Source organism: Streptomyces sp. NPDC058534, assembly GCF_042717365.1.
Lineage (GTDB): Bacteria > Actinomycetota > Actinomycetes > Streptomycetales > Streptomycetaceae > Streptomyces.
Genome location: NZ_JBHXNW010000012.1, coordinates 32,383 through 73,499, shown reverse-complemented (window position 1 = coordinate 73,499; position 41,117 = coordinate 32,383). Strand labels below are relative to the sequence as shown.

26 protein-coding genes and 10 pseudogenes are annotated in these 41,117 nt (G+C 72.1%); 16 read left to right on the top strand and 20 right to left on the bottom strand.

The genetic code is table 11. The features are described from left to right. Window positions 1–3: 3 nt before the first annotated feature. From ACFWR9_RS09935 to ACFWR9_RS09925, 3 genes and pseudogenes are all read right to left on the bottom strand, one after another. Window positions 4–1,053, bottom strand: a pseudogene (locus tag ACFWR9_RS09935) (GNAT family N-acetyltransferase); the annotation flags it as partial. Between the two features lie 113 nt (window positions 1,054–1,166). Beyond that, the gene (locus tag ACFWR9_RS09930) at window positions 1,167–1,535 is read right to left on the bottom strand and encodes a hypothetical protein (RefSeq protein WP_383838295.1); all 369 of its coding nucleotides are present in this window, start codon (window positions 1,533–1,535) and stop codon (window positions 1,167–1,169) included. 218 nt (window positions 1,536–1,753) lie between these two features. Beyond that, window positions 1,754–2,518 carry a hypothetical protein gene (locus tag ACFWR9_RS09925; RefSeq protein WP_383838292.1) on the bottom strand — a complete coding sequence of 255 codons (765 nt, stop codon included), beginning with the start codon at window positions 2,516–2,518 and terminating at the stop codon, window positions 1,754–1,756. 331 nt (window positions 2,519–2,849) lie between these two features. Between ACFWR9_RS09925 and ACFWR9_RS09920 the strand changes: the two genes are divergently transcribed. Continuing rightward, window positions 2,850–3,053, top strand: a complete 204-nt coding sequence (locus tag ACFWR9_RS09920) for a cold-shock protein (protein ID WP_003978336.1) — start codon at window positions 2,850–2,852, stop codon at window positions 3,051–3,053. Window positions 3,054–3,147: 94 nt separating this feature from the next. Here the strand turns inward: ACFWR9_RS09920 and ACFWR9_RS09915 are convergent, their stop codons facing one another. The 3 genes and pseudogenes from ACFWR9_RS09915 to ACFWR9_RS09905 form a co-directional block, all read right to left on the bottom strand. Next, window positions 3,148–3,981, bottom strand: coding sequence for an alpha/beta fold hydrolase (locus tag ACFWR9_RS09915; RefSeq protein ID WP_383838288.1), 834 nt, complete (start codon window positions 3,979–3,981; stop codon window positions 3,148–3,150). Between the two features lie 57 nt (window positions 3,982–4,038). After that, window positions 4,039–4,854 carry an SAM-dependent methyltransferase gene (locus ACFWR9_RS09910; protein WP_383838285.1) on the bottom strand — a complete coding sequence of 272 codons (816 nt, stop codon included), beginning with the start codon at window positions 4,852–4,854 and terminating at the stop codon, window positions 4,039–4,041. 359 nt (window positions 4,855–5,213) lie between these two features. Continuing rightward, a pseudogene (locus tag ACFWR9_RS09905) lies at window positions 5,214–5,465 on the bottom strand (response regulator transcription factor); the annotation flags it as partial. A gap of 4 nt (window positions 5,466–5,469) precedes the next feature. Between ACFWR9_RS09905 and ACFWR9_RS09900 the strand changes: the two are divergent. Next, window positions 5,470–5,805, top strand: a pseudogene (locus ACFWR9_RS09900) (transcriptional regulator); the annotation flags it as partial. Here ACFWR9_RS09900 and ACFWR9_RS09895 read toward each other — a convergent pair. The 7 genes from ACFWR9_RS09895 to ACFWR9_RS09865 form a co-directional block, all read right to left on the bottom strand. Next, window positions 5,788–6,981: a YncE family protein gene (locus ACFWR9_RS09895; RefSeq protein ID WP_383838282.1), complete on the bottom strand. Its 1,194-nt coding sequence runs from the start codon at window positions 6,979–6,981 to the stop codon at window positions 5,788–5,790. The pseudogene ACFWR9_RS09900 and the gene ACFWR9_RS09895 overlap by 18 nt on opposite strands. Beyond that, on the bottom strand, window positions 6,978–7,628 hold the full coding sequence (locus tag ACFWR9_RS09890) for an ankyrin repeat domain-containing protein (RefSeq protein ID WP_383838279.1): 651 nt from the start codon (window positions 7,626–7,628) through the stop codon (window positions 6,978–6,980). The genes ACFWR9_RS09895 and ACFWR9_RS09890 overlap by 4 nt, the downstream gene beginning before the upstream one ends. 167 nt (window positions 7,629–7,795) lie before the next feature. Next, a complete protein-coding gene (locus tag ACFWR9_RS09885; RefSeq protein WP_383838276.1) occupies window positions 7,796–8,449 on the bottom strand; it encodes a maleylpyruvate isomerase N-terminal domain-containing protein in 654 nt (217 codons plus the stop codon). A 72-nt stretch (window positions 8,450–8,521) separates the two neighbouring features. After that, on the bottom strand, window positions 8,522–9,628 hold the full coding sequence (locus tag ACFWR9_RS09880) for an AI-2E family transporter (RefSeq protein WP_383838273.1): 1,107 nt from the start codon (window positions 9,626–9,628) through the stop codon (window positions 8,522–8,524). A gap of 69 nt (window positions 9,629–9,697) precedes the next feature. Next, entirely contained in the window at window positions 9,698–11,221 is a 1,524-nt protein-coding gene (gene glpK, locus ACFWR9_RS09875; RefSeq protein ID WP_383838270.1) for a glycerol kinase GlpK, read from the bottom strand. 25 nt (window positions 11,222–11,246) lie between these two features. Continuing rightward, window positions 11,247–12,092, bottom strand: coding sequence for an MIP/aquaporin family protein (locus ACFWR9_RS09870; RefSeq protein ID WP_383838267.1), 846 nt, complete (start codon window positions 12,090–12,092; stop codon window positions 11,247–11,249). A gap of 143 nt (window positions 12,093–12,235) precedes the next feature. After that, entirely contained in the window at window positions 12,236–12,853 is a 618-nt protein-coding gene (locus ACFWR9_RS09865) for a TetR family transcriptional regulator (protein WP_383838264.1), read from the bottom strand. A gap of 81 nt (window positions 12,854–12,934) precedes the next feature. On the opposite strand from ACFWR9_RS09865, the pseudogene ACFWR9_RS09860 reads away from it, so the two are divergent. Further along, window positions 12,935–13,069, top strand: a pseudogene (locus tag ACFWR9_RS09860) (short-chain dehydrogenase); the annotation flags it as partial. Between the two features lie 28 nt (window positions 13,070–13,097). Here the strand turns inward: ACFWR9_RS09860 and nadE are convergent. The 3 genes and pseudogenes from nadE to tnpA form a co-directional block, all read right to left on the bottom strand. Next, on the bottom strand, window positions 13,098–13,928 hold the full coding sequence (gene nadE, locus ACFWR9_RS09855) for an ammonia-dependent NAD(+) synthetase (protein WP_383838261.1): 831 nt from the start codon (window positions 13,926–13,928) through the stop codon (window positions 13,098–13,100). A 114-nt stretch (window positions 13,929–14,042) separates the two neighbouring features. Continuing rightward, a pseudogene (locus ACFWR9_RS09850) lies at window positions 14,043–14,497 on the bottom strand (hypothetical protein); the annotation flags it as partial. Between the two features lie 95 nt (window positions 14,498–14,592). After that, a pseudogene (gene tnpA / locus ACFWR9_RS09845) lies at window positions 14,593–15,020 on the bottom strand (IS200/IS605 family transposase). A 19-nt stretch (window positions 15,021–15,039) separates the two neighbouring features. Between tnpA and ACFWR9_RS09840 the strand changes: the two are divergent. After that, window positions 15,040–15,566: pseudogene (locus tag ACFWR9_RS09840) on the top strand (RNA-guided endonuclease InsQ/TnpB family protein); the annotation flags it as partial. Here ACFWR9_RS09840 and ACFWR9_RS09835 read toward each other — a convergent pair. The 3 genes and pseudogenes from ACFWR9_RS09835 to ACFWR9_RS09825 all read right to left on the bottom strand — a co-directional run. Beyond that, window positions 15,542–15,739 (bottom strand): annotated as a pseudogene (locus ACFWR9_RS09835) (chlorophyllase); the annotation flags it as partial. The pseudogenes ACFWR9_RS09840 and ACFWR9_RS09835 overlap by 25 nt on opposite strands. A 48-nt stretch (window positions 15,740–15,787) precedes the next feature. Further along, the gene (locus tag ACFWR9_RS09830; protein ID WP_383838466.1) at window positions 15,788–16,222 is read right to left on the bottom strand and encodes a PGPGW domain-containing protein; all 435 of its coding nucleotides are present in this window, start codon (window positions 16,220–16,222) and stop codon (window positions 15,788–15,790) included. A gap of 56 nt (window positions 16,223–16,278) precedes the next feature. Continuing rightward, the gene (locus ACFWR9_RS09825) at window positions 16,279–17,013 is read right to left on the bottom strand and encodes an N-acyl homoserine lactonase family protein (RefSeq protein WP_383838258.1); all 735 of its coding nucleotides are present in this window, start codon (window positions 17,011–17,013) and stop codon (window positions 16,279–16,281) included. A gap of 170 nt (window positions 17,014–17,183) precedes the next feature. On the opposite strand from ACFWR9_RS09825, the gene ACFWR9_RS09820 reads away from it, so the two are divergent. Further along, a complete protein-coding gene (locus ACFWR9_RS09820) occupies window positions 17,184–19,049 on the top strand; it encodes a CocE/NonD family hydrolase (protein WP_383838255.1) in 1,866 nt (621 codons plus the stop codon). Between the two features lie 39 nt (window positions 19,050–19,088). Continuing rightward, window positions 19,089–19,328 carry a DUF5302 domain-containing protein gene (locus ACFWR9_RS09815; RefSeq protein ID WP_125492057.1) on the top strand — a complete coding sequence of 80 codons (240 nt, stop codon included), beginning with the start codon at window positions 19,089–19,091 and terminating at the stop codon, window positions 19,326–19,328. A 74-nt stretch (window positions 19,329–19,402) separates the two neighbouring features. On the opposite strand, the gene ACFWR9_RS09810 is transcribed toward ACFWR9_RS09815, so the two are convergent. Next, entirely contained in the window at window positions 19,403–20,350 is a 948-nt protein-coding gene (locus ACFWR9_RS09810) for a methionyl-tRNA formyltransferase (protein ID WP_383838251.1), read from the bottom strand. A 188-nt stretch (window positions 20,351–20,538) separates the two neighbouring features. Here ACFWR9_RS09810 and ACFWR9_RS09805 point away from each other — a divergent pair, with 188 nt between their 5' ends. The 10 genes and pseudogenes from ACFWR9_RS09805 to ACFWR9_RS09760 all read left to right on the top strand — a co-directional run bounded on the left by ACFWR9_RS09805 (window position 20,539) and on the right by ACFWR9_RS09760 (window position 40,989). Then, window positions 20,539–21,894: a lysine N(6)-hydroxylase/L-ornithine N(5)-oxygenase family protein gene (locus ACFWR9_RS09805; RefSeq protein WP_383838248.1), complete on the top strand. Its 1,356-nt coding sequence runs from the start codon at window positions 20,539–20,541 to the stop codon at window positions 21,892–21,894. A gap of 11 nt (window positions 21,895–21,905) precedes the next feature. Continuing rightward, window positions 21,906–22,964, top strand: a complete 1,059-nt coding sequence (locus ACFWR9_RS09800) for a FecCD family ABC transporter permease (protein ID WP_383838245.1) — start codon at window positions 21,906–21,908, stop codon at window positions 22,962–22,964. Between the two features lie 11 nt (window positions 22,965–22,975). Then, on the top strand, window positions 22,976–24,064 hold the full coding sequence (locus ACFWR9_RS09795; protein WP_383838463.1) for a FecCD family ABC transporter permease: 1,089 nt from the start codon (window positions 22,976–22,978) through the stop codon (window positions 24,062–24,064). A 39-nt stretch (window positions 24,065–24,103) separates the two neighbouring features. Further along, a complete protein-coding gene (locus ACFWR9_RS09790; RefSeq protein WP_383838243.1) occupies window positions 24,104–24,964 on the top strand; it encodes an ABC transporter ATP-binding protein in 861 nt (286 codons plus the stop codon). A 90-nt stretch (window positions 24,965–25,054) separates the two neighbouring features. Further along, window positions 25,055–26,110 (top strand): iron-siderophore ABC transporter substrate-binding protein, encoded by a 1,056-nt coding sequence (locus tag ACFWR9_RS09785; RefSeq protein WP_383838240.1) that lies wholly within the window; start codon window positions 25,055–25,057, stop codon window positions 26,108–26,110. Between the two features lie 2 nt (window positions 26,111–26,112). After that, window positions 26,113–26,382, top strand: a pseudogene (locus tag ACFWR9_RS09780) (ABC transporter ATP-binding protein); the annotation flags it as partial. Window positions 26,383–26,526: 144 nt separating this feature from the next. After that, a pseudogene (locus ACFWR9_RS09775) lies at window positions 26,527–28,044 on the top strand (ABC transporter ATP-binding protein); the annotation flags it as partial. A gap of 70 nt (window positions 28,045–28,114) precedes the next feature. Next, the gene (locus ACFWR9_RS09770) at window positions 28,115–39,055 is read left to right on the top strand and encodes an amino acid adenylation domain-containing protein (protein ID WP_383838237.1); all 10,941 of its coding nucleotides are present in this window, start codon (window positions 28,115–28,117) and stop codon (window positions 39,053–39,055) included. Then, complete coding sequence (locus ACFWR9_RS09765) at window positions 39,042–40,742, top strand: ABC transporter ATP-binding protein (protein WP_383838234.1); 1,701 nt, start codon at window positions 39,042–39,044, stop codon at window positions 40,740–40,742. Before ACFWR9_RS09770 ends, ACFWR9_RS09765 begins: the two co-directional genes overlap by 14 nt. 169 nt (window positions 40,743–40,911) lie before the next feature. Then, entirely contained in the window at window positions 40,912–40,989 is a 78-nt protein-coding gene (locus ACFWR9_RS09760) for a 50S ribosomal protein bL37 (RefSeq protein WP_370443954.1), read from the top strand. The last annotated feature ends 128 nt before the right edge of the window (window positions 40,990–41,117 follow it).

Here is a 41,117-nt window from a genome sequence, read left to right as displayed (position 1 = left end):
CGCCCGGGCCGCGGTGCGGGCCAGCCGCGGCCGGTCCCGCACGAAGCGCCGGGCGGCCCGCACCGGATCCCGCCGCAGCCGGTGGACGGCGCCGCCCGGACCGGGACGCACCACCGCACCCTCGTACACCCGCAGGTCCCGCGTCTTGAACGACTCCTTGTAGCGGGCGGGCCCACTGCCCAGGTCCACCGTCTCGACCCCGTCCGCGGCCGCCGCCTCCAGCATCCGCAACAGCAGCAGAAGCCCGGGGGAGTACTTGCCGTACGCGCGGTCGTACGCCGGGAACCACCAGGACAGGACCGTGGGCGAGCGCAGCCCGAAGTGGGCGGCCACGGGCCGGCCGCCGGCGTGCAGCACCGACAGCACGCCACGGCACCCGGGATCCTCGCTCCGGGCGAGCAGCTCCACCAGCCCGGTGATCCAGGTCTGCGCGAACCGGTCGCGCCGGCCCGTGCGCCGGTACTGCGCGGACTTCCAGAGCATGAGCGTCCGCAGGGCCGCGGGGTCCGGTTCGTCGTACACGAAGCGGAGTTCGCCGGCCTGCCGGGCGAGTCTTCGCTCCTTTGCGAGGGTCTGCTTCAGGAAGCCGGGCGACCCGGCGCGCAGGGCCCGCGCGTACCGGCCGAAGCCGTCACCCAGGTCGACGACCGGCGAGGCCAGCTCCTCGGCGGTGTGCGGCAGGAACATGTCCTGGCCCGACTCCAGGTTGTCGAACTCCCAGGACGACAGCGAACAGGCCCGCAGCAGCGCGCGGGCGTCGAGACGGATGCCGTCCCGCAGCACGGCGCCCTGGCTGTCCGACACCCCGAGTCCGATGGCCCGCCCCTGGCCCGCGACGCCCCGCTCGTACGGGAAGTACCCCACCGGGACGCCGTCCTCCCGCAGGACCGCCACCTCGGCCCGCGGCCTGACCAGCCCCACGGCCGTGGTGAACGCCGGGTCCAGGAACGGGTTCGCCGGTGCTCGGGAGGCGGCCCTGATCTCCCGCCAGATCTTGTGGTCGTCCGCGCCGAGCCGCCCCGGCCCGATCACGTCGATGCGCTTACCGGACACGCGCCTGCCTCCTGCGTCGTCGGAACTGAGGACACGCGACGGCCTGCTGGACACCGCGTTGCGGCGGGCGGTACTGGGGCCGCGCGGCGCAGGCCTGCTCGGTACCGCCTCGCTCAGCAGCGAAACGTCTGGAGTGCGGCCACGCCCCGGGCACCCCCGTCGGTCACCCGCCCGCGGACCGGACACGGACGGCGGGAGTCCGTCCCGTCCTGCCGGGCGGCGTTGACGCGTGCCGGGGCGCGGGCGGCGTCCCCGTCGTCGGCACCCGCCGTGCCCGCGGCCCTCGGCGAGCGGACGGCGACCTGACGGCGCGAGGAGTCCTCCTCGCACGGGCCGGATTCCCCGGCGGTGTCGGCCACCACGGCGACCGTGACCACGGCACGGTCCGCGGACGGCTCCGCGAGCGCGGGCGGCCGGGGGGCGAGGAGATACAGCAGCGCCCACGCCAGCAGTACTGCCGCCGCTGCCCGTCGACGCCGCACTGTCGGACTCCTGACCTCAGTCCCGGCCGGGGCGGACTACGGGCCGACATTGGTCCAGTCCCCCGAATACGCCCAGTTGGGTCTCCAGTAGGCCGATCGTGCTCCGTCCCGTCAAGACCGCACCGTCCGAACCGGCACGTCCGGACGGGCCCGGGGACGTCGTGCTCCGTTGCCTCTCGCACCGGGCGTCTACGCGGGGTGGACGCGAGCGGGCTGCGCTACCGCGCCAGGACCTCCCGCGGGCCCATGACGACGACCGGCTCCTTGTCCGGGTCCACGGCGGTCAGCAACGCACGCATGTGCTCCTCGCTCAGGGACACGCAGGCGTTGGTCGGCCCGTCGTGGTCCACGTGGATCCAGACGCCGCCGCCCTTGTCCTCACCCTGGGGGCGGGTCAGGTCCAGCGGGGTGGTGCCGGGCACCCGGTTGTAGTCGATGGCGATCACGTAGTCGAAGGACCCCTCCAGCGGCTCGTTCAGATGCCCGGTGCCCGACACGGCGAACTCCGGGTCCTGGTCGTACGGGAGCAGGCTGCCCGGGTCCGGCAGCCGGCCGCCCGCGTCGCTGAGCCCGAAGACACCGATGGGCGAGTGCAGGTCGCCCGCCTCGTGGTCGTCGGTCCAGCCGCGCAGTCCGTTGTGCGCGGGCCAGGGACCGGCGACCGCCCGCCAGCCCTGGGCGGGATACCGCTCGTAGAGCACCGCCTGCGCCTGCGACGACGTCTCGGTCTCGCCGGTGACCACCAGGGCCTGCCGCGTGCCGCCCGGGAGGAGGTCCCGCATGACCGGCCCGACCCCGGGGAGCGGGCGGGGGAAGCGGCGTGGGGGGCCGGGGCGGGGGGACGTCGGCTGTGCCGTTGAACTGCCGGGCGTGAGCGCGTCCTGCAAGGAGGCGTCCGCTTGCTGCCGGGCGCAGCCGGTCCCCAGCACGCCGGTGCACATGACAGCGCCGATCACCAGGGCCAGCGCTTTCCTGACGGTCATATCGATCTCCGACTCCGTGGGTGGACTACTCATAGCTAGACCACTTACGGAACCGGGGTGTCCGCTCACCCCGCCGTCTCCCTCGGATGGCGCAGAGGGGACCCGCGCGGCAGCCGTTTTCGGGCCCCCGTACGCAACATCGTTCCCGCTCACACCCCTTACTCACTGGTGGGGCTCGGACATGCCGTGTAGCGTCAGCAGCAGATGTCGTGGTTCGCCCAGACCGCCCGCCCCGGAGTGCGGGCGGTTTGCTGTGCAATGCCGGAGGACCAGGACGACCACCTCCGGGTTCGCGCGGTGCGGATCCGATAACGGCTGAAAGGCAAAAGGCATGGCCAGCGGAACTGTCAAGTGGTTCAACTCTGAAAAGGGCTTCGGCTTCATCGCGCAGGACGGCGGCGGTCCCGACGTCTTCGCGCACTACTCCAACATCAACGCCCAGGGCTACCGCGAGCTCCAGGAAGGCCAGGCCGTCACCTTCGACATCACCCAGGGCCAGAAGGGCCCGCAGGCGGAGAACATCACCCCCGCCTGACCCGGCAGACTGCCGAACAGGGCAGGGTGGCCGGAGACCTCTCGTCTCCGGGCACCCTGCCCTGTGGCATGCCGTCCGAACGGCACGCGAGCCCTCAGGGCACCTGGCGCAGGAAGTCGAGCAGTGCGGCGGTCAGCTCGGCGGGCGCGTCCTCCTGGACCAGATGACCCGCGTGGGCGATCGGCTCCCACCGCGCGCCGGGCACGGCGGCGGCGAGTTCGCGCCCCTTCGCCAGGGGAATCCAGGCGTCGTCCTCACCCCAGCAGATCAGCGTCGGTACGTCGATCCTGGGGTACCGGTCCTGGATCTCGTCGGTGTACCGCTGGTCCGCCTGGGCGATCTGCCGGTAGAAGGCCGGCTGTCCCGACTCGCCGAGCCAGGGCCGGACGAGCTGTTCCAGGACCGCCGGGTGCAGTCCGGGACCGCCCGTGGAACCCACGTACTCGCGCACCAGCGCCGCGTGGAGCGCCGGGGGCAGCTGCTCGAAGACCTCGGCGTGCTCGCGGACCAGCCGGAAGAACGGCGACCCCCAGGGCGCCAGCGCGACCGGATCGACCAGGGCCAGCGCCCGGTAACGGGCGTCGTGCAGCAGATGGGCCCGCAGCGCGACGGCGCCCCCGAAGTCGTGCGCGACCACCAGGGGCTCCGCGAGGCCCCAGTGGTCAAGGAGCTCGGTGAAGACCCTGCCCTGCGCCGCCAGTGACACGTCCTGGCCCGGGAACGTCTCCGACAGCCCGTAGCCGGGCATGTCCCACACGAACACCTGGTGGTCACGCGCCAGCGAACGGGCCACCGCACGCCAGACGTACGAGGAGAACGGCGTCCCGTGCAGGAGGACCAGCGGGCGCCCGTCCGGGGCGCCCAGCCGGTTCCAGCGGACGGTGCCCGAGCCGCTGCGGTACGACTCGGGCAGCTGCCATGCGGACATCGTGGTGCTCCTCTCGATCGGGCGCGCGGGGCCCGGCGACGGACGCCGGGCGTGGCATCACGGCTTACGCGCGAGACCGCCGTGTTCGCCGATGGGCTCCGGGGCGGGGCCGTCGGCCTCCGGACGCCAGAGGGTCACCGGGACCACGCCCGGCTCCACGAGCTCCAGACCGTCGAAGTATGCCGTGATCTGGCCGACGGTGCGCAGGATGTACGGCGCGGCACCGCTCTCGTTGTAGGCGTCCTGCGCCCGCTCGAACTCCGGGTCTGTGCCCCGCGAACCGTCGTTGACGGAGAGGTAGCTGCCGGACGGCAGGGCACTCATCAGCCGGGTGGCGATGGAACGCGCCCGGTCGTAGTCGGCGACGTGGCCCAGGATGTTGCTGAGGATGAGGGCGACCGGCCGGTCGAGGTCCAGGGTCTTGGCGGCGGCCGCCAGGACGGTGTCCGGGTCGAGCACGTCGGCGTCGATGTAGGCGGTCGCCCCCTCCGGGGTGGAGTAGAGCAGCGCGCGGGCGTGGGCGAGGACCATCGGGTCGTTGTCCACGTAGACGACGCGCGCCTCGGGCGCGAGGCGCTGGGCGACCTCGTGGGTGTTGTCGGCGGTCGGCAGGCCGGTGCCGATGTCGAGGAACTGCCGGATGCCCGCCTCGGCGACCAGATGGGTGATGTTGCGGCGCAGGAAGGCCCGGCTGCTGCGGGCGATGGTGACGATGCCGGGGAAGACGGCGGTGTACGCGTCGCCGGCCTCCTCGTCCACCGGGTAGTTGTCCTTCCCGCCCAGCCAGTAGTTCCAGATCCGGGCCGAGTGCGGCACCGAGGTGTCGATCTTCTGGTGTGCCGAGTGACCGGGCGTCGTCGCAGGGTCGTTCATGGTGGCGGTCCGTCTTTCAGCCGAGGCGTGGGTGCTTTCCCACAACCTACGTGGCAACGGCCGTTCCCCGTAGACCGGTTCACCGACGACACCGGCGCAACCGGGGGCTCCGCGCGGAATTCCGGGCGCGCGACGCCCGGGGCGGTCGTGCCTGGCTGTCGCGCCGGCGGCACGTACTCCCCACCGGCTCCGTCCGGTACCCGGCAGGAGCGTCCGATGACACCGTCCCGTCTGGTCCGAGCCGGTGCCGGGCTGCTGGTCGGTCCGACGGCGGGCGGACGGGCCCGGGCCGCGGGCCACCCTGGCCGACCACACGGCCGGCGACGCGGAGGATCCGTTCGTCGACATCGTCTGATGGGTCAGCCAGGAGGTTCTCCACCACGGCGCCGAGACAGCCCTGGGATGCCGCCCGCCCGCTCCACGAGGTCGCGGAGCTGCGAGCGGGCCGTGATGCCCAGCTTGGGGAAGCTGCGGTACAGGTGGGAGCCGGCCGTGCGCGGGGAGAGGAAGAGCCGCTCGCCGATCTCGCGGTTGGTCAGCCCGCGGGCGGCGAGCCCGATGATCTGCCGCTGTTGCGGAGAGAGCCCGGCCAGCGAGCCGGGGTCCGCGTCGGCCTTCTACGGCGACTGGGAGCAGGAGGCCCAGGCCACCGGTCGCCAACCTGCGCCAAGCGGCCGGGTTCGACCCGGACAGCCCACGGCCGCGCCGGCTGGTCGGCACCCTCACCGAGCACAGCGCGGACTTCACTCGCCTGTGGAACGCCACGCCGTACGCGGCAAGACCCGGGACGCCAAGAACCTCCGCCACCCCGAGGCCGGCGCCCTCGCCCTCACCTACCAGGCCTTCGACGTACGCGACGCGCCCGGCCAGCAACTCGTCATCTACCACGCCGAACCCGGCGGCCCGAGCGCCCAGACCCTCGACCGCAGTGGACTACTGGGGTTCACCCGCCCGGTTGTCCCCGAGGACCGCGATGCCCAGGGGACGCTCTCCCACGCGCAGACGCGTCACCCGGCCGGTGTCGGTGTCGACGACGCTCAGGCCGTTCCAGTAGCCGTCGCGGGTGAAGCCGCCCGAGACGTAGGCGGTGCGGCCGTCGGAGGACACGGCGACGGACTCGTGCGGACCGTCCAGGCCGATGACGCGTTCGTCCCCGTCGGGCGTGCGGACGGTCAGGGACGGTCCGTCGTCCTCGGACGGATCGATCGGGCCGGTCCCGACCGCGTAGAGCGTGCCGTCCGGACCGACCGTGACGCCGTGCTGGTGGGTGTTGGCGGTCATGTCCTCGATCCGGACTCGGCCGGTGCCGGGATCGACCACGGCCAGCCGTTCGCCCTCGAACGGCAGCAGCAGCGCCCCGTCGGACGGGCGTACGGCGGTGTAGTGGGGCTTGAGCCAGGAGCCGAGGCCGCCCTCCGTGCCGTACGGGGCGACCTCGACGCGGCGCGTCGACCAGTCGCCGACGTCGATGACGGTCACGTCGAAGGAGTCGTGGTTGGTGGCGTAGACGTGCCGGCCGTCGCGCGACACGTCCACGTCGAAGGGGCGGCGGCCGACCGGCACGGTCTCCGTCACCTCCCGCCGCCCGGTGTCCACGACCTCCAACGTGCCGTTGCCGCCCGGCACGTTGACTCCGACGTAGAGGCGGCCGCCGTCCGGAGAGAGAGCGATCCCCATGCCCCCGCCCCGGTACTCGCCGGTGGTCACGGGGCCGGTGCCGGTCCGGTAAGGGATCAGGGCGGTGCGCTCGCGGGTTCGCGTGTCCACCACGGCCACGCCTTCCGCGGTCGCCACCCACGCCGTGCCGTCGTCGCCGAGAGCGATCCCGTACGGGGCCGTCCCGACCCGCACCGAGCCCAGATCGGCCGCCGCGCCCCGTCGGTCGGGGTCGACGAAGGTGACGGTGTCGGCGCCGAAGTCCGTGACCAGCAGGGTGCCGTCGGAGGTGCGGGCCGATCCGGTGCCGGGGGCCGGCGTACGGTTGGGGGAGGACACCGACGCCTGCGGCGACGCCGGCACCGGAACCGGCACCGGCGCCGTGCCGTCGTCGGACGTCGTGCAGCCGGACAGCGTCGCCGTGACGGCGGCCAGCAGGGCCAGAGGGCCCGCGAGGGTGCGCCGTTTCATCGCCGCCCACCTTCCCCGTGCCCGTGGGCGCCGCTCGTCTCCGCGCGCCGCAGCAGGCCCGCCATCGCGTCGAAGCCCCTGCGTTCGGCGTGGGCACGCGCGGTGACACCGTCGCCGTCCGGCAGCCAGGGGTCGGCGCCCGCCGCGAGCAGGGCCGCCACCACGTCCTGGTGGGTGCCGTCACCGTCGCCGAGGATGACCGCTTCGAGGAGCGCCGTCCAGCCGAGCCGGTTGACGTGGTCGACGTCGATCGCGGTCTCGGCGAGCACCGCCCGTACGTACGCCAGGTGCCCGCGTTCACTGGCCGGGATCACCGACACGCCGCCGAAGCGGTTGGTCAGCGTCACGTCCGGGCCGCCGGGCAGCAGGGCCCGCATCATCGCCACGCTGCCCGTGACCCCGGTGACCAGCCAGGCGCTGTCCTCGCGCGCGTCCTGCGCGTTGACGTCGGCCCCGGCGGCGACCAGGAGCCCGGCGATCTCAACCCGGTCGGTGAGGGCGGCCAGCAGCAGCGGGGTGCGGCCGTGCTCGTCCCGTACCTCCGGGTCGGCGCCGGCCCGCAGTACGGCGCGCACGGCGTCGGCGTCGCCGCGAAGGACGGCGGACGGCAGATCGGGGCCCCCGGGGGTGGGTGTGGTGGCGGTCATGACGGGACAACTCCGCGGTGTCGGGGGCGAGTATCCCCAGCTTGACGCTTCACGGCGGCCACGCCGGTCGGCGCACCGGCTCCTTCCGGGTGGCCGGGCGGGGGACGGTCCTGTCGTCCGATCGGTTGACCCCGGACCGCCCCTCCGAGCGGTACCGGTGGCCCCCGTCAGCCCAGCGCGAAGGGGAGCCGCGCGGCGAGCCCGCCCAGCGCCGTCGTCTCCGCTGCGGTCGGCGCGCGCCGGCCCGTGCCCACCAGCAGCGCGTCCTCGTCGCCGAACGACGGGGGGAACTCCTCCCCGACGATCCGCTCCAGCAGCGCCCGCGCTCCGGCCAGTGCCTCGGCGGGAGGCGCGGCCGCGTCCGGAAGGTGGGCGACGAGATCGAGGTGGTGCAGCGTCCACTCCAGGACGTACGCCGAGAGGTAGTCGCCCGCCGTGAGCACCTGGTCCTGGGTCTCGACGCGGGCGGTGGGATCCGCGAGTCCGGCGGCGCGGCCGGCGGCCGAACCCACGTCGTCCAGATGGAACTTGAGCAGCCGCGGCTCCTCGTAGGCGGCGGCCAGCCGGACGGTCAGCGCGTCCAGCGGGTCGTCGCCCGTGGGGGTCTCGACGACGTTCCAGTAGGTCGCCGCGGACCGGGTCGGCTCCGCCGAGGCCGGGGTGGCCAGGGTGATCAGGACGTCCTGGGCGTCGATGACCAGGTGGCACACCAGGTCCCGGACGAGCCAGCCGGTGCAGCCGGACGGCCGTGCGAAGTCCTCGTCGGCGAGCTCGGCGACGGCGGTGCGCAGGGCCGACCAGGAGCTGGTGAAGAGATCCATGACCGCAAGCCAACAGCACCTGTGCCGCGGGGGCGACCGGTTTCCCGCCCGCCGCTCCCCCTGGCCGGCCGCTCAGACCCCCGCCGGCGCCGCCGGGGCCTGAGCGGGTTCCTCCGGTGGTTCGACGAGTTGCTCGCGCACGTAGTTCCAGACCACCGCGATCAGCGCGGCGATCGGCACGGCGAGCAGGCTGCCGACGATCCCGGCCAGGCTGCCGCCCAGCGTCACCGCCAGCAGGATCACCGCCGCGTGCAGACCGAGGCCGCGGCTCTGGATGATGGGCTGGAACACGTTGCCCTCCAGCTGCTGTACGACGACGATGATCGCCAGCACGAGCAGCGCGTCCGTCAGCCCGTTGGACACCAGCGCGATGAGCACCGCGACGAAGCCCGCGAACAGGGCGCCCACGATGGGCACGAACGCCGACACGAACGTCAGTACCGCCAGCGGCAGTACCAGGGGCACACCCAGGATCCACAGCCCGAGGCCGATGAAGACCGCGTCGAGCAGGCCCACCAGTGCCTGCGAGCGGACGAAGGAGCCCAGAGTCTCCCAGCCGCGCAGGGCCACGGCCGGGACGTCGGTGGCGAGCCGGCCGGGCAGCTGGCGGGTGAGCCACGGCAGGAACCGCGGTCCGTCCTTGAGGAAGAAGAACATCAGGAAGAGGCCCAGTACCGCGGTGATCAGACCGTTGACCACGGCGCTCACTCCCGTGGTCACGGCGGTCACCACGCTGCCGACGCTGTCCTGGAGGCGGGCCATGGCCGAGTCGAGCGCACCCGTGATCTGGTCGTCGCCGATGTTCAGCGGCGGACCGGCGGCCCACTCGCGCAGCCGCTCGATGCCCTCGACCACACCGTCGGTCAACTCCCCGGTCTGGGACGACATCGGCACCGCGATCAGCGCCACGATGCCGAGGACGGCCAGCAGGAACCCGACAGTGACCGTCGCCGCGGCGAGCGCGGGGCGCCAGCCGTGCCGGCGCAGGAAACGGGTCGCGGGCCAGGTCAGCGTGGTCAGGAGCAGACCGACTATCAGCGGCCACACGACCGACCACATGCGGCCGAGGAGCCACAGGGCCACCGCGAGCATGACGAGTATGAGCAGCGACTCGGCAGAGACGCGGGCGCCGGTGCGCAGCGCGGCGCGGGTCCTCGCGGAACTCAATCTGGCAGACATGGGGGTCACCCTATGGGCAAGCCCCGTCGTCTCCCGGCGTGAGGGTGTCCGCGCGGCCCCGCGCCGTGCTCAGCTCTCGGGGACCTTGACCCAGTCGAGGGTGCGCTCCACCGCCATCTTCCAGCCGGCGTAGCCCTCCGCGCGCCGCTCCTCGGACCACTGGGGCTCCCAGCGCCTGGACTCGTGCCAGTGCGTGCGCAGTTCGTCGGTGTCCCGCCAGAAGCCCGTCGCGAGCCCCGCCGCGTAGGCCGCGCCGAGCGCGGTGGTCTCGGCGACGACCGGGCGGCTGGCCGGGACGCCGAGGATGTCGGCCTGGATCTGCATGCAGAGGTCGTTGGCGGTCACACCGCCGTCGACCCTGAGCACGTCCAGGTGGACGCCGGAGTCCTGCTCCATGGCCACGACGACGTCGCGGCTCTGGTAGCAGATGGCTTCCAGCGTCGCCCGCGCCAGGTGCGCGTTGTCGTTGTACCGGGCGAGCCCGACGATCGCGCCCCGGGCGTCGGAGCGCCAGTACGGGGCGAACAGGCCCGAGAAGGCGGGGACGAAGTACATGCCCCCGTTGTCCTCGACGGTACGGGCCAGTTCCTCGCTCTCGGCCGCGGTCTTGATGATCTTCATCTGGTCGCGCAGCCACTGCACGGCCGAACCCGTCACCGCGATGGACCCCTCCAGCGCGTAGACCGCCGGGCTGTCGCCGAACTGGTAGGCCACCGTGGTGAGCAGGCCGTGCTCCGAACGGACCAGTTCCGTACCGGTGTTGAGGACCAGGAAGTTGCCGGTGCCGTAGGTGTTCTTGGCCTCGCCGGGCGAGAAGCAGACCTGCCCGACGGTCGCCGCGTGCTGGTCGCCCAGTACGCCGGTGATGGGAACGGCGGCGCGCAGCGGCCGGGAGGTCCGGGTCGTGCCGTACGCCTCCCGGTGCGAGGACGGGTTGATGGTGGGCAGCATGCTCCGCGGGATGCCGAAGAAGCCCAGCAGTTCGTCGTCCCAGTCGAGCGTCTCCAGGTCCATCAGCATGGTGCGGCTGGCGTTGGTCACGTCGGTGGCGTGGATGCCGCCTTCGGGACCGCCGGTCAGGTTCCACAGCACCCAGGAGTCCGTGTTGCCGAACACGGCGTGCCCCTGTTCCGCCGCCTCGCGGACACCGTCGACGTTCTCCAGGATCCACTGGATCTTCCCACCGGAGAAGTACGTCGCCGGGGGCAGGCCGGCCTTGCGGCGGATGACGTCGCCCTTGCCCGAGCGCTCCAGGTTCGCCGCGATGGCGTCGGTGCGGGTGTCCTGCCACACGATGGCGTTGTAGTACGGGCGGCCGGTGCGGGGGTCCCACACCACCGTGGTCTCCCGCTGGTTGGTGATGCCGATGGCCGCCAGGTCGCTGCCCGACAGGTTGCCGTTGCGCAGGGCGTTCTGCATCACCGAGTTGGTGCGCTCCCAGATCTCCACCGGGTCGTGCTCCACCCAACCGGAACGCGGGAGGATCTGTTCGTGCTCCAACTGGTGCTTCGCGACCTCGTTGCCGCCGTGGTCGAAGATCATGAATCGGGTGCTGGTGGTCCCCTGGTCCACCGCGCCGATGAAGTCCGCCATGGTTGTGCCGCCTCTCCGGCCGGTGTCAGCCTTCTGATGCCGGGACACGCCCCGGCGGTTCGGGCTCGGCGGTCGGCAGGAACCGGCCGACGAACACCTTGTACAGACCGGCGCCGAGCACGCCTCCGATCAGCGGACCGACGATCGGCACCCAGAAGTAGAGATTTCCGTACTGATCTCGCCACGCGCTCCCGTACCCGGTGAGGAAGCTGGCCAGCCGGGGGCCGAAGTCACGGGCGGGGTTGATGGCGTAGCCCGCGTTGGTGCCGTAGGCCATGCCGATGGCGACCACGATCAGACCGATGATGAAGGGGCCCAGATTCGCGCCCGGCGGGGTGTTCAGCATGTCCGTGACGGCCAGGATCAGCAGCAGCAGGATGGCGGTGCCGATGACCTGGTCGCGGAACGCGCCCCACTCGTGAACCGGGAGAGCGGTGTTCCCGTTGGCGGGGAGGGTGGAGAACACGAACTGCGTCTTGATGGTGTGGCCCGGGTCGGCCTTCGCCAGCGCTTCCGTGTAGTTCCATCGGACGATGAGGGCCGCCACGAAGGCGCCCGCCGTCTGGGCCAGCGCGTACGGGACCACCTTGCGCCAGGGGAAGCCCTTGAACGTGGCGAGGGCGAGGGTCACCGCCGGGTTGATGTGGGCCCCGCTCAGGCGCGCCGCCACGTAGACGCCCAGGGTGACACCGAGCCCCCACGCCCAACTGATGCTGTCGTGGTCTCCGAGGCCGCCCGCGGGGTCCGTGAGGGCCCCGCCCGCGACCACTTGGGCCACCACGCCGCAGCCGAAGAGGATGAGAATCATCGTGCCGGCGAATTCGGCCGACAGTTCACCGATCAGGCCGGATCTTTTGAGCCGCTCAGCCATGGAAGCTCACCTTCCGCCGGCGTGACCGGCTGTCGACTGTTCGAGCCATTCCTCGGACAGACTAAGGTCGCTTCCGGCAAACCGCACATAAGGGACAAGCGTGACGAGCGGTCACTTCGTACGCGGGCGCCGTGCGTTTCCTCTCACGCCTCCGAGTGGACGGCGTCGAGCGCCGGGGCGATGACGGCGAAGGCCCGCTCGGTCAGTTCCACGGGGTTCTCGGTGCCGTCGCTGTCGCTCCAGCGGTGCAGCACGGTGTTGAACGCGGTCAGCGCCATCCCCGCAGCCAGTTGGGGATAGAGGTCGACGTCCGGGGCGAGTCCCGGGCGGCGGGCCAGCTCCGCCGTCAGGTCCTCGCGCCACCGTCCCTGCCGCTCCAGGAAGCGGGCGTGCAGGGCGGGGGTGCGCAGAATCAGCTGGACCACTCGCAATGCTCTGTCCGAGTGATCGGCGCAGGTGGCGATGGGGACGGAAAGGGCGTTCCGCAGCGCCAGGGAGGGGCGTTCCGCGGTGGGGCGGCCGGCCAGCTCCCGGTGGATGCCGGCGCCCATGTCGGTCAGGAACTGAACGACCACGTCCTCCTTGGACGCGAAGTACCGGAAGAACGTCCTCTTGGACACTCCGGCGGTGCTCGCGATCTCGTCGATGGTGACCGCGTCGAACCCCTTCGAGGCCAGCAGCTGTAGAGCCGCCTCGGTCAGTTCGTCCGAGACGAGTTGACGTTTGCGCTGGGCCAGGCTGGCTTCGGGGCGAGTGTTCACCGGCTCATCGTAACTCCATGCCTCGCATGGCACCAAGTTGCTACGTTGACACTTAGTGCCATCGACGGCATGGTGAGCCACATGACACAGCAGCGACGTTGGACCGCCGAGCGGATCGCGGACCAGACCACACGGGTGTTCGTCGTCACCGGGGCCGGCAGCGGCCTGGGCCTGGCCACCACCCGGGCACTCGCCGAGCGGGGCGGACACGTGATCTCGCCCACGGCCGTCTGAGACCGGCCGCTCAGGGAGCGATCGGCAGCCTTCGCTTGTGGTCGGTCAGCCGGTAGCGGGTGACGATCTTCTGGAAGACCTCGTCCTTGACCGGCTTGCCCTCCAGGAAGTCGTCGACCTCCTCGTAGGTGACCCCGAGGGCGTCCTCGTCGGCCTTCCCGGGGTCGAGGGTCTCCAGGTCGGCCGTCGGCACCTTGCCCACCAGCTCGGCGGGCGCCCCCAGCCGGTCCGCCACGGCGCGCACACGGCGCTTGGTGAGGCCGGTCAGCGGGACCACGTCGGCGGCGCCGTCGCCGAACTTGGTGAAGAAACCGGAGACCGCCTCGGCCGCGTGGTCGGTGCCGACGACCAGGCCCTGGTGCGTCCCGGCCACGGCGTACTGGGCGATCATGCGCTGCCGGGCCTTGATGTTCCCGTGCACGAAGTCCTGGTGGTGGTCGTCGCGGAACGCCACGTCGGCGGCGAGCAGGGCATCGAGCGCCGCGTCGCTCGCCGGCTTGACGTCGACGGTGAGCACCTGGTCGGCCTGGATGAAGGAGAGGGCGAGCTGGGCGTGGTGCTCGTCGGCCTGGACACCGTGCGGCAGCCGCATGGCGTAGAAGCGCGCCTCGTGACCCGCGGCCCGGGCCCGCTCCACGGCGAGCTGGCACAGCCGGCCCGCGGTGGTGGAGTCGACACCTCCGCTGATGCCGAGCACGAGGGACCGCAGCCAGGTGGAGGTCAGCCGGTCGGCCAGGAAGGCCACCCGGCGCTCGATCTCCCGGTCGGCGTCGAAGGTCTCCGCGACCTCCAGTTCCCGGGCGATCTCCAGTTGCAGGGCGATGGACGCCGGCTCGCTCAATTCCGCTCCTCGTTCGATGTGCAGGGCCTCGGTCACTCACCCTACCGAGCGACACCCCGCGACCTGGAGCGGGAGATGCGGGGCGGCCGTCAGGGGCCGCCCTGCACGCTCGCGGGTCAGGTCAGCGGTTCCAGTCTTGCGGCCGCTGTCGTCGAAGCGGGCGGCACGGAAGACGATGTCGTACGTCTGCCAGGTCTCCGGGGCCGCCGCCGCGTTGGTGTCGGGCGCCTTCTTGAGACAGAGCGCCCCGGCCTCGTTGGTGTCCAGGGTGGTGTCACCGTAGGAGTCGAGGATCTGCGGAACTCCACGTGCAGCTTGAAGTCCTGGTAGGCGTCCTTGGTGCGAATGTCGCCGCAGCACACCTCCATCGACTTCTCCTCGGCGAGCGGCCAGGCCACCCGCCGCCCGTCCGTGTGCTGCCACTGCTGCTGCGAGGCCGCGGTGCCGTCGAACAGGGCGACGGGGGCGCCCTGCGGGTGCACGGTGACCAGGTCGAGGTTGACGTGGCCGGTGTCCCCGGCGTCGTACCGGTAGGAGACCGTGTTGTGGCCCGCGCGCAGCTTCAGCTTGATCTAGCGCGGAACTCCGGGCGTTCACGCCCGGGAGGAAGCGCTTCTCTGGATCGCTCTGACCCGCAGGTGTCCACGGGCCTGCACTGTTGACCTCAGCCAGGTCGCTTCTGGTTCTCGATGTACTCCTTGATGATCTCCAACGGTGCTCCTCCGCACGAGGCGGCGAAGTACGAAGGCGACCAGAAGTGGTCACCCCACAGGTACGTGCGGATATGGGCTGGGAACTCCTGACGGAGTCGCCGGGGGGAGACGCCTTGAGGGAGCCGACCAGCCGGGACAAGGCGACTTTGGGCGGGTAGTGCACCAGCAGGTGGACGTGGTCCCTCTCCCCGTTGAACTCCACCAGCTCGGTGTTGAAGTCCGCGCACACATCACGCATGACCTCCTCGCAGCGCCGAAGGATCTCATCGGTGAACGGGCCGCGCCGATACTTCGGCGTGAAGACCCAGTGCGCGTGAAGGGTGTGGACGACCGTTCTGCCCCTGCGGATATAGGGGTTGGCTTCCCAACGCGGTGACATAAAGTGATGCTACGATCACAACATCGCCACCACTTCCACCGGCTACCAGGCCGCCGGACGCGACCTCAACCGGCACCGTAAACGCCACGGCGATCTACGCGAGAAACTCCAGCGCAAGGGCACCAAGTCCGCCAAGCGGCTACTGAAGAAGCGCAACCGGCGCGAGCGGCGCCATGTCTCCCACACCAACCACGCCATCGCGAAATCGATCGTGACCGAGGCTGAACGCGCCTCGGCCGGAATCGCCCTGGAAGACCTGGGCGGCATCGGGCAGAGGGTACGGCTCCGCAAGCCCTGGGGGTACCTCCCACGCCTTTAGGGCAGTGGGGGAGGGTCACGCTCCACTCCTGGGCCTTCGCCCAGCTCGGAGAGTTCATCGCGTACAAGGCACGCCGCGCAGGCGTGCCCGTGGTTCACGTCGACCCCGCCCACACCTCGCAGACGTGCTGCGAGTGCGGGTACGTCGACAAGAGGAACCGGGTCGACCAGGCCCTCTTCATCTGCCGGAACTGCGGGGTCGTTGCCCACGCGGACCGGAACGGTTCGTAGTCCTGTCCGTGCGAGAGGAGGACGACCGGCAGTTCGCTGCCGGTGACGGGCGCGGAGACCCGGACCTGGAGGTCCACGGCACGGCCGGGAGCGGGCAGCGTGACCGGGGCGACGGAGAGCACGGGTGTGGGAAGCGTGGCGTGCACGGTGAAGTGTCCTTCGCGCGACAGAAAACGGAACGATGTCCCGTTTAATATACGGAACGCCGTCCCGTTTGGTCAACGTGCCCGGTCCGCGGCCGGCTCCGACTCCCGGCGCTCCGCCTGAACGCGGCGGTGACTCCACACGAGCAGGGCGAAGAGGACGCAGCCGGAGATGATCAGACTCGCCCCGGTGGCCCACCCGGAGTACGGCAGCTCGGGGAGCAGGCCCCACACCACTCCCGCGGCGACGAGGAACAGACCCACGAGCACCGCCCCGGCGATCCGCCAGCGGGACGAGACGCTCTCCTCGGCCGCGCGCATCGCCCGCGTCCGGACGGGGGCGACGAACCGGTCCAGCGCCGGGATCGCGCGCGACAGCAGCACCACCCCCGCGAAGACGAGCAGCAGGCCCGGCCCGGGCAGCACCAGGAGGGCGACGCCGATCATCAGCAGAACGGCGCCGACGGCACCGAGAGCGGTCCGCCGGATCGATTCGACACCGCGCGCCATGTCGTCCCACTCTCCCGCGGTCGGCAAGAACTCCGGTTCGGTCGGCGTCCTCAACCCTAGGCAGGGTTCGCCGCGCGGGCGATTCCGGGCGGGCGCGAGGGTTCCCAGACCGAGCAGTCGTGGGCGAAGAGGACGCGCCGGGGGTCGAAGCCGGCGAGCCGGTCCAGCCAGGGCCGGTACTCCGGAAGCGGCGGTGCCGTGCCGTCCAGCGCGGCCTCGCGGGCCAGCTGGTCCGAGCCGAACGCCGACGCGAAGTCGTGTGCCTGCCCCGCGAGGATCACGGTGCCGTCGTCCTGCCCGACGACCAGCGACTGGTGCCCCGCGGTGTGCCCGGGGGTCGGGACGATCCGGACACCCGGCCAGACCTCGGCCTCGCCGGTCAGCTCCTCGTACACCGCGCCGGGAAAGCCGACGAGTTCGTCGAAGGTGTGGCCGCCCGCGCGGGCGGTGGCCAGCTCCACGTCCTGCACCAGGATCGGCCGTCCGGCCAGCAGGGGGTTCCCGCCGCAGTGGTCGAAGTGCAGGTGGCAGTTGACGACCAGGGTGATCTCGTCGGGCCCGACTCCCGCCGCCGACAGCGCCGCACGCAGCGCACGCCGCCGGGGCCGGTAATGCGCCTCGGTCTCGGCATCGGCGTCACCCATCCCGGTGTCGAAGAGGAGGAGCCCCCGCTCGTGCCGCACCAGGTAGGCGAGCACGGGCTCGACGCGCGGTCGCGGCCCGCCGGTCTCCTCGGCCGGCCGGACGAAATATCCGAGGTCGAGACGGAGTACCGCCGTGTTCATCGCCATGTCCCCATGCTCACAGGCCGGGTGGGCGAGCCGGGCGGGATCTGCCGGTGGCAGAGCCGGAGTTGGACGCCCCATCGACGTACGAATACTTCACTGCTAAACCTGCACAGCAGCCTGCACCGTCGGTACCCACCCTGCACCACCTGCACCCACCGTCCAAGGAGGAGCATGTGAGAGCACGTCGCGCGGCCGTCCGAACTGCCTCGGCACTGGTCGCCCCCCTCGCCCTGACCGCCGGTCTCGCCGGCCCCGCCGTCGCGGCGCACGAGGGGGAGGCCCGGCCGGCCGCCACCACGACCGACCCCGTCACGCACGAGGAGAACGACCGCGTCCCGGAGGGCTCGGTCTGGACCCAGCACTACTTCCCGTCCGCCGACCGCTCCGGCACCCGGCTCCACGCCGACGTCCTGCTGCCCGAGGGGCTGACCCGGCGCGAGAAGGTGCCGGTGATCCTGTCCGTCGGCCCGTACTTCGCCCACGCGGGCCAGACCGGACCGGAGGGCTGGACCCACACCGGCCCGTCCGCCCGCTTCCAGGACTTCATCGAGGGCACCGACCTGTTCGACGAGGGCTACGCCTTCGTCATGGTGGACCTGCGCGGCTTCGGCGGCTCCACCGGCTGCCTCGACTGGGGCGGCCCCGGCGAACAGGCCGACGTCAGGGCGGCGATCGACTGGGCGTCCCGGCAGCCGTGGTCCACCGGCGCGGTGGGCATGTACGGCAAGTCGTACGACGCCGTCACCGGCCTCATCGGCAACAACCTGGACCAGCGCGCGCTCAAGGCGGTCGTCGCCCAGGAGCCGCTGTGGGACATGTACCAGTACATCTACTCCAACGGCGTGCCCCGCCCGAACGTGACCGGAACGGCGAACGCCTACAACTCCATCGCCACCATGGAGCCGATGGCGGACGACGATCCGCGCTACCGGGCGGCCGCGCGGCACGAGGAGACCCATCCGGAGTGCCTGACCGAGAACTCGGCCGGCTACCGCATATCCGACCAGCGGGACGAACACTGGACCTCCCGTGACCTGGCGAGGATGGCGAGGGGCAGCGACACGCCGCTCTTCGTCACGCAGGGCTTCATCGAGAACAACACCAAGCCCGAGGAGATGGAGGAGTACCTCGACAACCACAGGGGCCCCGAGCGAGGCTGGGTCGGCCAGTGGGACCACGTACGCGGCGGGGACCGCACCAGTGACGGCCGCCTGGCGATGGGCCGCGAGGGCTGGTACGACGAGACCCTGTCGTTCTACGACCAGTACCTCAAGGGCGTCCGGCCGTCGGTGCGTTACCCCGCGTACGCCGTCGAGGACTCCACCGGCGCCTGGCGCGCCCAGCGCACCTGGCCCGTCACGGAGCGGTCGGTGACCCTCCCGCTCGGCGACGGCTCCTACGTCGACGACGGCGGGGCTTCCGCCCGCGCGTCGCTGGCCGCACCGGGCCGGCCGGCGCCCGCGGCGCCGCCGCAGCCGACCGGCGAGTGGGACATGGAGAACGCCCCCGCGACCGAGCGACCGGCACCGGAAGGACTGGCCGCGGAGCTGGCGGAGCGTCAGCGGGCCGGTGAGGTCGCCTCCAGCTTCTTCGTGTGGTCCAAGCCGCTGAAGAAGTCCGTACGGGTCACCGGCACCCCTCGGCTGTCCCTGAAGGCGAGGGGCGAGGGCAATGTCATGCTCAAGCTGTACGACGTCGCCCCGGACGGCACCGCCGTCATGTTCGACGAACAGGTATCACTGGTGGACTCCGGCCGGCTGACCGTCGACCTGAAGGCCACCGACTGGACCCTGGCCGCGGGGCACGTGCTGGCCGTGGAGATCGGGTCGATCCAGACCGGGTCCTGGCGCGACACCCCCTCCGGCGAGACCGTCCGGGTCAGGGACGCCAGGCTGCGGCTCGCCCTCGACGACCCGGCCGACGACGTCGCCACCCCCGGTGACCGGTCGCCGTACCTGGACACGTACCTGAGTCGGTACACGGTGACCCTGCCGGCCGGGCCGGGGACATTCTCGGTGGTTCCGGGTCGCCGGCCGTGACAAGCTGTGCTCCTGATTGTCCGAGCCCAGGAGGTCGTCATGACTGAAGAGTCTTCATCGCAGGCAGGTTCGGAACCGGCGGAGGACGAGCGCCCCGCCCTGACACCCGACGAGGACGGTCAGTACGACCTGAAGGGCAAGTTCCGCGAGGCCCTGGAGCGCAAGCGCGGCAAACAGGCGGAGGCCGCGGCCCTCGCCGCGAACGCCGACGTTGCGAAGATCCGCGGCACCCACGGTCCGGCCGCGAGCCAGCGGTCGTTCCGGCGCAAGAGCGGCTGAGGCCGCGACCGGTCGTACGCAGCGGGGCCCGACCGTGGCAGCACGGCCGGGCCCCGCCCGTCACGGGCGGCCGGTCACGGGCGGCTGGTCAGATAGCCGCCCATCGAGGTGAAGTACTCGGCCGCGGACAGCTCCCGCCCGTCCTCCGTCCGCACCCGCGTGATGGCCAGGCCGTGACTGCGGCCCGCTCGCGCGTCGGCTCCGGCGACGATCACCACGCCGTCGCCCTCGCGGTAGAAGACACGGCCCGGCGTGCCGCCGTAGCGGCCCTGCGAGACCACGGCGGCGAGGACCTCCAACCGCCTGCCCCGGTGGAAGGTGAAGGCGCTGGGGTAGGGCTCGGACTGGGCGCGGACCAGGCGCTCCAGGTCCTGGGCCGGCCAGTTCCAGTCGATGCGGATGTCCTCGGCGGACCGCTTGTGGAAGAAGCTCGCCTGCGACCGGTCCTGCTTGGTGAACTCGGTCCGGCCGCCGGCGATGAGGCCGAGTGCGCCGACGGTGACCGGGGCGATGAGGTCGACCGTCTTGTGGAAGAGGTCGGTGGCGGTGTCCGTCGGTCCGACCGGCACCGCCTCCTGCCGGACGATGTCGCCGGCGTCCAGCTCGTCGTTCATCATGTGCGCGGTGACGCCCACTTCGGACTCGCCGTTGAGCAGGGCCCAGATCAGCGGGGAGAACCCGGCGTACTTCGGCAGCAGCGAGTCGTGCACGTTGAGCGTGCCGTGGCGCGGGAGGCCGAAGATGCGCGGGGGGATCCAGGTCCGCCAGTTGTTGGCGACGATGATGTCCGGGTCGGCGTCCTTGAGCGCCTCGAACAACTCGTCGTCGTCGGGACGGTTGCGGATCAGCACCGGGACGCCGTGCTCCTCGGCGAGATCGGCGACGGAGTCACTCCAGATCTTCTCGTAGGCGTGCTCGCTCTTGGGGTGGGTCACGACCAACACCACGTCGTGCTCGGAGTCCAGGAGGGCTTGCAGGGTCCGGTGCCCCCAGGTCTGGTAACCGAACATGACGACCCGCATGGGGTACCTCCTCAAGGCAGGGGCTGACCCGGCAAGTTGAGCAAGGCGTACCTTAGTGTGCAACGTCGGTGCGCAACACCCCAGTTGGTGGCCGTGCCCTCCGGTTCGCCCTATCGACAGCTTCAAAGCCTTAGCTTAGGCTAACCTAAGTTTCCGGCAAGGCGACTGTCCCGCACGATGGGAGTGACATGTCACAGGTTCTTCCTGATGACGCAACGCTGGTCCACGACCTCATTGGCATCGGCTTCGGCCCGTCCAATGTCGCCATGGCGATCGCGATCCGCGAGCACAACGCACAGGCCGGCAGCCAGGAGGCGGTCAGCGCCCGCTTCTTCGAGCAGCAGCCGCGCTTCGGCTGGCACCGCGGCATGCTGATCGACGACGCGACGATGCAGGTGTCCTTCCTCAAGGACCTGGTGACACTGCGGAACCCGGCCAGCGAGTTCAGCTTCCTCTGCTACCTGCAGAGCAAGGGCCGGCTGATCGACTTCATCAACCACAAGAACCTCTTCCCGCTGCGGGTGGAGTTCCACGACTACTTCGAGTGGGCCGCCGCCAAGGTCGACGACCAGGTCTCCTACGGCCACGAGGTGGTCGGCGTCGCACCCGTCGAGCGGGACGGAGCCGTCGACCACCTCGAAGTGACGGTCCGTTCGGGCCAGGGACTGGAGGTGCACCGGGCGCGCAACCTCGTGATCGGCACCGGTCTGCGCCCCCTGATGCCGGAGGGCGTGGAGCGCGGCGACCGGGTCTGGCACAACTCCGAACTGCTGGCGCGCGTCGACGCGTTGGAGGGCACCTCGCCCTCCCGGTTCGTGGTCGTCGGCGCCGGTCAGAGCGCCGCCGAGAACGTCGCCTACCTGCACCGCCGCTTCCCCGGGGCCGAGGTGTGCGCGGTCTTCGCCCGCTACGGCTACAGTCCCGCCGACGACAGCGGCTTCGCCAACCGGATCTTCGACCCGGCGGCCGTGGACGACTACTTCGCCGCGCCCGGCAGCGTCAAACGCCGGCTGATGGACTACCACGGCAACACCAACTACTCCGTGGTGGACATCGACCTGATCGACGACCTGTACCGGCAGATGTACCGGGAGAAGGTCCTCGGCACCGAGCGGCTGCGCTTCCTCAACGTCTCCCGGCTCACCGACGTCAAGGAGACCTCCGACCGGGTCCGGGCCACCGTGACCTCGCTGGTCACCGGCGAGGAGACGCTCCTCGACGCGGACGTCGTGGTCTTCGCCACCGGCTACCTCCCGGCCGACCCGCTCGGGCTGCTCGGCGAGGTCGCGGACCGCTGCCTGCGCGACGACGAGGGCCTGGTGCGCGTCGAGCGCGACTACCGCGTCGCCACCCACCCCGCACTGCGCTGCGGCATCTATCTCCAGGGCGGTACGGAGCACACGCACGGCATCACGTCGTCGCTGCTCTCCAACACCGCGATCAGGGTGGGCGAGATCCTGGAGTCGTTGGTCGACCGGAGTCTGAAGTCCGCCTCCGACGAGGCCCGGACCATCGCCGACGGAGCCGACGGCAGCGCGCGTTAGTGTACGTCGCCATGACCACGACTGCGGTTGAGCGCCCCGCGCCCGGGGCCACAACGGAGGCCCGTCGCAGACGGGTCGCGGGTTTGGGTGTACTCGCGGTGCTTCTGGTGATCGCGGCGGCGGCCTCGTTGGCCGTCGGCGCGCGGGCGTTGACCCCCGCCGAGGTCTGGCACGGATTGACGGCCGCGCCCGAGGCCGACCAGCGGCTCACCGAGATCAGGCTCATCGTGCGGACCGTGCGGGTGCCCCGCACGGTGCTCGCGGTCGTGGCGGGCATCGCCCTCGGGGCCGGCGGGGCGCTGATCCAGGGGTACACCCGCAACCCGATCGCCGACACCGGGCTGCTGGGGATCAACGCCGGCGCCTCGTTCGCCGTGGTGTCGGGGATCGCCCTGCTCGGCCTGACCGACCCGTTCCTGTACGTCTGGCTCGCGTTCCTCGGTGCCGCGCTCGCCGGTGCCGTCGTGTTCGGGCTGTCGAGCGTGGGCCGTGGGGCGGGCAACCCGCTGACGCTCGCCCTGGCAGGCCAGGGGATCGCGGTTTTCCTCGCGGCGATGACCACGGCGGTCTCGCTGACGGACAAGGCCTCACTGAACGCGCTGCGGTTCTGGAACGCGGGCTCGCCGGCCGGCGTCGGGTTCGACGTCATCGGGCCGGTGTCCGCGTTCATCGCCGCCGGGCTGCTGCTGGCGCTCACGACGCTGCCCGCCGTCAACCTCCTCAACCTCGGTGAGGACGTGGCGCGCGGGCTCGGGGTGAACGTCGCGCGCAGCCGGACGGTCGGCATCGTCGCCATCACCCTGCTGGCGGGCGCGGCGACCGCGGCCTGCGGCCCCATCGCCTTCCTCGGGCTCATGGTGGCCCATGTGGCGCGGTACCTGACCGGGCCGGACTACCGCTGGCTGGTGCCGTACGCCGGTCTGCTCGGCGCCGTCGTGCTGCTGGTCTGCGACATCGTGGGGCGCCTGGTGGTGCGGCCGGGGGAGCTGGACGCCGGGGTCGTGGTCTCGCTGCTCGGGGCGCCGTTCTTCGCCGTGCTGGTGTGGCGCGGGAAGTTCAAGAACACGTGAGCGGGGCGGATGTGAAGGGGAACGGGGCGGACGTGCGGCCGGACGCGGCGGACGGGAGCGCGTCGGTGGCGCCCGGAGTACGGCTCGGCGGTGTGTCGTTCGTGTGGCGGCCCTGGACCGCCGGCGTCACGCTGCTGCTGGCGGCGGCGGCCTTCCTGGTGTTCTGCCTGTCCATCGGCGTCGGGGACTTCCCCATCGAGCTGCCCCGGGTCCTCGCCACGCTCCTCGGCAGGGGCGAGCACGTCGACGAGTTCGTCATCCTGGACCTGCGGATGCCCCGCGCGCTGGCCGGACTCGTCGTCGGCATCGCGCTCGGAGTGTCCGGCGCCCTCACCCAGTCCATCGCGCGCAACCCGCTGGCCAGCCCGGACGTCCTCGGCATCACCAGCGGCGCGGGCGCCGTCGCGGTATTTCTGGTGACGGTGTCGGGCGGTGCGGCGACGGCCGTCGCCGACTCCGTGGGCCTGTCGGCGGCGGCACTCGCCGGCGGGCTCGGGACCGGCCTGCTGGTGTACTTCCTGGCGTGGCGCCGCGGGATCGACGGCTTCCGGCTCATCCTCATCGGCATCTCGGTGACCGCCGTCATGCAGGCGATCACGGCCTGGCTGCTCGTCACCGCCGACATCAGGGACGTGGCCCGCGCCCAGGCGTGGCTGGTGGGTTCGCTGGACAACCGGTCCTGGGACGAGGTGCGGGTGGCGCTCTGGTGCACACTCGCCCTCCTGGCCGTCGTGTCGTGCGCCGCCTTCCAGTTCAAGCCGATGCACTTCGGTGACGAGATCGCCGCGGGCCTCGGCGTCCGCTACGCCGCCGTGCGCGCGGTCCTGCTGCTGTGCGCGGTGCTGCTGGCCGGCGTGGCCGTGAGCGCGGCCGGACCGGTGCCGTTCGTGGCCCTGGTGGCGCCTCAGGTGGCGATGCGGCTGGCGAGGTGCCCGACGCCGCCGCTGGTGGCCTCCGGCATGGTGGGGGCCCTGCTGCTGACCGGATCGGACCTGGTCGCGCGCACGGCACTACCGGTCTCGCTGCCCGTCGGTGTGGTCACCGCGGCGATCGGCGGGCCCTTCCTCGTCTACCTGCTGGTGCGAGCGAACCGCCGATAGCTGGTACAAACTAAGGCGAGCCTAATCGAGGGGGGTCTTGTGGCCGTTGAGTCCATCACCGGGGCCGGGACGGCAGTCGACGGCACCACACGGCTGGCCGCCAGGGGAGTGGCGGTCGGCTACGGGGCCCGGCCGGTCATCGACGGGCTCGACGTGGCGATCCCGCCCGGAGTGATCACCACGATCATCGGCCCCAACGGCTGCGGCAAGTCGACCCTGCTGCGGACCCTGTCCCGGCTGCTGAAGCCGAGCAGCGGCACCGTCGTGCTGGACGGCGAGGACATCGCGGGGCTCAGGACCCGGGACGTCGCCAAGAAGCTGGGACTGCTGCCGCAGGCACCGGTCGCGCCGGAGGGTCTGACGGTGTCCGACCTGGTCGCCAGGGGCCGCCACCCGCACCAGAGCTGGCTCCGGCAGTGGTCGTCGGACGACGCGGCCGTGGTGGGCCGCGCGCTGGCCATGACCGGGGTGTCCGACCTCGCGGACCGTCCGGTCGACTCGCTGTCCGGCGGACAGCGCCAGCGCGTCTGGATCTCCATGACCCTGGCCCAGGGCACCGACCTGCTGCTCCTTGACGAGCCGACCACCTACCTGGACCTGGCGCACGCGATCGACGTGCTCGATCTGGTGGACGACCTGCACGAGTCCGGGTGCACGGTGGTCATGGTGCTGCACGACCTCAACCTCGCCACCCGTTACAGCGACAACCTCGTCGTGATGCGGGACGGGGCGATCCTGGCGCAGGGGCATCCGCGCGAGGTGATCACCGCCGAGCTGCTGCACCAGGCCTTCGGGCTGCGCGCCAAGGTGATCGACGACCCCGTGGGGGACCGGCCCCTGATCGTGCCCATCGGACGCGCCCACGTGGAACTCGACCGCGTTTCCACAGAGTTGTCGTAGTGAGGGTAGGCTAACCTCACTCGGGCGCGATAAGGTTTGCTGCCCTCAGAACGGGGCGAAGTGGACGGCGCGACAGCAAGGGATCTCCGGATGCTCCTCAGAACGACGCGTATGACGCCCTGGCGACGACTGGCGGCGGCACTGTCCGCCGCCGCGCTCGGCGTCGGCCTCCTCGCGGGGTGCGGTTCCGACTCGGACGACCCGGCGGACAGCGCGGGCGGCGACAACTCGACCGCCGGCGCCGGCGCGTTCCCCGTCACCGTGGAGCACGCGTTCGGCACCACGAAGGTCGCCAAGGCACCCGAGCGGGTCGTCACCGTCGGCTACACGGACGACCAGACCGTCCTGGCCTTCGGCATCAAGCCCGTCGGCATGGTCGACCAGTACCCGAACCCGGCCGGTCAGAGCCCCGACATCAACACCCAGTGGCCGTGGGTGAAGGAGAAGTGGGGCGACACCAAGCCCGAGGTCATCATGAAGAACGGTGACACCGGCCCCAACTTCGAGAAGATCGCCGCACTGCGCCCCGACCTGATCATCGCGGTGTACTCCGAGGTCGACCAGGCCGCCTACGACAAGCTCTCCAAGATCGCGCCGACCGTGGGACGTACCAAGGCGGAGAAGGAGCCGTTCAGCGCTCCGTGGCAGGACAACGCCCTGCACATCGCCAAGGCCCTCGGCAAGGCCGAGGAGGGCGAGAAGATGGTGGCCGACATCCAGGGCAAGCTCGACGCGGCCAAGAAGGCGCACCCCGAGTTCGCGGACCAGACCGCCGTCGCACTCTCCTGGTACAAGGACTCGGTGGCCCCGTTCACCTCCACCGACGTGCGCGGACGGCTGGTGACGGGCATCGGCTTCAAGTACCAGACCAAGATCGACGAGGTCGCCGGCGGCGACTTCTACACCACGCTCTCGCCCGAACGCGTCGACCTGGTCGACGTCGACCGCATCTTCGTCATCAACGACAAGGCGGACCAGGACGCGTTGAAGAAGTTCAAGCTCTTCACCAACCTCGACGCCGTGAAGAACGGCAAGGTGTCCTACCTGCTGGACAGCGAGGGCCCGGCGGTCGGCGCGGCCATCTCCCAGGGCACCCTGCTGTCGATGCCGTACGCGGTCGACGAACTCGTCAAGTCGGTCGGGTAGGTGTGACCAGCACAGACACCCGGGTCGCCCCGGCCGTCCTGCGTACGGCGACCGGACGCGAAGCCACCCGCTGGGTCGGGGCGCACTGCCGTGAGGTGCCGTGGCTGACCCTCGCCACGGCACTCACCACGGTGGCCGGAGCGGCGCTCCAGGTACTCCCCGTGCTCCTGCTCGGCCAGGTCGTCGACGCGGTCGTCGGCGGCGAGTCGCGGTCGGTCCTGGTCACGATCGGCGCCGTGATGGTGGCGGCCGCGCGGCGGGGGGCGGGCGCCCCCCCGGGGGGGTGGGTCCTGATTGGGCGGGGGGGCGCGCGCCCCCGCGCGCCGGCGGGGGGGGGGCGCGGGCGGGGGGGGGGGGGGGGGCCGGCGGGGGGGGGGGGGGGGGGGGGCCCCGGCCCGCCCCCCCCCCCCCCCCCCACCGCGGTGTCGACGTACCTGATCGGGCGGCTCGGCGCCGACCTGCTCGCGCGGCTGCGGGAGGGCGCCGTCCGCGCGGTGCTGGGGATGCCCAGCACCCGTGTCGAGCAGGTCGGCCGCGGCGACGTGCTGTCCCGCGTCGGCGACGACGTGGCCGTCCTCTCCAAGGGCATCCGTACGGCCGTCCCCACGGTCTTCTCGGCGGGGGTGCTGGTCGTCATCGCCACGGCCGGCATGTTCGGCCTGGACTGGCGGCTCGGTCTCGCGGGCGCCGGCGCGCTGCCCGCGTACGCGCTGGCCCTGCGCTGGTACCTCCCGCGCTCCGCCCCGCTCTACCAGCGGCAGCGGGTGGCCCAGGCCGACCGCGCCCAGGCCCTGATCAGCGGTCTCAACGGGATCGACACGGTACGGGCGTACCGGCTGGAAGACAGCTTCCGCGAGCAGGTCGGCCGTGAGTCCTGGCGGGTGCGCGACCTCGGTATCGAGGTGTTCCGGTTCTTCGGACGGTTCGTCGGCCGGGAGAACCGCGCCGAGTTCATCGGCCTGACCCTCATCCTCGTGGTGGGGTACGCCCTGCTGGAGGCCGACGCCGCCACGCTCGGCGAGGTGTCGGCGGCCCCGCTGCTCTTCCACCGGCTGTTCACGCCGCTGGGCGCCATCATGTTCACCTTCGACGAGGCGCAGAAGTCGGGCGCGAGCCTGACCCGCCTGGTCGGCGTGCTGGGCGAGGACGCGGAGGACCGCCTGGTGGGCGACGCCTCCGTCGGGCCCGCGGCGGCCGGGGCCTACCCGGTGCGGGTGGAGGGGCTGACGTTCACCTACCCGGGTGCCGAGGAGCCGGTCCTCAAGGACGTCGACCTGACGATCCCCGCCGGTGGTTCGCTCGCCCTGGTCGGCGCCACGGGCGCCGGCAAGACGACGCTGGCCGCGCTGATCGCGGGCATCGGGACACCGCAGGCGGGGTCGGTGCGCGTCGGGCCGACCGACCTGGCCGGACTGGACGAGGCCGGAGCGCGGTCGCTGGTGACCATCCTCACCCAGGAGACACACGTGTTCTCCGGTCCGCTCGCCGACGACCTGCGGCTGGCCGCACCAGAGGCCACCGACGCCGAACTCACCGACGCCCTGCGGACGGTGGGCGCCCACACGTGGGTCGACGCCCTGCCCGACGGACTGGACACCCTGGTGGGCGAGGGCGGCGAGCGGCTCGACGTGACCACGGTCGCCCAGGTCGCCCTCGCCCGGCTGGTGTTGAGCCGCTCACCCGTGGTGGTACTGGACGAGTCCACGGCGGAGGCGGGCAGCGAGGGCGCCGCCGAACTGGAACGTGCCGTGCTCGCCGCGTGCGCCGGCCGGACCACGCTGTTCGTGGCGCACCGGCTCACCCAGGCGATGGCGGCGGACCGTATCGCCGTCCTGGACGCCGGGCGGGTGGTGGAAGAGGGGACGCACGAGGAGTTGGTGGCGCTGGGCGGCCGGTACGCCCGGCTGTGGCAGGCGTGGCGAGAGGGTAGTTAGACAAGGGTGGTTAGGCAAGCCTTAGTTAGGCTAGCCTGCCTTCATTCCTTGGAAGGGCGTTGAGTCTTCGATGATGGAACCGACCGCTCGTCTCGTACTGCTTTCTCCCAGGCACCTGACCGACATCCGCAGGCGCACCGGGGACTTCTCCGACCGGACCGTCGCCGCGGCGTGCGCCATCGGGCTGTCGTACTGGGCGGCGGGCCGGAGCCCCGCCGGACTCGACCTCACCGCGGGCACCCTCTTCGGCGACGTGCTCGGCTGGGTCGCCAACGGAGGGGCGACGCCCGGCGGTTGGGTGGTCGGGGCGGACGGCCGGACCATCACCCTCCCGGACGGCGTCGTGCCGGACGACGCGCAGCTCGCGCTCGACGACCTGGCCGACTTCCCGGACCGGCCCCTCGGCACCATCGGCCCCTCCGGTCCGGCGGCCCGGCTGGCGAGCCTGGCCGCGTGGAACGACACCGACGTCGACCGGGCGCGTCCCACGCTCGTGGAGATGTTCCTCATGCAGGCGCGCACCAGACCGGACGCGGTCGCCGTGGTCGACGAGCATGGCTCACTGACCTACCGTCAGACGGCCGCGATGTCGGCCCAGCTGGCCCACCGGCTGACCGAACGCGGGCTGACCGCGGAAGCCGCCGTCGGCATCTCCCTGGAGCGCTCCGCCGACATGGTCGTCGGACTGCTCGGCGTGCTCCGGGCGGGCTGCGCGTTCGTACCGCTCGATCCGCACTGGCCGGCCGAGCGCCGGGCCGTCGTCATCGAGGACGCCGGGGTCGTCGTGCAGCTCAACGCCACCGGCGAACACGCCCCGGACGAACCGGAGGCCCTGGCCGTCGACCTCGGCGACTGGAGGTATGGGACCCATCCCGCCGAGGCGCCGGAGACCGCCGTCCGGGGCGACGCCCTCGCCTACGTCATCTTCACCTCCGGGTCGACCGGACGGCCCAAGGGCGCCATGATCCGCCACGAGGCGATCAGCGAACGGCTGCTGTGGCAGGCCCAGGACATTCTGGGCTTCGGCCCCGACGACGTGTCGCTGTTCAAGGCGCCGCTGTCCTTCGACATCTCCGTCAACGAGATCTTCCTGCCCCTGGTCCGCGGTGGCCGGCTCGTGGTCCTGCGCCCGGGCGGCGAACGCGACCCCCACCACCTGCTCGGCGTCATCGCCGAACAGCGCGTCACCTTCACCTACCTCGTGTCGTCCATGCTGGACGTCCTGCTGGAGATGGCGGGCGACTCCGGGCGACTCGACAGCCTGCGGCACGTGTGGTGCGGGGGCGAGGTGCTGACACCCGAACTGTACGAACGCTTCCGCACCCGGCTCGACATCCCCCTCTACCACGGCTACGGCCCGGCGGAGACGACCATCGGCGTCTCCCACGTCGTCTACCGGGGCGCGGCGGAACGCCTGTCGACGTCCATCGGAAAGGCCAACCCCAACACCCAGCTGTACGTCCTGGACGACGAACTGCGCCCGGTCCCGGTCGGCGTCGGCGGCGAACTGTACGTCGGCGGCTTCCTCCTGGGGCGCGGATACGTGGGCGCGCCCGGCCTGACCGCCTCCCGGTTCGTGGCCAACCCCTTCGCGGCCGACGGGTCCAGGCTCTACCGGACCGGAGACCTCGCGCGCTTCGCCCCCGACGGCTCGCTGGACTTCCTCGGCCGCGCCGACAACCAGGTCAAGATCCGCGGCATGCGCCTGGAGATCGAGGACGTCGAGATCGGCCTCGCGGAACACCCCGGGGTGCGCCACACCTGCGTCGTCGCGAAGAAGAACGCCGCGGGCGGCACCTACCTCGTGGGCTACGTCATCCCCGCCGCCGGCCACGAGGACCTGCGCGCCGACGACGTCAAGGCGTGGGCCGGCGCGCACATGGTGGAGTACATGGTGCCCACCCACGTCGTCGTGACGACCGAGTTCCCGCTCACCGCCAACGGCAAGATCGACCGGCACGCGCTGCCGGAGCCCGCGACCGCCGCTCCCGCCTTCGTACCGCCCACCACCGGGAACGATCCCCCCGTGTGCGCCGCGGGGCCGGGCCCCCTGCGAGAGGTCGAGGTCGGCGTCGACCAGGACTTCTTCCAGCTCGGCGGGGACAGTATCCTGGCGATCTCACTGCTCGGCGCGCTGCGTGAGGCGGGGCTCTATGTCACGGCCCGGCAGATCTTCACCCACAGCACCGTGGGCGCGCTGGCCGCCGTGGCGAGCCGCGAGGACACCACGGCCGTGGACCACCGCGACGTCCCGACCGGCACCGTCGTGGGATCCCCCGTCGTGCAGTGGCTCGGCGAGACCACCGACGCCATCGACGGCTTCGTACAGTCGGTCGTGCTGAACACCCCGGCCGACCTCGGCGCGGACGCCCTCGACGCGATCCTCACCGCCGTGACCGGCCGACACCCCATGCTCCACGCCCGGCTGGTGCGCGGTGACCGCTGGAGCTTCGACATCCCCGACGCGGCCTCGGCCGCGGCCGTCTGGCAGGACAGCGACCGGCCCCTCGACGCGTGCGTCACCCTCGCCACCGAGGCACTGCACCCCGAGGTCGGCGTCATGCTGAGCGCCGTCTGGCGGCGCGCGGCACGGCAGTTGGTCGTGGTCGTCCACCACGTCGTGATCGACGGTGTGTCCTGGCGGGTGCTCATGGAGGACCTGGCCACGGCCTGGCGGCACATCTCCTCGGGCGCACCCGTCGAACTGCCCCCCGAGGGGACGTCGTTCAGGCGCTGGACCCAGCTGCTGGAGCGCGCCGCCTTCGACGCCGACAGCGCCCCCTTCCGGCGCCCGCTGCCGGGCCCGGACGAACCCGTGGGCCGCCGCGCCCTGGCCGCGACCGACACCGTGGCGAGGGAGAGGGTACGGACCGTCCCGCTCGGCGCCGAGGCGACGGCCGCGGTCCTCGGCGAGACACCCGCCAGATTCCACGCGGGCGTCAACGACGTCCTGCTGACCGCACTCGCCGTCGCCCTCGCCCGGTGGCGCCGCGACCTCGGCCAGGACCAGACCTTCGCGCACATCGAGCTGGAGGGCCACGGCCGCGAGGGCCGCTTCGTCGCCCCGTCCGCCGGCTTCGAGCCCGAACTCTCCCGGACCGTCGGCTGGTTCACCACCCTCTTCCCGGTCACCGTGGACCCCGGCACCGCCCCCGACCTCACCGCACCCGGCTACCTGGCCACCGCGCTCAAGGCGGTGAAGGAAGACCTCGCGCGCGTACCCGACAACGGCGTCTCCTACGGCACCCTCCGCCACCTGGCCGGAGTCTCCTTCGACGCACCGGCCCCCCAGGTGCTCTTCAACTACCTCGGCCGCTTCGAAGCCGGGAGCTCTGGCGACTGGCAACTCGCGTGCAACACAGAACAGTTGGGCGAGAAGCGCGACCCACGCATGCGCCTGCCGCGCGCCCTGGAGTTCAACGCCGTCACCGAACCCGGCACGGGCGGCGAGTACCAGCTCGTCACCACCGTCTCCTGGCCCGACGGGATGTTCACCGACGAGGACATCACTACACTCGGCGGCTACTACCTGGCCGCCCTGAACGGACTGGCCGCACTCGACCGGGGCGGCCACACACCCAGCGACTTCCGACCACTGGCCCTCACCCAGGCCGACGTCGACGCCCTGGACGGCCCCGCGCTGCGGGACATCCTCCCGCTGACCCCCTTGCAGGAGGGTTTGTACTTCCACTCGGTCTACGACGACGACGCGACCGGCAGCTACGTCGAACAGCAACTGCTGACCCTGGACGGCGAGGTCGACACCGACCGGCTCGCCGCGGCGGCCACCCGCCTGCTCACCCTCTACCCGAACCTGACCGCGCGGTTCGTGGCCCTGGACGACGGCCGGGTGGTCTCCGTCCTGGAGAGCGGCGTCCAGGCGCCCTTCACCGTGCTGGACCGTCCCGGTATCACCGACGACCAGATCCGCGAGTACGCCGAGCGGGACCGCCGTGCCGGGTTCGACCTGGCCACCGGACCGCTGATGCGGTACACCCTCGTCCGCACGGGAGACCGTCGGCACGTCCTGGTACAGACGGTGCACCACATCATCGCCGACGGCTGGTCCGTGCCGCCCATGCTGCGCACCCTCCTCGCCGAGTACCACGCGCCGGGCACCGTCCACCCGCTCGGCGGCTTCCCCGACCACGTGCGCCGCCTCGCCGCACGCGACGACGAGGAGAGCGACCGGGTCTGGCGCGAGCAGCTCGCTGGACTGCCCGGCCCCTCGCTGGTCGCCGAGGGACACACCCCCTCCGGCCGGTTCGCGGACACCGCCGTGGTGCCGGAGACCGACATCGAGGCCGCCGCCCGCGCGGCCGGCGTGCCGCTCAGCGTCGCCGTGCACGGCGCCTGGGCGCTGACCCTGGGCGGCATCCTGGGCCGCGACGACGTCGTGTTCGGCTCGACGGTCTCCGGGCGCGACTCCGACGTGCCCGGCATCGAGGACATGGTCGGCCTCTTCATCAACACCATCCCCCTGCGCGCCCGGTGGACCGCCACCACGACCGCACACGACCTGCTCGCCGCGGTCAGGGCACACCAGAGCGCGGTCCTGCCGCACCAGCACGTCCCGCTCGCCGGGATCACCCGGCGGACCGGCACCGGCCCCCTCTTCGACACCCTCTTGGTGTTCGACGTCGCGACCGACACCGCAGACCTGCGGAGACCCGGCGACACGCTGGTCATCACCGACATCGTGAACGAGGGCGCCCCGCACTACCCCCTGACGCTGGTGGTGGAACGCACCCCCGACGGCCGCCCGCGCTTCAACCTCATCCACGACGGTGAGCTGCTGCGCGAACCCCGGGCCCGACGCATCCTGCACACCTTCACCCGCACCCTCACCGGCCTGCTCACCCGCCCGGACACCCCGGTCGGCCACCTCGCCACGGACGAGTCCCCGCGCCTCGAACCGGTCCCGCCGGCCACCCTGGGCGGGCTCTTCGACGCCGCCGCACGCCGCGACCCCGCCGCCACCGCCGTCACCCAGTGCGCCCTCGACGGCACCACCCGGTCCCTGACCTACGGCGAACTGGCGCACGCCAAGGACGACCTCGCCGCCGTCCTGCGCGCGGCCGGCGTGGGACCGGGCGGGCGCGTCGCCGTCGCCGTCCCGCGCTCAGTCGAGCAGGTCGTCGCGCTGGTCGCGGTGGTCGGCGCGGGCGGAGCCTACGTGCCGCTGGACCCGGCCTACCCGGACGAGCGACTGGAGTACGTCCTGGCCGACGCCGCGCCGCAGGTCGTCCTCGTGGCCCCCGATCAGCGCGACCGCTTCACCCGGCTGCTGGACCGCGCGGGCGTTCCGGCCCGAGTGCTCGTGCAGGGGGAGGAAACGACGCCGGCCGCCACCGATCCGGGTCCCGAGGCCGACGGGCGCGACCCCGCCTACGTCATCTACACGTCCGGCTCGACGGGCCGGCCCAAGGGCGTCGTCGTCCCGCACGCCGCCGTGGTGACCCTGCTCGCCCACACGCGGCCCGACATGGAGTTCGGCCCGCACGACGTGTGGGTCCAGTTCCACTCCTTCTCCTTCGACTTCGCGGTCTGGGAACTGTGGGGCGCGCTGACCCACGGCGCCGAACTGCTGGTACCCGACTACGCGCTGACCCGGTCCCCGGTCGACTTCCACCGGCTGGTCCGCGAGCGCGGGGTGACCGTGCTCAACCAGACGCCGTCGGCGTTCCACCAATTCGCCGAGGCCGACCGGCACGCCGGCGGCCCGCTCCCCGCACTGCGCCGGATCATCTTCGGCGGCGAGCCGCTGGACCTCGGACGGCTGCGCGGCTGGGTCGAGCGGCACGGCACCGCCTCGCCCGAGCTGGTCAACATGTACGGCATCACCGAGACCACCGTCCACGTCACCCACCGGGTCCTGACCGACGGGGACTTCGGCCCCGGCGATGACGTGAGCCCCATCGGCGGCCCGATCCCCGGCCTGGTCACCCACCTGCTGGACGACCGGCTCCGGCCGGTGCCGCCCGGACGGGTGGGCGCCATCTACGTCGCCGGCGACCAGGTGTCGCTGGGCTATCTGGGCCGGCCGGGGCTCACCGCCGGCCGGTTCGTGGCCAACCCGTTCGCCGGTGACGGCTCCCGCATGTACCACACGGGCGACCTCGCCCGCCGCACCCTCGACGGCGAGCTGGAGTTCGCGGGCCGCGCCGACGACCAGGTGCAGCTCAAGGGGTTCCGCATCGAGCCCGGCGAGGTGGAGTCCGCGCTCCGGGACCTCGACGGGGTGGTGGACGCGGCCGTCACGGTGGCGGACACCGGCGACCACCTGGTGGCACACGTCGTGGGCCGGGTGCCCGACGACCTCACCGCCCTCCTGTCGGCGAAGCTGCCCGCGCACATGGTGCCGGGCCGGGTACTGCCCGTGGACGCGCTCCCGCTGACGGTCAACGGCAAACTGGACCGCGGAGCCCTGACCGCGCGCGCCGCGGCGGCGTACCGGGACGCGGCTGTGGTGGAGGGCACGACCAGCACTCTCATGCCCGCGGACCCCGCAGACTTGCCGGGTACCGACGCCCTCGCCCCACTCGTCGGCATCTTCACCGAGGCGCTGCCCGGCGCGGCCGTGGACGCCGACAGCGACTTCTTCACCGCCGGCGGCGACAGCATCGTCGCCATCACCGTGATCAACCGCGCCAGGGCGCTCGGCCTGCCGATCACACCGCGCGACGTGTTCCTGCTGAGGACACCGCGCGCCCTGGCCGACCACCTCGGCACCACCGGCGCCCCGCGCACCGAGACCCCCGCACCCACCCGCCGCGAGGACGGCCCGCTGCCCCCCACGCCGATCATCCTGCGCCGACGCCAACTGGGCGGCCCGCTCGCTCGGTTCGCCCAGGCCAGGACGCTCACCGCCCCCGAGGAAGCCGGACTCGCCGACGTGCGCCGCGCCGCCCAGACCGTCGTGAGCGCGCACCCGGCGCTCCGGCTGCGCCTGCGCGTCCGGCACGGCGTGTGGTCCCTGGGCACGGAGCCCGACCGCGAGGTGACGGTCGTCCCGGCGGACGGGACCGACGCGAGCGCCGCCGCCGACCGGGCCGCCGGCCGGCTCGACCCCGAGTCCGGCGAGGTCGTCGCGTTCTCCTGGCTGGAGACGAGCCGCACCCTCGTCGTCGTCGTGCACCACCTCGCCGTCGACGCGGTGTCCTGGCTGATCCTGCTGGACGACCTGGCCGACGCGCTGCGCGGGACGCCCCTGTCGCCGCCGACCACCTCCTACGCCGAGTACGCCGAAGCACTGACGCACCGGACCGCCACCGACGTCGACGACCTGGACCACTGGCTCACCACACTCGCGGCCCCCACGCCCCTGCCCCCGGCCGAAGGGCTGCGCGAGACCACGGCCGTTCTCCCGCCCGACGTGAGCGAACGCCTGACGCGCACCGCGCCCGCCGCACTCCGCCTCGGTCTCACCGAGCTGCTGTGCGGCGCGCTGCGCACCGCACTCACCCACGTCCAGGCGTCGCCCACCGACCTCGCGATCGACCTGGAGCGGCACGGCCGCGTCCCGGCCCTCGCCCACCACGACTACACCCGCACCGTCGGCTGGTTCACCGCCATCGCCCCGGTACGGCTCACCCCGCACACCGACCCCGTCGCCGCCGCCCACGAGATCACCGAACGGCAGCCGGACGAGGACGCGCACGCCGCCTACGGCCGGCTCAGGTACCTCAACCCGCAGACCGCCCCGCTGCTCGACACCCACCCCCAGGTGCTCTTCAACTACCTGGGCCGTGGCGGTGAATCCCAGGCGCCGCGCCTGACCGGCGAGGACGGTCGCAGCCCGTACGCCGTCGAGGTGAACGCGTGGACCGACGCGGAAACCGGCGCCCTGCACGCGGACTTCACCCTCGCCGCGGGCGTCCCCGAAGCGATCACCGGGCACTGGCTCGCGGCCCTCCAGCACATCGCCGAGGCCGCCGGGACCGCCGAGCGCACGGCGCCGGTCACCCCCCTCCAGCGGGGCCTGTTCTTCCAGGCCCAGATGGCCGGCTCGGCCGGGCACTACGTCGCCCAGAGCTACTTCACCTTCGAACGGCGCCTGAACACCGACGCGTTGGCCGACGCCATGGCCTTCCTGATCGCCCGGCACCCGGTCGTCGGCGCGGGCTTCACCACGGACGACGACGGCAACCCCGTCCAGGTCCTCGCCGCCGGCCGGCGGGTCGGCGTCCGCACCGTCGAGGCGGCCACGGACGCGGAGGTCGAAGCCCTGCGGCTGACCGACCGCGACACAGGGTTCGACCCGGGTGAACCACCGCTGATCCGGCTGACCGTGGTGCGCCTGCCCGACGACCGCGACGGCCTGCTGCTCAGCTACCACCTGCTGCTCTGGGACGGCTGGTCGCGCGAGATCGTGCTGCGGGACCTCTTCGACGCCTACCAGGCCGTCCTCGACGGCGCGCCGCCCGTCGCGGTCCCGGCGACGCCCGGCTTCGAGGACCACGTGCGGGCGCTCGCCGCCAAGGACCCCGCCGTCTCCGAGCGCTTCTGGGCGGACCACCTGGCCGGGCTCCCCGGCCCGACCCTGCTGGCCGGACCGGCCCCGACCCTCTCGGACGACCTGCCGCGCGCACTCGTCCACACACTGGGCGCCGAACAGTCCGAACTGCTGCGGGAAGCCGCCAGAACACACGGGGTCACCCTGAACTCCGTCCTCACCGGAGCGTTCGGCCTGCTCCTCGCCGCCCGGACCGGCCGCACCGACGCCGTGTTCGGCGTGACCGTCTCCGGCCGCGACGGCGAGGGACTGGCCGACATCGTGGGCGTGCTGCTCAACACCGTGCCCGCGTGGACCCGGGCCCGGCCGCACGACACGCTCCGCGACTACCTCACCGCGGTCCAGGCGGCCAGGGTCGAGGCCATGGAGCACGAACACCTCGGGCTCGGCGAGATCCAGCGGGCCGGCGGCCACGACACCCTCTTCGACAACCTGTTCGTGCTCCAGAACTTTCTGGACATGGACGCCTTCGCCGAGATGAACGCCCGGCACGGCATCACCTCCGTACGCGCCGACGACTCCACCCACTACCCGTTCACCTGGGTCGTCACCCCCGGCGACCGGCTCACCGTCAAACTGGAGTACCGCGACCACGACACCGCGAACGCCCGGGGCCTGCTCGACGACTACCTGCGCGTCCTGGACGACCTGGCCCGGTCAACGGGCCCGGTGGGCGCGCTGCGCGGCCTGGGCCCCGAGCCCCGGCCCGTCGAACGGACCGACGTCGGCACCGACACCGTCGTCGACCGGTTCGACCGGGCGGCAGACCACGACCCGCAGCGGGTGGCGCTCGTCGCCGACGGCTCCACCATGACCTTCGCGGAACTCCGCGACCGCAGCCGCGCGGTGGCGGGCGTGCTCGCCCGGCGCGGCATCGGACCCGAGACGACCGTGGCGATCGCGGTCCCGCGCTCGCTCGACTCCATCGTGGCCCTGTTCGCCGTACTGCGCGTCGGCGCCGCCTACGTACCGCTGGAGCTGGACCATCCCGACGAGCGGATCGCCGCGATCGTGGCGGACGCCCGCCCGGACGTCACCCTCACCGTGAGCGCGGTCTCCTCCCGGCTGACCGGCGACCTGATCGAGCTGGACCGCCCGCTGCCCGAGGCCGAGCCGTTTCCGACGTTCGCGCCGGACGATCCGCACCGGCTGCGGCACCCCGCGTACACGATCTACACCTCCGGATCGACCGGGAAGCCCAAGGGCGTGGTGACCGAGTACGCCGGACTGACCAACATGCTCGTCAACCACCAGCGCCGGATCTTCGAACCGGTACTGGCCGAGCACGGCCACCGGACCTTCCGGATCGCCCACACCGTGTCGTTCGCCTTCGACATGTCGTGGGAGGAACTGCTGTGGCTCGCCGACGGCCACGAGGTGCACATCTGCGACGAGGAACTGCGCCGCGACGCACCCCGACTGGTCGAGTACTGCCTCCGGCACGGCATCGACGTCATCAACGTGACCCCGACCTACGCGCAGCAGCTGGTCGCCGAGGGACTGCTCGACGACCCGGCCCGCCGGCCCGCGCTGGTGCTCCTCGGCGGCGAGGCCGTCACCCCGGCCCTGTGGCGGCGGCTCGACGAGACCGAGGGGACCGTGGGCTACAACCTGTACGGGCCCACCGAGTACACCATCAACACCCTCGGCGTCGGCACCTTCGAATGCCAGGACCCGGTCGTCGGGGTCGCCATCGACAACACGGACGTGTACGTCCTGGACCCGTGGCTGCGACCGCTGCCCGACGGCGTCCCGGGCGAGCTGTACGTGGCCGGCATCGGCATCGCGCGCGGCTATCTGGGGCAGCCGGCGCAGACCGCGCACCGCTTCGTCGCCTGCCCGTTCGGCGCCCCCGGCGCACGCATGTACCGCACCGGCGACCTCGTGGTGCGCCGCCCCGACGGCAACCTGATGTACCTGGGCCGCACCGACCAGCAGGTCAAGATCCGCGGCCACCGGGTCGAACTCGGCGAGGTCGAGGCGGTGTTCGCCGCGCACTCGGCGGTGCGGTTCGTCGCCGCGGTCGCCCAGCCCGACCCGCAGGTCGACGGCGCCCACCGGCTGGCCGCCTACCTCGTGCTGGACGGCGCCGGCCTGGCGGCGGTCGCGGCCGAAGTCGGCGCCGGGCTGCCGGACTTCCTGCGCCCCACGCACTACGCCCAGGTCGAGAGCATCCCGCTGACCGTGAACGGAAAGGCCGACACCAAGGCGCTGCCCGAGGCCAAGCCGCTGGGCGCGCTGACCACGGCGGGGGAGCGCGGCCCGGAGACGGAGACCGAGACCACCGTGTGCGAGTTCTTCGCCGAGGCACTGGACCTGGACGACGACGAGGTGAGCGCGGTCAGCGACTTCGTGGCCCTCGGCGGACACTCCATGCTGGCGGTACGGCTGACCGGACTGCTCCGCCGGGAGTACGGTCCAGTGATCACGATCCGCGATCTGTTCACCCTGCGAACCCCGGAAGCGATTGCCCGCCACCTCGATGAAGAATCCTGACAAGCAGCGGACCCGCCAGGGGTCCGACATCCTCCGCACCGCCCTGCGGCGCAACGTCGGCGCCATGGCCTGGGGCACCGTCCTCATGGGTCTCTACCAGGCCGCCGAGACCGCCTTCCCCATCGCGCTCGGGCTGATCGTCGAACACACCATGCGGGACCGGAGCCTTGGCTCGCTCGGTGTCTCCATCGGCGCGCTGGCCGTGATCATCACGACCGTGTCGCTGTCGTGGCGGTTCGGGATGCGCGTCCTGCAGAAGGCCAACACGACCGAGGCGCACCGCTGGCGGGTGCGGGTCGCGGGCCGCGGACTCCAGCCCGTGGCCCAGGACATCGACCTCAAGTCCGGCGAGGTGCTGACCATCGCCACCGAGGACGCCGACCAGACCGCCGACATCATCGAGGTGGTGCCGCTGCTGATCAGCTCGCTGGTCGCGGTGCTGATCGCGGCGGTCGCGCTCGGCCTGGCCGACATCCGGCTCGGCCTGCTGGTCATCGTGGGGACCGCCGCGATCCTGTCGATCCTGAGCGTCATGTCCAGACGGATCGGTTCCAGCACCCGCGAACAGCAGGCCCGGGTGGCCCGGGCGGGCGCCAAGGTCGCCGACCTGATCATCGGGCTCCGTCCGCTGCACGGCTTCGGCGGCAACCACGCCGCGTTCCGGTCGTACCGCAGGGTCAGCACGGAGGCGAAGCACCAGTCCATCACCGTCGCCCGGGTGAACGGCGTCTACGCGGGCACCGCGCTGGGCCTCAACGCGGTGCTCGCCGCCGCGGTGACCCTGACGGCGGGCTGGCTGGCCTTCGCCGGGCGCATCAACATCGGCGAACTCGTCATGGCCGTGGGGCTCGCGCAGTTCATCATGGAGCCGCTCAGGCTGTTCTCGGAGATGCCCAAGTACGTGATGATCGCCCGGGCCTCCGCCGAGCGGATGGCGCTGGTACTGACCGCCCCGCCGGTGACGACACCGGGCACCGGCAGGCCGGCCACGGGCGCGGACCTGGAGGTCGACTGCGTACGGCACGGGACGCTGCGCAAGGTGCGGTTCCGGGTGGGCGCCGGCGAGTTCGTCGCGATCGCCGCCTACCAGCCGCGCGCCGCCGCCGACCTGGCCTCGGTCCTGGCGCTGAACGTCCCGCCCGACGGGTACGACGGGAGCGTGCGGCTCGGCGGACGCGACCTGGCGGACCTCCCGGTCGAGGCGGTACGCGAGCAGCTGCTGGTCAACCCGTACGACGGGGAGATCTTCGCGGGCACCCTCCGTACGAACATCGACCCGTCGGGCACCGGCCGGACGGTCCCCGAGGCGGTCGAGGCGTCGATGCTGACCGACGTCGTCGCCCTGCACCGCGAAGGCCTCGACTACGCCGTCCGCGACCGCGGCGCGAACCTCTCCGGGGGCCAGCGTCAGCGGCTCTCCCTGGCCCGCGCCCTCGCCGCCGACACCGACGTCCTCGTCCTGCGCGACCCGACGACGGCCGTCGACGCGGTCACCGAACAGCTCATCGCCCGCAACGTCGCCAAGCTGCGCCGGGGCCGCACCACCCTGGTGATCACCAGCAGCCCCGCCCTCCTGGACGCCGCCGACCGCGTCCTCGTCCTCGACGAGGGCGTCATCAAGGCCGAGGACACGCACCGCAACCTCCTCGCCACCGACGAGGAGTACCGCCTGGCGGTGACCCGGTGACCCGGTGACCAGGCGCCTCGGTGGTCTCGCACATGCGTCTTCCGACATGTGTCTTCCGATACACCCGTTGCGGATGTTTGCCGTGGCGCGTAGGGGAAAGGGGACCTGTGATCACCGGAGCCGACAATCCGGTGCACAGCGTGCAAAAGTGAGTAGCAAGGAGGTTTCGATGTCCTCGAAGCGACGTCGCAAGAAGAAGGCCCGCCGCAAGAACGGCGCCAACCACGGTAGCCGTCCGCAGAGCTGAGGGCGTCCCGTCGTATCGGGTGGGGGGGGGTCGCCCCCCCCCCCCCCCCGGGGCGGGGGGCGGGGGGGGGGCGTAGCCGGGGGGGGGCCGGTTTGTGTAGTGGGGGGTGACCAAAAAATTGGGCTGGG

Coding starts and splice junctions, on each gene's coding strand:
- ACFWR9_RS09925 (WP_383838292.1), bottom strand. CDS start 2,518: ATGACCGTCAGGAAAGCGCTGGCCCTGGTGATCGGCGCTGTCATGTGC.
- ACFWR9_RS09920 (WP_003978336.1), top strand. CDS start 2,850: ATGGCCAGCGGAACTGTCAAGTGGTTCAACTCTGAAAAGGGCTTCGGC.
- ACFWR9_RS09915 (WP_383838288.1), bottom strand. CDS start 3,981: ATGTCCGCATGGCAGCTGCCCGAGTCGTACCGCAGCGGCTCGGGCACC.
- ACFWR9_RS09910 (WP_383838285.1), bottom strand. CDS start 4,854: ATGAACGACCCTGCGACGACGCCCGGTCACTCGGCACACCAGAAGATC.
- ACFWR9_RS09895 (WP_383838282.1), bottom strand. CDS start 6,981: ATGAAACGGCGCACCCTCGCGGGCCCTCTGGCCCTGCTGGCCGCCGTC.
- ACFWR9_RS09890 (WP_383838279.1), bottom strand. CDS start 7,628: ATGACCGCCACCACACCCACCCCCGGGGGCCCCGATCTGCCGTCCGCC.
- ACFWR9_RS09885 (WP_383838276.1), bottom strand. CDS start 8,449: ATGGATCTCTTCACCAGCTCCTGGTCGGCCCTGCGCACCGCCGTCGCC.
- ACFWR9_RS09880 (WP_383838273.1), bottom strand. CDS start 9,628: ATGTCTGCCAGATTGAGTTCCGCGAGGACCCGCGCCGCGCTGCGCACC.
- glpK (WP_383838270.1), bottom strand. CDS start 11,221: ATGGCGGACTTCATCGGCGCGGTGGACCAGGGGACCACCAGCACCCGA.
- ACFWR9_RS09870 (WP_383838267.1), bottom strand. CDS start 12,092: ATGGCTGAGCGGCTCAAAAGATCCGGCCTGATCGGTGAACTGTCGGCC.
- ACFWR9_RS09830 (WP_383838466.1), bottom strand. CDS start 16,222: ATGGCGCGCGGTGTCGAATCGATCCGGCGGACCGCTCTCGGTGCCGTC.
- ACFWR9_RS09825 (WP_383838258.1), bottom strand. CDS start 17,013: ATGGCGATGAACACGGCGGTACTCCGTCTCGACCTCGGATATTTCGTC.
- ACFWR9_RS09815 (WP_125492057.1), top strand. CDS start 19,089: ATGACTGAAGAGTCTTCATCGCAGGCAGGTTCGGAACCGGCGGAGGAC.
- ACFWR9_RS09810 (WP_383838251.1), bottom strand. CDS start 20,350: ATGCGGGTCGTCATGTTCGGTTACCAGACCTGGGGGCACCGGACCCTG.
- ACFWR9_RS09805 (WP_383838248.1), top strand. CDS start 20,539: ATGTCACAGGTTCTTCCTGATGACGCAACGCTGGTCCACGACCTCATT.
- ACFWR9_RS09800 (WP_383838245.1), top strand. CDS start 21,906: ATGACCACGACTGCGGTTGAGCGCCCCGCGCCCGGGGCCACAACGGAG.
- ACFWR9_RS09785 (WP_383838240.1), top strand. CDS start 25,055: ATGCTCCTCAGAACGACGCGTATGACGCCCTGGCGACGACTGGCGGCG.
- ACFWR9_RS09770 (WP_383838237.1), top strand. CDS start 28,115: ATGATGGAACCGACCGCTCGTCTCGTACTGCTTTCTCCCAGGCACCTG.
- ACFWR9_RS09765 (WP_383838234.1), top strand. CDS start 39,042: ATGAAGAATCCTGACAAGCAGCGGACCCGCCAGGGGTCCGACATCCTC.
- ACFWR9_RS09760 (WP_370443954.1), top strand. CDS start 40,912: ATGTCCTCGAAGCGACGTCGCAAGAAGAAGGCCCGCCGCAAGAACGGC.